The organism is Halpernia sp. (assembly GCF_048269545.1).
Taxonomy (GTDB): Bacteria; Bacteroidota; Bacteroidia; order Flavobacteriales; family Weeksellaceae; genus Halpernia.
On the sequence record NZ_JBLXIJ010000002.1, the window covers coordinates 346029 to 403699 of the forward strand.

General features: G+C 30.3%; 58 protein-coding genes (2 of these 58 cut by a window edge). 31 read left to right on the forward strand and 27 right to left on the reverse strand.

Annotated elements, in window-relative coordinates; translation table 11 throughout:
• Nucleotides 1-721 carry the 3' portion of a hypothetical protein gene (locus ACN0WB_RS04825; protein WP_417429390.1) on the forward strand. The gene continues 458 nt to the left of window position 1, outside the view, so only the last 721 of its 1179 coding nucleotides appear in the window; its start codon lies beyond the left edge, outside the window; its stop codon occupies nt 719-721.
• Nucleotides 722-840: 119 nt separating this feature from the next.
• On the opposite strand, the gene ACN0WB_RS04830 is transcribed toward ACN0WB_RS04825, so the two are convergent.
• Genes ACN0WB_RS04830 through cphA form a run of 4 tightly spaced genes read right to left on the reverse strand, consistent with a single transcriptional unit; the run spans nt 841 to nt 4183 of the window.
• Nucleotides 841-1149, reverse strand: a complete 309-nt coding sequence (locus ACN0WB_RS04830) for a helix-turn-helix domain-containing protein (RefSeq protein ID WP_417429392.1) — start codon at nt 1147-1149, stop codon at nt 841-843.
• A 5-nt stretch (nt 1150-1154) separates the two neighbouring features.
• Nucleotides 1155-1343 carry a type II toxin-antitoxin system RelE/ParE family toxin gene (locus ACN0WB_RS04835; protein WP_417429394.1) on the reverse strand — a complete coding sequence of 63 codons (189 nt, stop codon included), beginning with the start codon at nt 1341-1343 and terminating at the stop codon, nt 1155-1157.
• Nucleotides 1256-1498 carry a hypothetical protein gene (locus ACN0WB_RS04840; RefSeq protein ID WP_417429747.1) on the reverse strand — a complete coding sequence of 81 codons (243 nt, stop codon included), beginning with the start codon at nt 1496-1498 and terminating at the stop codon, nt 1256-1258. Before ACN0WB_RS04840 ends, ACN0WB_RS04835 begins: the two co-directional genes overlap by 88 nt.
• 54 nt (nt 1499-1552) lie before the next feature.
• Nucleotides 1553-4183 (reverse strand): cyanophycin synthetase, encoded by a 2631-nt coding sequence (cphA, locus tag ACN0WB_RS04845; protein WP_417429396.1) that lies wholly within the window; start codon nt 4181-4183, stop codon nt 1553-1555.
• Nucleotides 4184-4381: 198 nt separating this feature from the next.
• Here cphA and ACN0WB_RS04850 point away from each other — a divergent pair, with 198 nt between their 5' ends.
• Genes ACN0WB_RS04850 through ACN0WB_RS04865 form a run of 4 tightly spaced genes read left to right on the forward strand, consistent with a single transcriptional unit; the run spans nt 4382 to nt 7449 of the window.
• Entirely contained in the window at nt 4382-5269 is an 888-nt protein-coding gene (locus tag ACN0WB_RS04850) for a cyanophycinase (protein WP_417429398.1), read from the forward strand.
• 34 nt (nt 5270-5303) lie between these two features.
• Entirely contained in the window at nt 5304-6080 is a 777-nt protein-coding gene (locus tag ACN0WB_RS04855; RefSeq protein WP_417429400.1) for an NAD(P)-binding domain-containing protein, read from the forward strand.
• A gap of 5 nt (nt 6081-6085) precedes the next feature.
• Nucleotides 6086-6931, forward strand: coding sequence for an isoaspartyl peptidase/L-asparaginase (locus ACN0WB_RS04860; protein ID WP_417429402.1), 846 nt, complete (start codon nt 6086-6088; stop codon nt 6929-6931).
• Between the two features lie 47 nt (nt 6932-6978).
• Complete coding sequence (locus ACN0WB_RS04865) at nt 6979-7449, forward strand: copper resistance protein NlpE (RefSeq protein ID WP_417429404.1); 471 nt, start codon at nt 6979-6981, stop codon at nt 7447-7449.
• 57 nt (nt 7450-7506) lie between these two features.
• On the opposite strand, the gene pheS is transcribed toward ACN0WB_RS04865, so the two are convergent.
• On the reverse strand, nt 7507-8517 hold the full coding sequence (gene pheS, locus ACN0WB_RS04870) for a phenylalanine--tRNA ligase subunit alpha (RefSeq protein ID WP_417429406.1): 1011 nt from the start codon (nt 8515-8517) through the stop codon (nt 7507-7509).
• 105 nt (nt 8518-8622) lie between these two features.
• Nucleotides 8623-9282, reverse strand: coding sequence for a YceI family protein (locus tag ACN0WB_RS04875; RefSeq protein WP_417429408.1), 660 nt, complete (start codon nt 9280-9282; stop codon nt 8623-8625).
• A gap of 77 nt (nt 9283-9359) precedes the next feature.
• On the opposite strand from ACN0WB_RS04875, the gene ACN0WB_RS04880 reads away from it, so the two are divergent.
• On the forward strand, nt 9360-10295 hold the full coding sequence (locus ACN0WB_RS04880) for a sulfate/molybdate ABC transporter ATP-binding protein (RefSeq protein WP_417429410.1): 936 nt from the start codon (nt 9360-9362) through the stop codon (nt 10293-10295).
• A 150-nt stretch (nt 10296-10445) separates the two neighbouring features.
• Here the strand turns inward: ACN0WB_RS04880 and ACN0WB_RS04885 are convergent, their stop codons facing one another.
• Complete coding sequence (locus ACN0WB_RS04885; RefSeq protein WP_417429412.1) at nt 10446-10778, reverse strand: zinc ribbon domain-containing protein YjdM; 333 nt, start codon at nt 10776-10778, stop codon at nt 10446-10448.
• A gap of 170 nt (nt 10779-10948) precedes the next feature.
• Between ACN0WB_RS04885 and ACN0WB_RS04890 the strand changes: the two genes are divergently transcribed.
• Nucleotides 10949-12151: a methyltransferase domain-containing protein gene (locus ACN0WB_RS04890; RefSeq protein ID WP_417429413.1), complete on the forward strand. Its 1203-nt coding sequence runs from the start codon at nt 10949-10951 to the stop codon at nt 12149-12151.
• 37 nt (nt 12152-12188) lie between these two features.
• On the forward strand, nt 12189-12755 hold the full coding sequence (locus ACN0WB_RS04895; RefSeq protein ID WP_417429415.1) for a hypothetical protein: 567 nt from the start codon (nt 12189-12191) through the stop codon (nt 12753-12755).
• A gap of 123 nt (nt 12756-12878) precedes the next feature.
• Here the strand turns inward: ACN0WB_RS04895 and ACN0WB_RS04900 are convergent, their stop codons facing one another.
• Nucleotides 12879-16151, reverse strand: a complete 3273-nt coding sequence (locus ACN0WB_RS04900) for a T9SS type A sorting domain-containing protein (RefSeq protein ID WP_417429417.1) — start codon at nt 16149-16151, stop codon at nt 12879-12881.
• Nucleotides 16152-16296: 145 nt separating this feature from the next.
• On the opposite strand from ACN0WB_RS04900, the gene asnB reads away from it, so the two are divergent.
• From asnB to ACN0WB_RS04970, 14 genes are all read left to right on the forward strand, one after another.
• Nucleotides 16297-17964, forward strand: a complete 1668-nt coding sequence (asnB, locus tag ACN0WB_RS04905; protein ID WP_417429418.1) for an asparagine synthase B — start codon at nt 16297-16299, stop codon at nt 17962-17964.
• A 275-nt stretch (nt 17965-18239) separates the two neighbouring features.
• A complete protein-coding gene (nirK, locus tag ACN0WB_RS04910) occupies nt 18240-19271 on the forward strand; it encodes a copper-containing nitrite reductase (RefSeq protein WP_417429420.1) in 1032 nt (343 codons plus the stop codon).
• 22 nt (nt 19272-19293) lie between these two features.
• Nucleotides 19294-20112 (forward strand): formylglycine-generating enzyme family protein, encoded by an 819-nt coding sequence (locus ACN0WB_RS04915; protein WP_417429422.1) that lies wholly within the window; start codon nt 19294-19296, stop codon nt 20110-20112.
• Entirely contained in the window at nt 20109-20675 is a 567-nt protein-coding gene (locus ACN0WB_RS04920; protein WP_417429424.1) for an SCO family protein, read from the forward strand. The genes ACN0WB_RS04915 and ACN0WB_RS04920 overlap by 4 nt, the downstream gene beginning before the upstream one ends.
• Nucleotides 20676-20801: 126 nt before the next feature.
• The gene (locus ACN0WB_RS04925) at nt 20802-22190 is read left to right on the forward strand and encodes an MFS transporter (protein ID WP_417429426.1); all 1389 of its coding nucleotides are present in this window, start codon (nt 20802-20804) and stop codon (nt 22188-22190) included.
• Nucleotides 22191-22303: 113 nt separating this feature from the next.
• On the forward strand, nt 22304-22876 hold the full coding sequence (locus tag ACN0WB_RS04930; RefSeq protein WP_417429428.1) for a TMEM175 family protein: 573 nt from the start codon (nt 22304-22306) through the stop codon (nt 22874-22876).
• A 9-nt stretch (nt 22877-22885) separates the two neighbouring features.
• On the forward strand, nt 22886-23176 hold the full coding sequence (locus tag ACN0WB_RS04935) for a GNAT family N-acetyltransferase (protein WP_417429430.1): 291 nt from the start codon (nt 22886-22888) through the stop codon (nt 23174-23176).
• Between the two features lie 23 nt (nt 23177-23199).
• Complete coding sequence (locus ACN0WB_RS04940) at nt 23200-23658, forward strand: hypothetical protein (protein ID WP_417429432.1); 459 nt, start codon at nt 23200-23202, stop codon at nt 23656-23658.
• A gap of 122 nt (nt 23659-23780) precedes the next feature.
• Entirely contained in the window at nt 23781-25349 is a 1569-nt protein-coding gene (locus ACN0WB_RS04945) for a sodium:solute symporter (RefSeq protein ID WP_417429434.1), read from the forward strand.
• A 44-nt stretch (nt 25350-25393) separates the two neighbouring features.
• Nucleotides 25394-25579, forward strand: coding sequence for a type II toxin-antitoxin system HicB family antitoxin (locus ACN0WB_RS04950; RefSeq protein WP_417429436.1), 186 nt, complete (start codon nt 25394-25396; stop codon nt 25577-25579).
• A 69-nt stretch (nt 25580-25648) separates the two neighbouring features.
• Nucleotides 25649-25786 (forward strand): hypothetical protein, encoded by a 138-nt coding sequence (locus ACN0WB_RS04955; protein ID WP_417429438.1) that lies wholly within the window; start codon nt 25649-25651, stop codon nt 25784-25786.
• A 142-nt stretch (nt 25787-25928) separates the two neighbouring features.
• On the forward strand, nt 25929-26780 hold the full coding sequence (locus tag ACN0WB_RS04960) for a transketolase (protein ID WP_417429440.1): 852 nt from the start codon (nt 25929-25931) through the stop codon (nt 26778-26780).
• Between the two features lie 16 nt (nt 26781-26796).
• Nucleotides 26797-27744 carry a transketolase family protein gene (locus ACN0WB_RS04965; protein ID WP_417429442.1) on the forward strand — a complete coding sequence of 316 codons (948 nt, stop codon included), beginning with the start codon at nt 26797-26799 and terminating at the stop codon, nt 27742-27744.
• Between the two features lie 297 nt (nt 27745-28041).
• Complete coding sequence (locus ACN0WB_RS04970; RefSeq protein WP_417429444.1) at nt 28042-28527, forward strand: hypothetical protein; 486 nt, start codon at nt 28042-28044, stop codon at nt 28525-28527.
• Nucleotides 28528-28748: 221 nt separating this feature from the next.
• Here the strand turns inward: ACN0WB_RS04970 and ric are convergent, their stop codons facing one another.
• The gene (gene ric / locus ACN0WB_RS04975) at nt 28749-29462 is read right to left on the reverse strand and encodes an iron-sulfur cluster repair di-iron protein (RefSeq protein ID WP_417429445.1); all 714 of its coding nucleotides are present in this window, start codon (nt 29460-29462) and stop codon (nt 28749-28751) included.
• A gap of 346 nt (nt 29463-29808) precedes the next feature.
• On the opposite strand from ric, the gene ACN0WB_RS04980 reads away from it, so the two are divergent.
• Complete coding sequence (locus tag ACN0WB_RS04980; RefSeq protein ID WP_417429447.1) at nt 29809-30438, forward strand: DUF4142 domain-containing protein; 630 nt, start codon at nt 29809-29811, stop codon at nt 30436-30438.
• A gap of 84 nt (nt 30439-30522) precedes the next feature.
• Here ACN0WB_RS04980 and ACN0WB_RS04985 read toward each other — a convergent pair whose 3' ends face one another.
• The 3 genes from ACN0WB_RS04985 to ACN0WB_RS04995 all read right to left on the reverse strand — a co-directional run bounded on the left by ACN0WB_RS04985 (nt 30523) and on the right by ACN0WB_RS04995 (nt 36368).
• A complete protein-coding gene (locus tag ACN0WB_RS04985; protein WP_417429449.1) occupies nt 30523-30894 on the reverse strand; it encodes a hypothetical protein in 372 nt (123 codons plus the stop codon).
• A gap of 67 nt (nt 30895-30961) precedes the next feature.
• On the reverse strand, nt 30962-31432 hold the full coding sequence (locus ACN0WB_RS04990) for an Lrp/AsnC family transcriptional regulator (protein WP_417429451.1): 471 nt from the start codon (nt 31430-31432) through the stop codon (nt 30962-30964).
• A 133-nt stretch (nt 31433-31565) separates the two neighbouring features.
• Nucleotides 31566-36368, reverse strand: a complete 4803-nt coding sequence (locus ACN0WB_RS04995) for a translocation/assembly module TamB domain-containing protein (RefSeq protein WP_417429453.1) — start codon at nt 36366-36368, stop codon at nt 31566-31568.
• A gap of 2 nt (nt 36369-36370) precedes the next feature.
• Between ACN0WB_RS04995 and tsaD the strand changes: the two genes are divergently transcribed.
• The 5 genes from tsaD (at nt 36371) to ACN0WB_RS05020 (ending at nt 40798) form a co-directional block, all read left to right on the forward strand.
• Nucleotides 36371-37387: a tRNA (adenosine(37)-N6)-threonylcarbamoyltransferase complex transferase subunit TsaD gene (gene tsaD, locus ACN0WB_RS05000; protein ID WP_417429455.1), complete on the forward strand. Its 1017-nt coding sequence runs from the start codon at nt 36371-36373 to the stop codon at nt 37385-37387.
• Nucleotides 37388-37480: 93 nt separating this feature from the next.
• Nucleotides 37481-37933, forward strand: coding sequence for an IS200/IS605 family transposase (gene tnpA, locus ACN0WB_RS05005; RefSeq protein ID WP_417429457.1), 453 nt, complete (start codon nt 37481-37483; stop codon nt 37931-37933).
• A 116-nt stretch (nt 37934-38049) separates the two neighbouring features.
• Entirely contained in the window at nt 38050-38757 is a 708-nt protein-coding gene (locus ACN0WB_RS05010) for an RsmE family RNA methyltransferase (protein ID WP_417429459.1), read from the forward strand.
• A 54-nt stretch (nt 38758-38811) separates the two neighbouring features.
• Nucleotides 38812-39696 carry a hypothetical protein gene (locus tag ACN0WB_RS05015; protein ID WP_417429461.1) on the forward strand — a complete coding sequence of 295 codons (885 nt, stop codon included), beginning with the start codon at nt 38812-38814 and terminating at the stop codon, nt 39694-39696.
• A gap of 34 nt (nt 39697-39730) precedes the next feature.
• Entirely contained in the window at nt 39731-40798 is a 1068-nt protein-coding gene (locus ACN0WB_RS05020; protein WP_417429463.1) for a hypothetical protein, read from the forward strand.
• Nucleotides 40799-40876: 78 nt separating this feature from the next.
• On the opposite strand, the gene ACN0WB_RS05025 is transcribed toward ACN0WB_RS05020, so the two are convergent.
• From ACN0WB_RS05025 to pdhA, 8 genes are all read right to left on the reverse strand, one after another.
• The gene (locus ACN0WB_RS05025) at nt 40877-43600 is read right to left on the reverse strand and encodes a sodium-translocating pyrophosphatase (protein ID WP_417429465.1); all 2724 of its coding nucleotides are present in this window, start codon (nt 43598-43600) and stop codon (nt 40877-40879) included.
• Nucleotides 43601-43720: 120 nt separating this feature from the next.
• Nucleotides 43721-44332 carry an inorganic pyrophosphatase gene (locus ACN0WB_RS05030; RefSeq protein ID WP_417429466.1) on the reverse strand — a complete coding sequence of 204 codons (612 nt, stop codon included), beginning with the start codon at nt 44330-44332 and terminating at the stop codon, nt 43721-43723.
• Nucleotides 44333-44349: 17 nt separating this feature from the next.
• Complete coding sequence (locus ACN0WB_RS05035) at nt 44350-44859, reverse strand: hypothetical protein (RefSeq protein ID WP_417429468.1); 510 nt, start codon at nt 44857-44859, stop codon at nt 44350-44352.
• Nucleotides 44856-45785: a hypothetical protein gene (locus tag ACN0WB_RS05040; protein ID WP_417429470.1), complete on the reverse strand. Its 930-nt coding sequence runs from the start codon at nt 45783-45785 to the stop codon at nt 44856-44858. Before ACN0WB_RS05040 ends, ACN0WB_RS05035 begins: the two co-directional genes overlap by 4 nt.
• A complete protein-coding gene (gene radC, locus ACN0WB_RS05045) occupies nt 45782-46459 on the reverse strand; it encodes a RadC family protein (protein ID WP_417429472.1) in 678 nt (225 codons plus the stop codon). Before radC ends, ACN0WB_RS05040 begins: the two co-directional genes overlap by 4 nt.
• 85 nt (nt 46460-46544) lie before the next feature.
• Nucleotides 46545-47213, reverse strand: a complete 669-nt coding sequence (locus tag ACN0WB_RS05050; RefSeq protein WP_417429474.1) for an ABC transporter ATP-binding protein — start codon at nt 47211-47213, stop codon at nt 46545-46547.
• 105 nt (nt 47214-47318) lie between these two features.
• Nucleotides 47319-48956 (reverse strand): 2-oxo acid dehydrogenase subunit E2, encoded by a 1638-nt coding sequence (locus ACN0WB_RS05055; RefSeq protein ID WP_417429476.1) that lies wholly within the window; start codon nt 48954-48956, stop codon nt 47319-47321.
• Between the two features lie 88 nt (nt 48957-49044).
• Complete coding sequence (gene pdhA / locus ACN0WB_RS05060; protein WP_417429478.1) at nt 49045-50046, reverse strand: pyruvate dehydrogenase (acetyl-transferring) E1 component subunit alpha; 1002 nt, start codon at nt 50044-50046, stop codon at nt 49045-49047.
• A 204-nt stretch (nt 50047-50250) separates the two neighbouring features.
• Here pdhA and ACN0WB_RS05065 point away from each other — a divergent pair, with 204 nt between their 5' ends.
• Nucleotides 50251-50838 carry a phosphatase PAP2 family protein gene (locus ACN0WB_RS05065; protein WP_417429480.1) on the forward strand — a complete coding sequence of 196 codons (588 nt, stop codon included), beginning with the start codon at nt 50251-50253 and terminating at the stop codon, nt 50836-50838.
• 7 nt (nt 50839-50845) lie between these two features.
• Nucleotides 50846-51301 carry a BlaI/MecI/CopY family transcriptional regulator gene (locus ACN0WB_RS05070; RefSeq protein ID WP_417429482.1) on the forward strand — a complete coding sequence of 152 codons (456 nt, stop codon included), beginning with the start codon at nt 50846-50848 and terminating at the stop codon, nt 51299-51301.
• Nucleotides 51302-51305: 4 nt separating this feature from the next.
• Here ACN0WB_RS05070 and ACN0WB_RS05075 read toward each other — a convergent pair whose 3' ends face one another.
• The 3 genes from ACN0WB_RS05075 to tpx form a co-directional block, all read right to left on the reverse strand.
• Nucleotides 51306-51746, reverse strand: coding sequence for an SRPBCC domain-containing protein (locus tag ACN0WB_RS05075; protein WP_417429484.1), 441 nt, complete (start codon nt 51744-51746; stop codon nt 51306-51308).
• A 16-nt stretch (nt 51747-51762) separates the two neighbouring features.
• A complete protein-coding gene (locus ACN0WB_RS05080) occupies nt 51763-52176 on the reverse strand; it encodes an SRPBCC domain-containing protein (RefSeq protein ID WP_417429485.1) in 414 nt (137 codons plus the stop codon).
• Between the two features lie 151 nt (nt 52177-52327).
• Nucleotides 52328-52825: a thiol peroxidase gene (gene tpx, locus ACN0WB_RS05085; protein ID WP_417429487.1), complete on the reverse strand. Its 498-nt coding sequence runs from the start codon at nt 52823-52825 to the stop codon at nt 52328-52330.
• Nucleotides 52826-52999: 174 nt separating this feature from the next.
• On the opposite strand from tpx, the gene ACN0WB_RS05090 reads away from it, so the two are divergent.
• Entirely contained in the window at nt 53000-55219 is a 2220-nt protein-coding gene (locus ACN0WB_RS05090; protein ID WP_417429489.1) for an NADP-dependent isocitrate dehydrogenase, read from the forward strand.
• A 62-nt stretch (nt 55220-55281) separates the two neighbouring features.
• Here the strand turns inward: ACN0WB_RS05090 and ACN0WB_RS05095 are convergent, their stop codons facing one another.
• The 4 genes from ACN0WB_RS05095 to ACN0WB_RS05110 all read right to left on the reverse strand — a co-directional run.
• On the reverse strand, nt 55282-55875 hold the full coding sequence (locus ACN0WB_RS05095; protein WP_417429491.1) for a hypothetical protein: 594 nt from the start codon (nt 55873-55875) through the stop codon (nt 55282-55284).
• 7 nt (nt 55876-55882) lie between these two features.
• Nucleotides 55883-56371 (reverse strand): RNA polymerase sigma factor, encoded by a 489-nt coding sequence (locus ACN0WB_RS05100; RefSeq protein ID WP_417429493.1) that lies wholly within the window; start codon nt 56369-56371, stop codon nt 55883-55885.
• A 241-nt stretch (nt 56372-56612) separates the two neighbouring features.
• A complete protein-coding gene (locus ACN0WB_RS05105; RefSeq protein ID WP_417429495.1) occupies nt 56613-57296 on the reverse strand; it encodes a peptidoglycan DD-metalloendopeptidase family protein in 684 nt (227 codons plus the stop codon).
• A 19-nt stretch (nt 57297-57315) separates the two neighbouring features.
• Nucleotides 57316-57671 carry the 3' portion of a urocanate hydratase gene (locus ACN0WB_RS05110; protein WP_417429497.1) on the reverse strand. Its footprint extends 1630 nt past the window's final position, so the window shows 356 of its 1986 coding nt (coding positions 1631-1986); its start codon lies off the right edge, out of view; the stop codon is at nt 57316-57318.

A 57671-nucleotide genomic window follows, 5' to 3' on the forward strand; every position in this document is an offset into this window, starting at 1 on the left:
AGATGTAATTGTGGGTGATGAAAATCCTGAAAATGTTATTCTTTTAGAAATTTATCCTGAAAAACAAAAAACCGCAGTTGATTTTGCATTAACTGAGAAATTTTTAGGAATAAAAACCGTGTGTTTAACCAAAATTAAAAAAGAAGGAAAGAAATTATTTTATGAAAATGAGGGAAAATTAATTCCAATTAATAGAATTTATAACCGTGTTATTTTTGATGAATTAGAAAATCTCCCAGACTTAAAAACGGAGTTTGATTTCCGTGAAGAAGTTGATGTAAAATGGATTACGCATCCAAATTGGTTCTTTAAAATTTCAAAATATATTTTGCCAAAATTAGAACATGCTTATATTCCGAAAAGTTATTTTTTAAATCAATTTCCTTCTGATGAAAATTTAGAAAATTTTGTTTTAAAACCTTTGTTTTCTTTTGCAGGAGCTGGTGTAAATTTAAACCCAACGCAAGAAGTGATCAATAAAATTTTGGATAAAGAAAATTATATTTTACAAAGAAAAGTTACTTACGAGCCTTTGTTTAGAGATATTAACGGAGAATTTTCTAAAGCTGAAATCCGACTTTTATATCTATGGAAAGAAGACGAAGCTGAACCAATTTTAATGGATAATCTCGTAAGAATGACGAAAGCCGCGATGGTAAATGTAGATTTTAATAAAAAAGATGCAATTTGGATTGGAAGTTCTAATGCGTTTTTTGGGTAGAAAAATGATTTAGACTAAAAAAATAAGCCGCTTTTAACAGCGGCTTTTATTTTTAACTCAAATTCTGCGTTTCCTGCATTTCTTTCAATTGATATTCTTGCAAAAATTTAAAAATAAGATTAGTACGCCACTTTCACATTATTGAGTTCAACATTAAAATTCACTTTTGCACCTAAAGCTGCAAAAACTTTTAAAACTGTTGTAAATCTTGCATCTGTTGTACTATTTTCAATTTTTGAAATCTGTGCTTTTTTCACACCAACCAATTCGCCTAATTCTTCTTGCGTTAAATTTCGTTCTTGTCTCGCCTGTTTTATGGCTTGTCCAATTAAATCAAGACGAAGTTCGTTTTCAAAATTATCCCGTTTTTCAGTTCCCATTTTGCCAATATATTTGTCGGTTAAATCTTCTAAACTATATGTTTTCATTTCTGTTATTTTTTTTCGTTAAAATATTTTTCTCTTACTTTTTCAGCTCTTTCAATTTCGGTTTTCGGAATTTTATCGGTTTTCTTAATCAAACCGTGTGTTGAAATTACAACAGTATCATTTCTATCTGTTTTATCCCAAAAGGCAAAAAGCCGAAAATAAGATTTATTAAACTTTGTTCTGAATTCCCCCAAATTTCATCTTGAAGTTTTTTAAAAAGTTCTTTATCATTTGTGCTTCTGGCTTTCCAAATATTATATAAAATTTTGTCTCTAGATTTTTTGTCAAGACTTGCCAAAAATATATCTACTTCTTCTAAAAGCTGAACTCTAAATTTATATTTGTTCATTCATTGGGTAATTTTTTAACAAATATAAATGTTTCTTATCTAGGAAACAAATTCTTAACTCAAATTCTGCGTTTCCTGCATTTCCTTCAATTGATATTCTTGCACCAATTCTATCGCATTAGAAACCACATCGCTCAAAGCTGTGATGTAAGTTCCTTCTTCCGCCATATTCATTGCATGTTTCAAAGCTTCAATTTCCTTTGGAATACATTCATAAGTGACGTGTCTTTCAGAAGAATTTATTCCATCAATTATTAAAGAATTTATTTCTTCTTCGGTTCTACCACGCAAATGTTTTTCATTTCTAATGATGATATAATCAAACATTCTACCTGCAATTTTACCGCATTCTCGGATATCTTCATCTCTTCTATCGCCAACTCCGGAAATAATTCCGATTTTTTTAGTCGCATCTACAGATTTTAGATAATCTTCAATCGCTTCATAACCAGCTGGATTATGCGCAAAATCTATTAAAACTTTGAATTTTTTAAATTTAAAAATATTTAATCTTCCAGGAGTTAATTCTGCACTCGGGATAAATGTTTTTAGAGCTAATGCAATATCTTCAATTTTAAAACCGTATAGGAAACATGCCAAAGTTGCAGCCAAAACATTAGAAATCATAAACTTAGCTTTTCCTTCCATTGTAATGGGAATTAAAATTGCACGTTCAATTCTAATCTTCCAGTCGCCTTTTTTTATGGTAATAAATCCTTCTTCATAAACGCAGGTTATTTTTCCTTCTTTTGACGCTTTTTTAATATATGGATTTTTTTCATCTAAACTAAAAACAGCCACTTTACAATCTAAATCATCGGCAATTCTCATAGAATATTCGTCATCTGCATTTAAAACTGCCCATCCAGATTTTTTTATACTATCTAAAACTACCCGTTTTACACGCGTTAAATCTTTTAAACTGTGAATATCACTGATTCCCAAATGGTCTTCCTTTATATTGGTTAAAACACCAATATCACAAGTATTAAAACCAAGTCCAGAACGCAAAATCCCACCCCGTGCTGTTTCTAAAACAGCAAATTCTACCGTTGGATCTTTTAGAACAAATTCTGCAGAAATTGGTCCTGTTGTATCGCCTTTTGAAAGCATTGTATTTTGAATATAAATTCCATCAGAAGTTGTGAAACCAACTCTATAACCATTATTTTTTACAATGTGCGAAATAATTCTTGTAGTTGTCGTTTTTCCATTTGTTCCTGTTACAGCGATAATTGGAATTCTAAATTCTTTTCCTTGCGGGTAAAGCATATCTACAACTGGAGCCGCAACATTTCTCGGTAAACCTTCAGACGGCGCTAAATGCATTCTAAAACCTGGAGCAGCATTAACTTCTAAAACCGCACCACCGCTATCTTTTAACGGTTGTGTGAGATTTTCTGCCATAATATCAATTCCACAAACATCCAAACCAATAATACGCGAAATTCTTTCAGCCATCATTACATTTTCTGGATGCACCATTTCAGTAACATCAATTGAAGTTCCGCCAGTAGAAAGATTTGCAGTAGATTTTAAATAAATTATTTCACCTTTCTGAGGAATAGTTTCTAAGGTATAATTTAATTTTTCTAATAATTCATTGGTATCTTTATCTACCAAAATTTCTGTCAAAACATTTTCGTGTCCATAACCGCGGCGTGGATCTCTATTTTCAGTATCAATTAATTCCTGAATATTTTTCTTTCCATCTCCTACAACATGCGCCGGAACTCGTCTTGCAGCCGCAATCATTTTATGATCAATTACCAAAACTCGAAAATCAAAACCCGTAATATATTTTTCTACAATTACTTTTTTTCCATATTGTTGCGCATGTTCTAAACCAACTAAAGCGGTCTCAAAATCGTTCACATTTATTGATGAACCTTTTCCGTGGTTTCCGTCTAGAGGCTTTATAACTATAGGATAACCAATTTTCTTAATCACATATTCTAAATCTTCCTTATCTACAACTAAATCTCCAGAAGGAACAGGAATTGCGGCGTCGCCCAACATTATTTTCGTTAATTCTTTATTACATGCAATATCAACTGCAATAGAACTCGTTAAACCAGTAATTGTTGCTTGAAATCTTTGTTGATTTTTACCATAACCCAATTGTACCAAAGAATTTTTACCTAATCTAATCCAAGGAATATTTCTTGAAGTTGCTTCTTCCACAATACTTCCAGTTGAAGGACCTAATCTCTCACGCTCTCTAATTTCTTTTAATTTTTGAATGCAACCATCAATATCATAATCTTTATTTTCTATTAAAGCTTCTGCAATTGCAACTGATTCTTCTGCAGCAAAAACGCCTGCTTTTGCTTCCAAATAACTAAAAACAACATTGTAAATTCCTTTTGTTTTTGTTTCTCTTGTTCGTCCAAAACCAGTGTCCATTCCTGCTAAAGTCTGAATTTCTAAAGCAATATGTTCTATAACATGTCCCATCCAAGTTCCACTTTCTATCCTCGAAAAAAATCCTCCTTCTACTCCTTCAGAACAGCGATGAGAAATTAAAGAGGGAATTAAATTTTCAATTCTTTCTCTAAATCCATCAATTTTGTTAGTCGGATATTCTTCAAGTTCTTCTAAATTTAATCTCATCTGGATTAATTTAGTTCTTCTTATGCTCCAGATATTGGGTCCCTTTAAAACTTGTATTTTTTCAATTTTCATAAGAGAAATTGGTTTTGGTAAATGTTAAAATGAATAATATTTCAAATATAGTATAAAGCTATTAATAATTAAACAGTGTTGCTTTAAAATTAAAAAATTAAATAGATTCATTCTACATATTTGAACAATTTAAATTATCTACTGAAAATATATTTTAAAAGATTTAGCAATTATCTAATTTTAATTAAATTTGCAAGCATGAATCCAAAGGGAAAACTAATTGTAATTGGTGGTGCTGTAAATAAAGGTAGCTTTTCTGAAACTGACTACGACCAGAAAGTAGAAAAAAACCTTAATTTCTTTGAACGCGGTATTCTCCGTAAAATCATTGATGAATCTAAATTAAAAAATGATTCTGTAATAGAAATTGTTGCAACAGCTTCTCAAATTCCACAAATTGTAGGTCCAGAATACAAAAAAGCATTTGAATTTTTAGGAGCAAAAAACGTAAATATTTTAGATATTGCAAACCGCGAACAAGCAAATAGCGATGCAATAGTTGCCAGAATAAACTGTGCAGATGTTGTAATGTTTACCGGCGGAGATCAGCTGAGATTAACTTCTATTTTAGGCGGAACTCGTGTTCACGAAGCATTGTTACAAAAATATGAGAACGAAGATTTTCTTTACGCTGGAACTTCTGCAGGAGCTGCAGCGGCGTCAGAAACTATGATTTACCAAGGAACAAGTCATGAATCGCTTTTAAAAGGAGAAATAAAAACAACACAAGGTTTAGGTTTTATAGATGATGTAATTATTGACACCCATTTTGTGCAACGCGGCAGAATCGGAAGATTATTTCAATCTGTGGTAAATAATCCGAGAACTTTAGGAATTGGTCTTGGTGAAGACACCGGTTTATTTATTTATAATGAAACGATGACAACAATTGGTTCCGGCTTGGTAATTATTGTAGATGGTCGTTTTATAAAAGATACGAATCTTACAAATATTGAACTTGGACAACCGATTTCTATCGATAATCTCGTAGTTCACGTGATGTCTTTAAATGATTCTTTTGATTTAAAAACCAAAGATTTAACTATCAATAATTCACAATATTCTCCTATACCGATGGTGAAATAGCACGATTTCTTTTTAAATTATCTAACTTAGAGCCGTGAAAAAATTAGGTATCATTGGCTGCGGTTGGTTAGGAAAAAAAATCGCTAAAAAAGTTTCAGGTTCGTTTGAAATATTTACTACCACAACTTCCAAAGAGAAATTAAATGAACTTAAAACGCTCAATTTTAATCCGCATTTAATTTTATTTTCTGACCAACAAATTTCTAATTATCAACAAATTTTTGATAATCAGGATATTATAATTATTACCGTTCCATTTTCGCAAAGAACTCCAATTTCTACTTTAAAAATAAGATTTCAGAATATTATTAATTTTATTGGTGATTTTAAAGGACAACTTTTTTTGTGCAGTTCCACAGGAATTTATCCACAAATTGAAGAAATAATTACCGAAAATTCAGTTTCTGAAAATTTATTAAATCAAAGTATTTTTAGCATTGAGAAATTAATGCAAGAAAATTATCCTCAACTTAATATTTTAAGGTTTGGCGGTTTAATGGGAGACGATAGAATTTTTTCTAAGTATTATCAAAATAAAGAAATTGCAGAACCTCATCAAGTAGTAAATCACACACATTTCGAAGATATTTGTAAAGTGTTTTTAGATTTAATTAAATTAAATATTAACTGCGAAACTTTTAATTTTGTTTCACCAAATCATCCGTCAAAAATTGAAGTTTATAATTGTCAAACAAAAAATAATTGTGAAAAAATAGATGACCAAAAATTTGGAAAAAGAATTTCTTCAGTTAAAATTATTGAAAGATTAAATTATAAATTTATTCATCCAAATCCGAAATATTTTAAATAAAACTCATGAATAAAATAATAATCCACGGTGGTTTTTTCTCTGAAAGTGACCAAAGCAAAGAAGTGAAAATTGCTAAACAAAATTCTTTAAAAGAAACCGCAAAACTCGCTTTTGATTATTTAGAAAATCACACCGCCTTAGAAACTGTTTCTTACGCTGTTTCTCTACTAGAAAATGATGAACTATATAATGCAGGAACAGGTTCACAAATACAAAGCGACGGTGTAATTAGAATGAGTGCATCTTTAATGGACGGAGATTCACAGAAATTTTCTGGTGTCATAAATATAGAAAATATAAAAAATCCCATTTTTGTTGCACAAAATTTAATGTCTGTAGAGGATCGTGTTTTAGGTGGAGTTGGAGCAAAAAAATATGCTACAGAAAGTGGGTTTAAAGATTATTCCACAGAAACTCCGCAACGCAGAAAAGAATATTTATCCAAAGTAGAAAGTTTAAGAAAAGGAACTGTTGGTTGTGTTGCTTTAGACCAAAACGGAAAATTAGCAGCAGCAACTTCTACAGGCGGAAAAGGATTTGAAATTCCAGGGAGAATTTCAGATTCTGCAACAGTTGCGGGAAATTTTGCCAATGAATTTTGTGCTGTAAGTTGCACCGGAGTTGGCGAAGATATTGTAAGTAACGCTACTGCAACAAAGATTGTAACGCGGGTTTCGGACGGTTTTAAAATTGAAGAAGCTTTTAGAAAAACTTTCACAGAATTAGCGAAAATTGATGGTTTTGCAGGTGCAATTGCAATTGATTCTAAAGGAAATATTTTCCATCAAGATTCTTTTCCAACGATGGTTTTTGCCAGTTTTGATGGAGAGAATTTTGAAGTTTTTGATTAAATTTTTTTTAGCATAGAACTTGTATAATGATTCGCTAAAAAAATAAAATGAAAAATCTATTGAAACTAAGTCTATTAATTGTTGTACTCTCTGCAATTAGTTGTGCACAAAAAAAAGAAAATCGGGAAGAGTTTAAAAATGAACATAAAGTTGAAGAAAAACGCGTAGATGGAACTGCTCCAGTTGTTGTTGCAGGTGAAGGCAACAGATTGTCCATAGAAAAATTAGAAGGAAATTACAAAGGTCTTTTACCTTGTGCAGATTGTCCCGGTATTGAAACTGAATTGAAACTAAAAAAAGATGGCACTTACAAGTTGGAATCTGAATATAAAGAAAGATCAACAAAAATTGAGGAAGAAGGAACATTCAGCGTTTCTCCAGATGGACATGTCATTTTAAAAAGTAATAAAACTGGAGAACAGGAAACTGTTTATTTTGTACAAAATGGTACAATTTATATGGTTTCATCTGCTTCTGACGTTGAAGTTCGCCCAAATTACAAATTAGAAAAACAGTAAAATTCTGATAGAGTTTAAAAAAAACTGCTTAATATTTTAAGAAGTTTTTTTTATACTTTATAAACTTTTAAATTGTTCTAACATTCGTTTGTCATTTTCAAAAAACATTCTAATGTCGCCCATTTGGTGAAGTAACATTACAATTCTTTCTATTCCCATTCCGAAAGCAAAACCACTAAATTCATCTGGATTTATATTTACATTTTGCAAAACCGCAGGATCCACCATTCCACAACCCATAATTTCTAACCAACCCGTTCCTTTCGTAATTCTGTAATCTGTTTCTGAGTTTAAACCCCAATAAACATCAACTTCTGCACTTGGTTCTGTAAAAGGAAAATAAGAGGGACGAAGTCTGATTTTAGATTTCCCAAAAAGTTCTGTGGTAAAAAACTGAAGCGTTTGTTTTAAATCTGCATAACTTACATTTTTATCAATATATAGTCCTTCAATTTGATGGAAAATACAGTGAGAGCGGGAAGAAATCGCTTCATTTCTAAAAACTCTTCCCGGCGCTAAAATCCGAATCGGCGGTTCATTTTCTTCCATATATCTAATTTGCACGGAAGAAGTGTGTGTTCTAAGTAAAACATCTGGATCTTTTTCTATAAAAAAAGTATCTTGCATATCGCGCGCTGGATGATATTCTGGTAAATTTAGTGCCGTAAAATTATGCCAATCGTCCTCAATTTCTGGTCCATCTGCAACGGCAAAACCAATGGATTTAAAAATATCAATAATTCTATTTTTAACCAAACTTATTGGATGGCGAGTTCCTAATTCTAAGGGAAAACCAGGTTTTGTAAAATCTTCTTTTTCGAAAATTTGCTCTGTTTTTGTAGAATTTTTTAAATTATCTAATTTTTGCTGAAAACTTTGTTTAAGCGCATTTACTTTTTGCCCAGCTTCTTTTTTGTGCTCATTCGGAACTTTTTTAAATTCTTCAAATAAATCATTTAAGATGCCTTTCTTTCCATTAAATTTTAGTCGAAATTTTTCTATTTCATCTTTATTGGAAGAGCTAAACTGATTAACTTCTTCTAACAACGCCGCAATATTCTCTAACATATTTACTTTTAATAAGGCTACAAAAATACAATATTTCTACTAAAAATTAAACCAAAAAAAAGCCCATTTCTTCTATAGAAACAGACTTTTAATTTTTAGGAAAATTTATTTCTTTTCTTTTGCGTTTACCAAAATTTGGAGCGTAATTTCATCTTTTATAATTCCATTTGCAGCCGGAACTTGAAAAACCACACCAAAATCTTCTCTTTTAATATCTTTTGGCTGTGTTGCAATCAAAACATTTTTTCCCTCAATTTTTACATTTGCATTAAATTCTACAGGTTTTGTAATTCCTTTAATGGTTAAATTTCCATTTAAAACAGTATTATAATCACTTCCAGAAGGTGCTTCAGAAATTTTTGTAATTTCATAAGTAGCAGTTGGAAATTTTTCTACATCAAAAAAATCCGCACTTTTTAAGTGTCCGTTTAATTTGGCTAAATTTTCTGCATCATCTTTTAAATCTACACTTGTTAAACTTCCCATATTTGCAACAAACTTTCCACTCTCAAGCTTTCCATCTTTTACGGTAACTTGTCCACTTTGCAAAGCAATAGTTCCAATGTGACTTGTATTATCGGATTTAAAAACTTTATAACCTTTCCATTCAATTTTGCTATTTGCAAGATCTGCGATGTATAAATTTCCATCTGTTGTTGTAGTAACTGCAGAGGTTTCACTTTCTACTTTCTTGTCTTTTTTACAAGAACTAAGAAAAAATAAACCAAATGCACCAATAAATAAAGGAAAATGCCTAAATTTCATAAATAAATTTTATTGTGTTTGTAACGAGCGAATTTACCACTATTTTATATCATTTCCAAAATTGTTAATTTTGTATTATGCTTTTAGAAATTAAAAAACTTTATTTTTCACATCAACCAAATAAAAAACTATTTCAAAATTTTAATTTGAAATTAGAAGAAGGTAAAATAGTTGCTTTAGTAGGCGAAAGTGGTTGTGGAAAATCTACTCTTTTAAATTTAATTTATGGTCTTTTACAATGGGAAGAAGGTGAAATTATTTTAGATAATGAAAACCTTTATGGTCCAAAAACAAATATTGTTCCCGGTGAATCTACTATAAAAATGGTGGCGCAAACATATGATTTGATGCCATTTGCAACGGTGGCGGAAAATGTAGGGAAATTTCTTTCAAACATTAATTTAGCTCAAAAAAAAGAAAAAATAACTCAACTTTTAGAAGTGGTTGGTTTGGAAGATTACGCTAATATTTTACCAAAATATTTAAGCGGCGGACAACAACAACGCGTTGCAATTGCAAGAGCTTTATCACAAATGCCAAAATTATTGCTTTTAGATGAACCTTTTAGTAATTTGGATTATTCTCGGAAGATAGAATTGCGTGAAAGACTTTTTAAATACGTGAGAGAAAACGCACTTTCTTTGATAATTTCCACGCACGATATTCAAGATATAATGCCGTGGACGGATCGATTGATAATTTTGATGGACGGTAGATTAATACAAAATGATACGCCGAAAGAAACTTATGAAAATCCTTATAATGATTATGTTGCAAAATTATTCGGAGAAGTAAATATTTTTAAAAACGAAGAAAAAGAGAAATTAAATTTGGTTAAAAATTATTATTTCCCACAGCAAATTAAAATTGCAGAAAACGGCATTCAAGCAAAAGTTTTGGAAAGTCGTTTTGCGGGAAGTTATTATTGGAATAATATTAATTTGGAAGAAAAAAATTTAGTAGTTTACACCGAAAATGAAATTTCTGGAATTGTTAATTTGAAGTTTGATTGAAAATTTTTTGTCATTCAGAGCGAAACAAAGTGAAGTGAAGAAGCTATTTTTTGTTGAGATTCTTCCTTCGTCAGAATGACAAAAGTGTTAAAGGTTTTTTACCGTTAAGAATTGTTAAGGGATTAAGTTTATTAAATTCCACTTTAAAAACTAAGCCTTCTTCACAAATTCTGATTTTAAAGACATAGAACCAAATCCATCAATTTTGCAATCGATGTTATGATCAGAATCTGGTCTTAATCTAATATTTTTTACTTTAATTCCTGCTTTTATTGATTTTGGAAATCCTTTTACGGGTAAATCTTTTACTACAACTACGGAATCTCCATTATTTAAAACCGTTTCATTTGCATCTAAAACTTGATTTTCTGAAGAATCTTCTGCAGGATTCCACTCATGAAAACATTGCGAACAAACTTGTAAATTATCTTGCTCATAAGTAAATTCTGATTGACATTTCGGACAAATAATTGGCTCGCTCATTTTTTAGTTTTAGTTTTTATTTTTCAAAATTACAGAAATTTTAATTGTTAAAATACTTTACTAAATACATACTTTTATTATAAAAGTATAAATCTAAGACTTCAAACTTCACAAAACAATAAAAATTAAAGCCGTATTTTTGCAAAAAATTTAGAATTTAAAATCTCCCAATGGAACTTATACATAGAAATTTACTTATCGGAATTCACGACGCTTTACAGGAAACTATTTTTGAAGAAAGAAAATATGCAGATAAAGTAATAGAAAGACTTTTAAAAGCGCACAGAAAATGGGGAAGTGAAGACCGAAGAGTGGTTTCTGAGATTTTTTATAATATTATCCGCTGGAGAAAACGCTTAGAATATTATATGGGAGAAGGTGTGAAACCCAATAATATCTACAAATTGATCATCACCTATTGTCTTTGGAGCAAAACACATTACAAAAAATTTGAAGAATTTGACGGTATAAAAGTCGCAGATGTTCTTACAAAATTAAAGAAAAATACAGTTCCTACAAAAGCAATTGAGCATTCAATCCCTGATTGGTTGGTTGAAACTTTTGAAAGAGAATTAGGCGCTAATTGGGAAAAAGAAATGACAGCTTTGAATGAATTGGCTCCCACAGTTTTGCGCGCAAATACTTTGAAAACTTCCGCAAAAGAACTCATTTCAGATTTAAAAGATGAAAATGTAATTGCGTTTCCGATTAAGAATTATCCAGATGCAGTTCAATTGGAGGAGAAAAAAAATGTATTTATTACGACGGCTTTTAAAGACGGATTATTTGAAGTTCAAGATGCATCATCGCAAAAAATTGGTGAGTTTTTAGAAGTAAAAGAAGGACAAAGAGTTGTAGATGTTTGTGCAGGTGCAGGTGGCAAAACTTTACATTTGGCTTCGTTAATGAATAATAAAGGACAAATAATTGCGCTTGATATTTACGCATGGAAATTAGCGGAATTAAAGAGAAGAGCAAGAAGAGCAGGGGCACAAAATATTGAAACCCGATTAATCGAAGATACGAAAGTTATTAAAAGATTGCACGAAACTGCGGATAGATTGTTGATTGACGCACCTTGTTCTGGATTGGGCGTTTTAAAAAGAAACCCAGATTCTAAGTGGAAAATCGATCAAGCATTTTTAGACAGAATTAAAAAAGAACAACAACAAATTTTGCAAGATTATTCTAAAATCATCAAAAAAGGCGGCAAAATGCTTTACGCAACTTGCTCTATTTTACCTTCAGAAAATAGAGAACAAGTTGATTTATTTTTAAAAAACAATCCCAATTATACTTTAATTAAAGAAGATAAAATAATGCCTTCTCAAGGTTATGATGGATTTTATATGGCTTTGATTACAAGAAATTGATATTTTAAAATTCCGCAAAATTTTGTAAACTTACAGAATGGAAGAATTTTTACACATAAAATCCGTCATCGGGATTATTTTGGGTTTGAGTTTAACGCACCTCATCAAAGGTTCTGTTATTTTCATTCAACATCCGGGACGTAAAAAACCGTACTTCGTTCATTTTTTATGGGTTTTTTATGTTTTTTTATTAATTATTCATTTTTGGTGGTGGGAATTTAATTTGAAACTGATTCACGATTGGTATTTCTTGGATTATTTTTTTATAATTTGCTACATTCTACTCTTTTATTTGCTTTGCGCAATTCTTTATCCAGATGATCTAAAAGATTACAAAGGTTATGAAGATTATTTTTATTCACGTAAAAACTGGTTTTTTGGAATTTTAGCACTTTGTTTTGCAGCAGATATTATTGATACTTCCATTAAAGGAAACGCCTACTTTCTTGGACTTCAGATGGCATATTATATTAGAATTGTTTCACATATCATCTTATGTCTCGCTGCAATTAGGTTTAACAATAAAAAATTTCATACAGCTTTAGTTGTATTTTTTATTCTCTATGAAATCTTTTTTATTTTGCAGTTTTTCAATTTGGAATAAGAAAATTAATCTTGAGTAATATTTAAATCTTTTTGAAACCAAAGCAAATTCTCTAGAAAAAAAATAAAAAAAAGCCATTTCAATTTTTTGAAATGACTCTTAATTATTTTAAATTTTAAAATATTAGTTCTTAATAAATTTAGAATTCACTACTCCATTTTCGGTGTGGATTTTTATTAAATACATTCCTTTATTAAAAGTAGAAACTGACACTTTTTTATCTTTTCCGTTAGAAGTTTTTAATAGTTTTCCACTCATATCATAAATTTCTATTTTAGAAATTTTCTGTTGCGTTTCAATATTTAAAAAATCTGAAGTTGGATTTGGATAAAGTAGAGTTGTAAAAATTTTGCTTTCGCCCGTTGCTAAAGTTGCAGTTTGTGTAACTGCAATTGTTTTTGAAGCAACACCTCCATCGCCAGAAACTAAGACATTTGCGGTTCTACTTGCTCCTGTATTATTAGTTTGTGCGGTTAACGAAATTTTCGCATCTCCATTTCCAGAAATTGTGCTTTGCGAAGACTTACTTTTTAAACTTAGGAATGACAGATTAAGCCAAGATTGATCACTTGAAGCATTCCAATCTACGTTATTTAGCAAATCGAAACTAAATGTATTATTATTCCCCGAATTGTTTTCCATTGAAATATTATTCAAGGCTAAATAATCTTTAGAGGGCGTTAAATAGTAAGAAAGTAAATTACCAAAAGTGGCAACATACAAACTAGAAGCGCCATTATAATTTAAATTATAATTTAAAAATTTATTTTGATTTGTAAAACCTGTAACATTTAGCAAGTCATTACTTATTACGTCAATAAAATTAGTACCATAAGGCACGCCGTCAACTGCTTTTAAATATTTCAAGTTTCCAGAAGTGTCTAATTTTGATAAGACTTTATTCCCATAAACTGTATCAAAAGAATATTCTGTACCATCGATTGAAACTTTATCTTTTACAAAATAATACATATAAATATTTTTATTTTCGTCTATATTGATATTGGTGTAATTAGCGAAAGACGCAAAAATTGATTGAAATGCTTTTTGCCACAAAACAGTTCCCGTGGTTGTCACTTTAGCAAAATAAGTAGAGTATGTAGCTCTTGGATAAACTCTTGGAATATTCACCAAATCCAGACCTGTATAATCTGTATTATTTGCTGCAAGATAATTTCCCATTACAACAAAATCTTGCCCATCATAAACAACATCATTTGGCCATGCATAATTGTAATTTGGAGCATTTGCGTAAAAATTCTTACCCCAAATTACATCTCCAGAACTGTTAAATTTTAACATAAGAAAATCTGTATTTGTACTATTAGTTGGAATAGTTATACCATCGAAAACATAATCTGACGCAGTATTGTTAGAGGGTTCAGTGAAAACATACAGGTTATTTTCCGAATCAAAAACTGCATCTAGTGAAAAAGCAAATAAATCTTGATAAGATTTACCATAAATAAAATTTCCTGCACTGCTAAATTTGACTATGGAAACGCCACTTAAAGTATGCCCATCGACAGTAAAGCCAGCGTCCGATAATATATAGACGTCGCCATTTATATCTGTTATTATTGAAGAACTAGTACCTCCTGAAACCTTTAAATCTTTTCTCCAAAGATAGTTTCCATCTTTATCTAATTTAATTATTAATTTATCATAACTTCCAGACGTTTCTGGAAAATTAATGGTTTTGCCCGTTCCATCCGTAAAACTTGAAGTACCACCGAACGTGTTTACCATAAAAACGAAATTATCATCTTTATCTACATTTGCATAATCTCCTGAAACATTTAATTCACCTTTGCCAGAATCAAGACCAAAACTCGCAAACCATTTTGGCAGACCATCTTCACCTAATCTTGTAATATTTCTAGTGTAAGTTCCTCCTGAATTGTTTATCTGTTTTCCAAAAAAATTGGCATTACCTTCAACTAAAACACTTACAAATAAGTCATTTTTAGCAGAATTGAGATGTTTACTAAACTGTCTTGAAAAAGTTCCACCGGCAGAAGTAGCTTTTTGCTTAGACCAAACTAAATTTCCGGAAGTAGAATTAAAAACATTCGTGGTAAAAAGACGATTAATGAACAAGTTTGTTGTAAAATAATTTACTGAGGAAGAACTAATGTATCCGGCAAAAGTGGGCTGATTAAGTCCTAAAAAATTTCCAGTATTATCAAAATTTAGCAAAACAGCATAATTAGTAGTACTATTTACATAACTGATTGTAGAGGTCGTGTTGTTTGCATTGGTGAAGGAACTTACATTATTTCTTCCATCGAAGTATTTATTATTCAGTATCAAGTTAAAACCAGATACACTACTATAAGGTTTGATAATTGCAGAAATAGCAGTTGTCTCAATTCCATAGGTTGTATCCGAACTTACTGGAGAAGAAGTTCTAAAAAAATCCACAGTTGCCAGATTATCATCAATTTTAGCAACAAAATTGTATAACTTATTATTTTCAAATGATGAATTTGGATTATAGCTGTAAACGGAAGTTCCATTTTCAGAAGTTAAACTTGTAGAAGATTTACTAAATCCTGTAATTATCAATTTCCCTTCTGTATTAAAAGCAATATCATTAATATCAGAATTAACTGAAGTTGTTGCGGAAGCCGAAAAACTAGCATTTTTATCACCTTTCAAAACAAATCCCATATTTGCACCGGTAATCGTTTCAGAATCAACATTTATATTTGCGGTTTTCGAAGCTCCCGCTACAAAAATATTTGAACCTTTTAAAGCAACTGATTTTAATAATACATCTGAAATAGTTTTATTATTCATCGTAATTCCTGAAGCATCATTTAATCTCAATAATGAAGTTTGATTATAAACTAAAAATGTATCGACTCCATCCGACACACATTTTATTTTTGAATTCATAGCAGTTTTGGCTTCACCAAGAAAATTTACCCAAACTGGATTTCCACTATTATCAATTTTTATTAAAAAAGCATTATCAACACTTGTAGAATTAATGGTATTACTTCCAACTATAACTTTTCCGATGAAATTTGCAAATACATACAAATTGTCCATTGAATCTACATATACATATCGGGGAAATATTGAACCTCCACTTCCAGCATTTAATGTTTTAAACCAAACATTATTTCCCGTTGTGATACTAGATTTTAATATAAATAAATCATCGACACCTACTGAAGTTGCGGTCAAACCATCAAAACCAACTTCAGACGCATTTATAGTTCCAACGTGATAGACGGAATTATCAGAAGATTCTACTAAAGAAAGGATACTGCCTTTGGTAGTATTAACTTGGAATAATCTAGTATTTGTCGGTGCAGTTTGGCTAAAAATAGTTTTCGAAAAAAGTAGCGCAAAAAGTACGCAGAAAGAAAATAATGATTTTTTCATATATAAATTTTTAAGAAATTAATTAATTTCAAAGTTAGATAAAATTTTAATCCACTTTTATAAATTTTAAAATTAAATTTTCATATCTCCATTGTAATCGTAAATTTGCAACTTCAAAATAAACATTAATTTACAATAAATAGATATGTGCGGAATTGTATGCCTTCTTGATGCAAAACAAAAAACGGAAACTTTAAGACCTCAAATTCTGGAAATGTCAAAGAAAATCAGACATCGTGGTCCAGATTGGAGCGGGATTTTCCAAAATGAAAAAGCCATTTTATCTCACGAAAGATTGGCAATTGTAGATCCTACTTCTGGGAAACAACCTTTATATACAAAAGACGGAAACGTAGTTTTAGCAGTTAATGGTGAAATCTATAATCACAAAGAATTACGAAAAGAATTTCCAGATTTTGAATTTCAAACTCAATCCGATTGTGAAGTTATTTTAGCTTTATATAGAAGAGATGGCAAAGATTTCTTAGATAAATTAAATGGCATTTTCGCTTTTGCTCTATATGATATTGAAAAAGATATTTTCTTAATCGGAAGAGATCACATGGGAATTTGTCCACTTTATCACGGTTGGGATAAAAATGGAAACTACTTTGTAGCTTCAGAATTAAAAGCATTAGAAGGCGTTTGTAAAACAATTGAAACCTTTTTACCCGGACATTTTCTTTACAGCGAAGATGGTTTTGATTTGCAACAGTGGTACAAAAGAGATTGGGAAAATTATGAAAATGTAAAAGATAATGTAACCGATATTTCTGCGATTAGAAAATCATTAGAAGAAGCAGTTCACAGACAATTAATGAGCGACGTTCCGTACGGCGTTTTACTTTCTGGCGGTTTAGATTCTTCAATAATTGCCGCAGTTACAGCGAAATATGCAAGAAATAGAATTGAAAGTGGCGATACGCAAGAAGCGTGGTATCCGAGATTACACAGTTTTGCAGTTGGCTTGGAAGGTTCTCCAGATTTAATTGCCGCACAAAAAGCTGCAGATCACATTGGGTCTGTTCATCATCAAGTTCACTTTACAGTTCAGGAAGGTTTAGATGCGGTAAAAGATGTGATTTATTATTTAGAAACTTATGATGTTACGACAATTCGTGCTTCAACGCCGATGTATTTATTGGCTCGTGTCATTAAATCAATGGGAATTAAAATGGTACTTTCTGGAGAAGGAAGTGATGAACTTTTTGGCGGATATTTATATTTTCACAAAGCGCCAAATCCAGAAGCGTTTCACGAAGAAACTGTGAGAAAATTAGGAAAACTTTATTTATATGATTGTCTTCGCGCCAATAAATCTTTGATGAGTTGGGGAATTGAAGGTCGCGTTCCGTTCTTGGACAAAGAATTTATGGATGTTGCAATGAACGTAAATCCAAAAGATAAAATGATTAATAAAGCCGAAGGAAGAATGGAAAAATGGGTTTTGAGAAAAGCCTTTGAAGATTTACTTCCTGAATCCATCGCTTGGCGACAAAAAGAACAATTCTCCGATGGCGTGGGTTATTCTTGGATAGATTCTTTAAAAGAAGTTGCAGAAAATGAAGTTTCAGATGAAATGATGACGAATGCAAAATTCCGTTTTCCTTTAAACACACCACAAAATAAAGAAGAATACCGATACAGAACTATTTTTGAAGAACATTTTCCAAGTGAAACTGCAGCTGCAACCGTTCCTTCTGTTCCTTCTGTCGCTTGTTCAACACCGATCGCATTGGAATGGGACGAAGCTTTTAAAAATGCAAATGATCCAAGTGGACGCGCAGTAAATGTACACGATGAATCCTATTAATTTCAATTAAAATAAATTTATCACAAATAAATGAAAACGGGCTTTTGTCCGTTTTTTTTAAAAAAATTTCTAATTTTAAAATAAATAATTATAATTTTAAACAAAACATTTTACTAAATGTGATTACAGTCATAAATAAACACTTAAAATTTGCTTAAATTATTATAATGATAATAAATGTTTAATTATATTTATTTTTACATAACAAAAATCATATTACACAATTATAATTTTAATAAAAATTGATATATATTTGTATAGTTAATAAAATTGATATGAAAAAAACTATTTTACTCGCAGCAAGTTGTATTTTAATGATTACAGCTTGTAAGCAAAATCCAGATCAGCAAAACGAAAACAACAATGCTGCAATCGACATTAAAACAACTGGAAACCCAGAAGTTTTAAAATTAGTAAGTGCACCAAACGTTCCTGCTCCAGTTGGAGATAGAGCAGCAAAAAAATTAATCGTAAATCTTGAAACTACGGAAGAGATACACGAAATTGATGAAGGTGTAACTTACAAAGTTTGGACTTTTAACCACACTGTTCCAGGAAGTTTTATCCGTATAAGAGTGGGCGATGAAGTTGAATTACATTTAAAAAACGCAGCCGACAGTAATATGCCGCATAACATTGATTTACACGCCGTAAACGGTCCCGGCGGCGGAGCAGAAGCAACTTTTGTAGCTCCTGGTCAAGAAGCTGTTTTTAACTTTAAAGCTTTAAATCCTGGTCTTTATGTTTATCATTGTGCAGCTCCTCCAGTTCCAATGCATATCGCAAACGGAATGTATGGATTGATTTTAGTAGAACCAGAAGGCGGATTACCTAAAGTTGATAAAGAATTTTATATTATGCAAGGAGAATATTACATCAAAGGGAAATTTGAAGAAAAAGGATTCCACGAATTTGATTTAGATAAAGGTATTGCAGAAAATCCTGATTACGTAATTTTTAATGGTAAAAAAGGATCAATGTTGGGTAATAATATGTTACAAGCAAAAGTGGGTGAAACCATCAGATTATTTGTAGGAAATGGAGGTCCAAATTTAACTTCTTCTTTCCACGTTATTGGTGAAATTTTCGATAAAGTTTATGTAGAAGGTGGTTCAACTATTAATAAAAACGTTCAAACCACATTAATTCCTGCAGGTGGCGCTACAATAGTAGAATTTAAAGTGGAAGAACCAGGAGAATACAATATTGTAGATCACTCCATTTTCAGAGCTTTTAACAAAGGTGCAATTGCAAAAATTAAAGTAACCGGCGATAAAAACGAAAAAGTTTATAAAAAAGTGAAATAATATTCACTGTAAAATCAATTAAATGAAACTCCTTTTCTATTTCGGTTTATTTTTATTCCTCTTTTCTTGTAATCAAAATGAAACTTTGGTTTCTGATGCGCAGAAAGTTGAACTTAAACCTTTAATTTCTACCAAAAAAATGGTTTTAATTGAAGGCGGAAAATACCAACCGTTTTATGGAAAAGGAGATTCTTTAGTTTCTGTAAAAAGTTTTTATATAGACGATTCTCCAGTTACAAACGGCGAGTTTTTAGAATTTGTTAAAAAAAATCCACAGTGGAGAAAAAGCGAAATTAAAAGACTTTATGCAGATTCTCTTTATTTAAAAGATTGGATTTCTGATACAGAATTACCAAAAAATTCTAAGATTAACAGTCCTGTTACGCAAGTTTCTTGGTTTGCCGCAAAAGCTTATGCAAAAAGTGTAGGCAAAAGATTACCTACTTTAGATGAATGGGAATTTGTAGGAAGAGCCGATGAAACAGACAAAAATGCTTCAAAAAAATTGTCATATTCTTCCAATATTATTAATTTATATAACGAGAAAAACAGACAATTTAACGAAATAAAAAAATCCAAACCTAATATTTACGGGGTTTATAATATGTTCGATTTGGTTTGGGAATGGACGGAAGATTTTAATTCTATTCTTACAACAGGTGATTCCAGAGGTGGCGTTTATGATGACAAACAATTGAATTGTGCCGCTTCTGCAATTTCTGCAAATGACATTTACAATTACGCTGCTTTTATGAGATTTGCACTTAGAACAAGTGTAAAAGCCAATTTTACTATTAATAATTTGGGTTTCAGATGCGCAAAAGATTCTTTAGCAAAATGAAAAATTTAATATTTTCTCTTCTATTTTTAATATTTGCAATCAGTTGCATTAAAAAAGAAGTTGAACATTTGCCTTCAAATTCAATTTATAATTTGAGTTCTACTTGGCAAAATCAAGATAACAAAGACGTAAAATTTAAAGATTTTATTGGAAAAAATATGGTTGTAGTGATGATTTACACTTCTTGCAAAACAGCTTGTCCGCTTTTGGTTGCAGATATGAAAACCATTAAATCTAAAATTCCAGAAAATTTATTAAAAGAAACCAATTTAGTTTTAGTTTCAATTGATCCGGAAGTGGATACGCCAGAAAAATTAAATCAATTTGCAAAAACAAATAATATGTACGGAGCGCCTTGGATTTTCTTACGAGGAGATAAAGACGACACCAATGAATTTGCAAATGTACTTTCTATGAAGTTTAAAGAAATCACTCCCATGAATTTTTCTCATTCTAATATCATAAGTATTTTTAATAAAAAAGGAGAAATGATGTCGCAAGAAGAAGGTGCAGGAATAAACGCTGAAAAAGTAGTGGAAGATTTAAAATCTATAAAAAATTAAATTTGTTGTGTTTGTGTGAAAAGGCGTTTCCGAAAGGAAGCGCTTTTTTATTTTATCAATGATTACATTTCATTAATCAAATCTACTTTAGCGCAAAATTTCTATTTAAAGTTCTAATTTTGCATAATGATAAATTCTAATGAAGATCCTGCGGTAAAAAAATATTTGCCAATTATTGTGGCGACTGCTTTTTTTATGCAGATGTTAGATTCTACCATTTTAAATACTTCTTTACCTGCAATTGCAAAAGATTTTAATGAATCTCCACTTAATATGCAAAATGCAATTATAAGTTACGTTCTTACTTTGGCGCTTTGTATGCCCATAAGTGGATTTTTATCTGATAAATTTGGAACAAGAAAAATTTACACTTGGTCTTTGGTTTTATTTAGTTTGGGCTCTTTATTTTGTGCGCTTTCACAGGATTTAACACAATTGGTAATTTCTAGAGTTTTGCAAGGTTTAGGCGGCGCAATGATGGTTCCTGTAGGAAAATTGGCTTTAATAAGAGCTTATCCAAAATCTGAATTGGTAAAAGCGATGAACTACGCCACAATTCCTGCATTAATTGGTCCAGTTCTCGGACCTTTAGTTGGAGGTTATATGGTAGATTATCTCAGTTGGCATTGGATTTTTATTATAAATTTACCGATCGGAATTGTAGGAATTATTTTAGGTTTAAAATATATGCCGAATTACTTTTCTAAAGTCACCCATTTTGATTTCAAGGGATTTTTAATTTTTGCAACTGCAGCGCTTTTACTTTCTATCTCATTAGAAATGATGGGACAAACCAAAAGTGTAAGTTTCATTTTATTCATTCTATTTTTGGGATTTTCGCTTTTCTATTATTATTATCGCTATGCGAAGAAAAACGAAGATGTTATTTTCCCTTTAAATTTATTTCTTGTGAGAACTTTTCGTGTGGGAATTATCGGGAATTTAGCTTGTAGATTAGGAATTAGTTCAGTTCCACTTTTAATTCCATTTATGATACAAATTGCTTACGGACAATCTGCCGTAATTTCTGGTTGGATTGTTGCACCGATGGCTTTAACCGCAATGTTTGGGAAATCTGCGGTGATTTCTATTTTAAATTATTTCGGCTATAGAAAAACATTAATGGTAAATACTTTCATCATTGGGATTTTAATAATGTCTATGGGAATACCAAGTATTCACACTTCAATATATTGGTTTGTTCCACTTTTGGCAGCGATTGGTTTTTTTAATTCCATACATTTTACTGCGATGAATACCATTGCAATTGCAGATTTACGGAACAAACAAACAAGCAGTGGGAATTCTTTACTTTCAGTTAATCAACAAATAGCGATCGGTTTTGGAATTGCGGTCGGTTTAGCTGTTCTTAGATTTTATCAAAACATTGAACCAAATGCCATTCACGATTCTTTTAGAAATACATTTTTAACAATTGGAATTTTAACAATTATTTCTGGTTTTGTCTTCCGCAGACTTCACTTTCGCGATGGAGATAATATGAAATCGCAATAGCAAATTTTTAAAAAAAAATGGAGATTTGCGATTTCTAATGACAAAAAATTTTAATTGAATATTTTATATTAAAAACAAAATTTTAAATTAGCAAATATAAAAAACTAATTTAAATGAAAACAGGAAGATTAGAAGCCTTTAGTGACGGTGTTTTAGCAATTATAATAACGATAATGGTTTTAGAATTAAAAGTTCCCGAAGAAGGAACTTTCGAAGCATTAAAACCACTGATTCCAAAAATCATTTCTTATATTATTAGTTTTATGTACGTCGGAATTTATTGGAATAACCACCATCATTTATTCCAGATTATAGAAAAAATAAATGGAAAAGTACTTTGGGCAAATCTAATTTTATTGTTTTTTCTTTCTCTACTTCCCTTTTCTACAGCTTGGATGGGAGAAAATCATTTCGCACAAAATACTATTGCTGTTTATGGTTTTAATCTTTTGCTTTGTGCTTTAGCTTATAGTTTTGTATTAAATACAGCGTTGATGTTAGAAAGTAAAGATTCACTTTTAGCAAAAGCATTTAAAAATAAAACAAAAGGAACAATATCTTCTATTTTATATTTAATTGGAATCATTCTATCATTTTTTTATCCAAAAATTTCCCTATTTTTATACTTTATAGTCGCGATGATTTGGTTAATTCCAGACAAACGAGTAGAAAAGAATATTATTTAAAATATAATTATGTTAAAAATAGAACAAAAAAACAATCAAAATTTTGGAGCATTTGTCGCATTTTATGACGATGAAAAAGCTGGAACTATGCAGTATGAATGGAAGAATGCACTCATTTTTAATATTACACATACAGAAGTAGATTCAAAATTTGGCGGAAAAGGAATTGCTAAATCTTTAATTTTTGCAGCTCTTGATTACGCTCGGAAAGAAGGAAAAAAAATAAATGCAACATGTCCATTTGCAAAATCAGTTTTAGAAAAAGATGAAACTGTACAAGATATTTTTGTTAAAAATTAAAACACAACTTAAAAACTAAAATTATGAAAACCAAACTTTTTGCAATTGCTTTATTACTGGGATTTATAACTCTTAATTCTTGTAAAAAAGCAGAAATAAAAGCAACTGAAACAGATAATAATGAGAAAAAAGACACTTCGTCACTTGTAAATCCAATGGCGCATGTAATGGATTCTGCAAATATTCCTGTTAAAGATTCATTAGTGGAAGACAATAAAATCATATTAAATAAAGATGCAATTACTTTAAATTCTGTAAAAGAAGGAAGCACAGAAAAAGCCTATTTGGTTTTTAATGAAGATCAATCTAAAGCCGAATTATTTCTTCCCAATGAAAAATTAGGAACCATTTTAGAAAGGAAAGGAAGTGAAGGAAATTACACTTGGACAGACGGAAAATTGGAACTCATCCAATGGAAAGGTTATGTTTTGAGAACTTTAAAACAAGGTAATAATCTTTTTGCAGGCGATGTTAAAATGTAATTTTTAATAATACAATTTTATTACAAAAGCGTTTCAAAATTTTGAAACGCTTATTTTTTTTAGAAACTATAGAAAAACTATATTTGTGAAAATAAAAATTTAAAACTTTTAATAACCCAAAAATGAGCACTTCTACTCTACTTTTACTTTTCGTTTTCGTTTATTTTGTTGGACTTCTTGTCATTTCCTATTTCACAAGTAGAAATGCCGATAATCAATCTTTTTTTATTGGAAACCGAAAAAGCAAATGGTGGTTAGTTGCGTTTGGAATGATTGGAACTTCGCTTTCTGGCGTTACTTTTATTTCTGTTCCGGGAACAGTTGGTAAAATGACGGAAGGCGCATATAAATTTGGTGGATTTGAATATTATATGCTCGTAATCGGGTTTTTTATTGGCTATTTTATTGTCGCATTCGTTCTTTTGCCACTTTATTATAAAATGAATCTGACGTCCATTTACACTTATCTCGGAAATAGATTTAATGTAGAAGCACACAAAATTGGTTCTATATTTTTTATTATTTCCCGTTCAATTGGTGCAACTGCAAGATTATTTTTAGTAGTAAATGTTTTGCAAATATTTTTACTTTCAAATTTAGGCGTCCCATTTTGGGTAACTTCTGCTATTATTTTAATAATGGTTTTACTTTACACTTTCGAAGGTGGTGTAAAAACCATTGTAATTACAGACACTTTGCAAACTTCTTTTATGATTTTAAGTTTAGTTGGTTGCATCGTTTATATTCTTTCGCATCTCAATCTTTCTGCGGGACAAGCTTACGATGTTTTGGCTTCCAAAGATTACACGCACATTTTAAACACTGATTTTCATTCTAAAACTTATTTTCTAAAAACCATTTTGGGCGGAATGTTCATCACAATTGCAATGACTGGACTTGATCAAGAAATGATGCAGAAAAACATTTCTGTAGATAATCTTCATAATTCTAAAAAAAACATGCTCACTTTTGCAGTAACTTTACTTTTGGTGAATTTTGCTTTCTTATTTTTAGGCGGATTGCTTTATCTTTTTGCCCAAAGTAACGGCGCAGAATACGGACAAATTGTAGATATCGTAAGTGGAAAAACAAGTAACGTTTTTGGCTTCAAAGATGCAGCCGGAAATATTACAAATATGATGGGCGACGATTTGTTCCCATATCTTTCTTTAAATAATTATTTCCCAATTTTCATCGCTGTTATTTTTATTATCGGATTAATTTCTGCATTATTTCCTTCTGCAGATGGCGCATTAACTGCAGTTACCAGTTCTTATTGTGTTGATTTATTAAATTTAAATGAAGACGAAAAGCGTTCAGAAAAGCAAAAGAAAAAATTGAGAATGAGAATTCACTTAATTTTCACAGTTATATTTTTTGTTTTAATTATGATTTTTAAAGCCATAGATGACAAATCCATTGTTTACTTAATTATGGAAGTCGCAGGTTACACTTATGGTCCACTTCTGGGTTTATTTGCTTTCGGAATTCTCACCAAATATCAAATACACAAAAAATATGGAATCTTGGTGGTTACACTTTTAGCGCCGGTTTTAACTTATTTAATCAATCATTTTGTTAGCGAATTTAGCACTTACAAAATCGGTGTAGAATTGATTATTATTAATGGATTGCTCACTTTTATTGGATTGTGGTTGATTCGTTTTAAAGGTTTGAAGTTGGTGAAATAGTATCTTTAAACAAGTCGGGTGGAAATAACTTAAAATTTTAAAAAATGCAAATAATAAAAGTATTTATAGATTGGGACGAAAATTTTGGAGCAGTTTCAGAATTAATTGACAGTTGTGTCGCAACCGGAAAAACTTTTGAGCAAGTAAAAGAAAATTATGCTTCTGCATTAGAATTTCATTTAGAGGGTTTAGAAAAACAAGAAATCCCAAAAGAATTATTGGGAAAATAGGAACTGGAATTTGAATTAACTGCTCAAGCATTATTACATCGTTTTGACAAAGTTCTTACACGCGCAACTTTGTCAAGAATTACAGGAATTAATGAAAGACAATTTGGGCATTATGTTTCCGGCTATAGAAATCCGAAATCTGAACAGAGAAAAAAAATTGTTGATGCTTTTCACCAATTAGGAGAAGAGTTTTTGTCTGTTTCTTAAAATCATTAAAATTTCAAGTTATAAAATCTCGCTATTTTTTTAAAAAAAAAAAACTATTTAATACCCAAGCAAAAACTCCAAGTTTTCCCATTTTCCAAAACCAGTAAAAATTCTTAAATTTGCGAAACTTGAAAAACTAAGAATGAGCAAATCTATTGAAGAATTAAAGAAAATCTCAACGCAAATCCGAAGAGATATTTTGAGAATGGTAAATGCAGTAAATTCAGGACATCCAGGCGGAAGTTTGGGAACCACAGAATTTTTTACCGCGCTTTACGGCAAAGTTTTAAATTATAAATTACCTTTTACAATGGCGGGAAAAAACGAAGATTTATTTTTTCTTTCAAACGGTCATATTTCACCCGTATTCTACTCCACTTTAGCAAGATTTGGTTTTTTTGAAGTTTCAGAATTAGCCACTTTTAGAAGATTAAATTCTCGTTTGCAAGGTCATCCAACAACGCACGAAGGTTTACCTGGAATTCGCGTTGCTTCTGGTTCACTCGGACAAGGACTTTCTGTGGCAATTGGCGCAGGTCTTGGTAAAAAAATGGACGGCGATAAAAGTTTGATTTATACAATGCAAGGCGATGGCGAATTGCAAGAAGGGCAAAATTGGGAAGCCTTTATGTTTGCAGCTGCAAAAAAGGTGGATAATTTAATTTCAACAATTGATTATAACGGTCGTCAAATTGACGGAGACACAAAAGATGTTTTAAGTTTAGGTGATTTGCACGCCAAATTAGAAGCTTTTGGTTGGTTAGTTTTAGAAGAAAAAAATGGCAACGATTTAGAAGCTGTAATTGGAATTCTTGAAAAAGCAAAAAGTGAAACAGGAAACGGAAAACCTGTCGCAATTTTACTTCATACAGAAATGGGTTTTGGCGTAGATTATATGATGGGTTCTCACGCATGGCACGGAAAAGCACCGAATGCAGAGCAATTGGAAAATGCGATGCAACAATTGGCTTTAGATGAAGTTGCAGATTATTAATTCTTAAAATTACAAAATGAAATATACTTTTACAGAAAAAAAAGATACAAGAAGCGGATTCGGCGCTGGTTTAACTGAACTCGCAGATAAGAATCCAAATGTGGTTGCACTTTGCGCCGACTTAATTGGTTCTTTAAAAATGGAAAAATTCATTGAAAAAGCACCAGAAAGATTTATACAAACTGGAATTGCAGAAGCAAATATGATGGGAATTGCAGCCGGTTTAACAATTAGCGGAAAAATTCCTTTTACTGGAACTTTTGCTAATTTTTCTACTTCCAGAGTTTATGATCAAATTCGTCAATCAATTGCTTATTCAAATAAAAATGTGAAAATTTGCGCTTCTCACGCTGGTTTAACTTTAGGAGAAGATGGCGCAACTCATCAAGTTTTGGAAGACATCGGAATGATGAAAATGCTTCCCGGAATGACCGTAATAAATACATGCGATTATAACCAAACGAAAGCAGCAACTTTGGCGATTGCTGATTTTGAAGGTCCAGTTTATTTAAGATTTGGAAGACCAGTTGTTCCAATTTTTATCCCAGAAGATATGCCGTTTGAAATCGGAAAAGGAATTCTTTTGCAAGAAGGAACTGATGTAACCATTGTTGCAACAGGACATTTGGTTTGGGAAAGTTTAGTTGCCGCAGAAGAATTAGAAAAAGAAGGAATTTCTTGTGAAGTGATAAACATTCATACAATTAAACCTTTAGACAATGACATAATTTTAAAATCTGTAAAGAAAACAGGAAAAATTGTGACTGCAGAAGAACATAATTATTTAGGCGGTTTAGGAGAATCTATTGCAGGAATGCTCGCAAAAAATCATCCAACTTTGCAGGAATTTGTAGCAGTAAACGATACTTTCGGAGAATCTGCAACACCAGAACAATTAATGCATAAATACGGAATTGATTCTGAAGCGGTTGTAAAAGCAGTGAAAAGAATTTTAGCAAAATAATTTAAACTTAAGTTTAGAAATAAAAAAAATCTGCATTTATAAAGTGTAGATTTTTTTTACGATTAACCTTTCTTTTCTTCAGTCTCAATCTTTTGCGGATTTTCAATTGCGCATTTTATATATTTTTACTTGTGTATTTTAAATATCTGTAAAATGAAACTTGCGTATTTTTTCATAATTAATTAAAAACCAGAATAATACAAGTTATTTGTTTTTTGTAATATTATGAAACTTGCGTATATTTGTGAGTTATGCGACACTTAAATAAGAACTCCGCTTCTTTAGACAAAAAAATAAATGTTTGAAAATTTACCATTTAAAGAAATCACTTTATTAATTCTTGGAACACTTTCCACATTTTTAATATGGAGAGTTCAATTTCATAAAGATAAAATCAAAAGTATAGAAAGTCAATTATCTGAAAAGAAATTTCATATTTATTCAGAATTGGTTCATATAATTTTTGATGTAATGCATGGAGAAAAAGTTGGTAAAAAAGTTTCTGACAGAGAATTACTTAGAAGGATTATGGACATAAAAAAGAATATGTTTCTTTACGCGTCAGACGATATGTTTAAGGCATTTACAGACTGGACTCTTGAATTACAACGACCAGGAAATAACGGTGTAGATCATTTTAAAAAATATTTTGAACTAATGAAAATTGTACGAAAAGATATGGGACAAAATAATTCAAAAATAAGTTTAGATGATTTTATGATTTACATTATGCAAAATGAAGAAGAGTATGAAAAATTCAAAACATTGTACAACTGGCAATAATAAGCGGCGCATAACACGGTATTTCTATTAGCGGGCCGGAAGTTTCTTTCATCAAGATTTTCGCTAATTGTTCAATTTGTTATATTTACAAAGACTTGTTATAAAAAGTCCCCGCCAACAGAAATACCCAACCGTTAAAATATGTCAGATTTTAAATCTTCATTATTAAAAAAAAATCCACATTCTAAAAGATGTGGATTTATTTTAAACAAAGAAATTACTTAAAACGTTTTCTCTAAAATCACCGCTTTCGGGAACAAAATATTATTTTCTAAATGAATATGACGGTGCAAATCATTTTCAAAATCTTCAAGCATTTTGTAAGTTACTTGGTAAGTTCCACACGCATCTTCTGGAAATTGGTAATCATTAGTTAAACTTGCAATTTTTCTAAAACGTTCTCCTTCAATATCGTGATCGTGCATCATCATAGCAACAGGATTTTCTACGGAACCAAAAGAAGATGTTTTTAATTCTTCATTATTTCTTTTTGCAGCCACCATTTTTTTGATAAAAGGAAATAAAATTAATTCCTCTTTTTTCATGTGAGCTCCTAATTCTTGTGCAGATTCTCTGAACAATTTAGTAATTTCAAATAATTCTGGATGTCTATCGCCGTGAACTTTACATAATTTGTCTAAAAACTGCATTAAAATTACAGATTTTTCTTCTACATAATGATGATGGGTTTTCTCTACATAATCCGCCAATAAATCTAATGGCCAAGAATTAAAATCTATTTCTCCACTTTCTTTAGAAGGAAGATTTTCTATTGCATTGTAAATTTCCTCAATTTGAACTTTTTTACGTTCGCAAGCTTCCTCCATACTTCGGTTTCCGTTGCAACAGAAATCTATTTTATATTTTTTAAAAATTGCAGCAACTCTAAAGTCTTCTGCGACCATTTCCCCAATTGTTTTTTCAGTTGTTAACATAACTTTTTTATTTTAATTTCAAAACGTCTTATTTTGAATGATTATAAACACAAATTTAGCCATTGAAAATCCGATAATTTATGATTGTAATCATACCTGAAATTATATTAAATCATTAAAATATTAATATGATTATTAATTAATATTTTATAAAAAAATATAAAAAAATATAGTATTTTAATTAATTTTCGTTCCATATTTTAACATGAGGAAACAAAACTTTAATATTTTCTTTTTTTTATGGCATATATATTGTTGCATTCGCAATACTTAAATTTAATAATTATTAACCCTCTATTGTGTTGAGATTAAAAATCTAACCTTTAGATTAAAAAACAAAAACGTTATGAAAAGAAACGCAAAGAATTTACTCAGAACATTTACAATGTCCAGTGCAATATTATTCGCATTATATAGCTGTAATAAAAAAACAGAAACTGTAGATAACAATGCAATGGTAACTGATACAACTGCACAAAGTACAGATTCTACAGCAACTTCAGCTTCTCCAGTTGCAGCGCTTACTGATGCTCAAATTGCGTCTATTGCAGTAACCGCAAATCAAATTGATATTGATTATGCAAAAATCGCACAGGGAAAAGCAACCAATCCCGATGTGAAAATGTTTGCTGAAACAATGGCAAAAGATCATCAATCTATAATTGATCAAGCAGTTGCATTAGCGACAAAACTTAATTTAACCCCAGACAATAATAATGATACTACTAAATCATTATTAGATGGCGCTGCAAAAGAAAAAGCAAAATTAGAAGCTACAGCAAAAGGAACTGATTTTGACAAAGCTTATGTAGATAACGAAGTTGCATATCACACTTCAGTTGTAGATGTTGTGGATAATACTTTAATTCCCAATGCTCAAAATGCAGAATTAAAAAAATTACTTCAATCTGCATCACCATTGTTTAAAGCACATTTAGATCACGCTAAAAAAGTTCAAGCAGAACTGAATAAATAAGAGTTTATTATTTCAAAAGACGATAAAAGAGTTGCTTTTTAAGTAACTCTTTTTTTTATTTTTAGTAAAAATTAATTCAATAAATTATTTGAAATATTTCCATTTTGGAATAATCATTAATAAACCAATTCCAATAAAGAGAAAAATATTAGAAACATCCGTATATAAAAATGTGGATAAATAAAATTGATGTAAGTAAAAATGCAATACCACAAAAACTGGAAAGAAATAAACCGCCAATTTTCTAAAAAAAGCAATTCCTACAAGTGAAAGCAGTGAAAAAAAATCAACTGTAAAAATAAGATAAAAATACCAAATTGGAATATTCAGTAAATTGTGTTGTAAAAATTCATCTCCATCCATCCCAATTCCCATCAAAGTGAAAAGTGCAAGTGAAGCTAATGCAAGATAAAAGGAAAGTGTTTTTTTTGGTTCTTTATCAAAATAATTATCCATAATGTAAAAATAAAAAAACTTTTGAAACAAGTTTCAAAAGTTTTTATGATTAAATGCAGAGTTTTGATTAAATGCTAATTGCTTTCATCAAACGGTTTTTATCACTGATGTATTCTTCCATAGAAATCATACTTTCAGTTCTCATAACATCTTCGATATCGTCTATTAAATAAATAATTTCTTTAGCATCTTCCGTGTTTTTTGCTTTTACTTTACAAAAAATATTATATTTCCCAGAAATAACGCTGGTTTCAATAACATTCGGAATTTCCCCTAACTTTCTTAAAACATTTTGTGTTTTATTTGATTTTGTTAAAAGGATACCGATAAAAGCAGTAAAGTGGTAATTTAGTTTAGTATAATCTATATTTAAAGATGAGCCTAAAATAATTCCAGCGTCTTCCATTTTTTTAACGCGTACGTGTATTGTTCCTGCAGAAACATCCATTTGTTTTGCGATTTCTGTAAATGGCATTCTTGTGTTTTCAACTAAAAAATCTAATATTTTTTTATCAATTTCATCCAGTTGGTAATTCATAATTTTTTATGTTTTAGGAATTTTATAAATTTTGCTCTATTTTGTTGCAAATTTAAGAAAAATTATTAATAATAAAAAATTATGGTTAAAATTAACAATATTTAACTTATTATAAAAGATTGCGTGTTAATTCTCATCTTAAGCTATCTATTTTAATAGAATCTTTTTTTATTTCTGGGTTTTTCACTTTCTTATTTTTATCTTTTTTTGTTCTTTTAAAGATTGTATTAAAGCTTTTGCTATAAACAACACCGGCTCCATAACTTTGATTCGCACCTGGATTTCCTGTATTTGAACCACTTAAAAGTCCAATATTACTAGGTTTTGAATAGAATCTTAACAATCTTGTTCCATCATTTTTTTTAGAAAAATCATATTCTACAGTTCCTTCACCGGAAAGATAATTTACATTGGTATCACTGCTTTTTGACAACGGAATTCCCAAACCAGTTTTTAAAGTTACACGCGGTGATAAAATAAAACTTAATCCTGCGTTCGCTCTGCTTCCACTGTTTGAAGCTTCGTCTCCTTGAATATAATTTAAATCTACCTGAAATTGATTACTAATAGAATTTAAGACCGAACCTAATTGTTTAAATAAAATATTATATCCAGAATTTTCTACTGTTTTTCCTACATTAATATTAAAACCACCCGCATTTTCTACATTGAAACTATTTAGAACTAAGATTGATCCAAATTGTAAAACTTTTTCATCTTCTTGGCTCATTTTAGCAGCCAAAGTTTCTTTTATTTGGCTAGAAACATCGGGTGCAGAAACGTCTAAATTTATTTTAGGATTATTTAAAGTTCCTGAAATTTTTGTGGTTAATAAAACATTGATTGGTTGCAAACTTCCCACATTTAAATATTCTCCAGCGTTTGTTACTGTGCGCAAATAATTTGCTTTTATGTCTAAAACGGGAGCAAGTGCATTTCCGTCCCATTCAATACTGCTATTTTTTTCAATTTGAAAAGTTCTATTTAAAATTGCTTTCGAAACAAAAGTTCCATTATCTACTAAATATTTTCCGTTCATAGAAATATTTCCATTTCTACTAAGATTGAATTTCAAATCATCCGCTTCTCCTCTCACACTTATATCTCCTACATCATCACCCACCAAAACATTTACAGTCGTTCCTTTATCTACATCTAAAGTGAAATCTACATTCATATTGGCGCCGTATTTTTTACGATCTTCCACTTTAACAGTTCCCATTTTATCTTCTTCTAGAAAGCGTAACATTTTAAATTCTTCAACATTTGAAGTAGAATTACTATTAAAAGTGAAAGTGCTATTTTTTAAAGTTGTCATATTCGGTGTCGAAATATTGAGCGCAGAAACTGGTCCATCCACAAATAAATCTCCTTTTCCGTAAACACGTCCCCAAAATAAATCGAAATCTTTTTGTTGCGTATCTAGAAGTAAAAGATTATCTGCTCTCATCACCAGATTGACGCCCATTGAAGCTAAAGTTTGAAACTGAATTGCCCCAGAAATATTTCCGCTAGAATTTCCTCTTCCATCATGAACTCCGATATCATTTAAAACCGCCAAACCTTTAGAAAGCGGAATTACAGTATCGTCAAACGAATAATCTACTCCTGTAAATAATAATTTTAAACCAAAGTTTTTCAATGCAATATCACCACTGTAATCTACATCTGCTAAAGAACCAGAAATTTTAAGATTTCCAGTTGCTTTACCTCTCACATTTCCGAAAATTGTTTTTACAAATTCTTGTGTAAATGCCAAATCAAATTGATCCATTTCTGCAACCAAATTTAAAGTAGGTGATTTTGTATTGTTATTAATAGTTCCTGTAAGATTTAAAGTATTGTTTCCAAAAGTATCAGATGACAACACTTTTGCTGAAACATTAAATATATTTGGACTATCGCTGTTTTTTACATCGATAACAATGTTTCCCATTTTCTGACCATTCAAAATGATATTTTCCACATTAAGATCTACTAATGGTTTTAGCGTACTTTTATCCATTTCAAAATCGAAAGTTCCATTTGCAACTCCTGTGATATCCATACTATTTTCGGACTTTGAAAAAGCCAGGATTTTAGAAATTTCAAAGTTTTTAACTTCACCCTTCGCAGAAAAATCTTTCGCGGATTTAAAAATTGCGTTTTTCACCAGTAACTCACTATTATCCGAAAAAACTCTAAAATTTTGAATTAAAAAGTCTTTAGTTTTCTTTCTGTAAGTTATTGAATTATCAAGTTCCGGACTTGCATCAATGGTCCATGCGACATTATTTAATTTAATTTCAGTGGGCTCAAATCTGAAAACATAATCGCCTTCTGAATTTGTGGTTTGGTTTAAATTAATGGCATAGTTGTTTAATTTTCCATCCGCTTCTTCTTCTGGACTTCCTAATTTAAAATTGGCAGACAGATGAAGAATTTTGTCATTTTCATTTCTACCTGTAAGAGAAATATCTTTTAAAATATTATCGTTATAAGCAATTCTGCTAATATTTGCAGACAATTGTTGATCTAAATTTGCAGTATTTATTTTTATAGAAAAACCGTCAATCATTGCAGAATCTTTTTTAATTAAATCTTTTTCCTGCAATTTGTAAGAAGGATTTGCCAAAGCCAAAGCTTTATCTGCATCAGAAATTTCTTCTTTTTTGGTCATTAAATATTTGAAACTTGAAGCATCTGCATTAAAAATTAAATTATTAGAATTTCCATTAAAAGAACCATTTATTTTTACGCCATCTGGAATTCGAAGATTGGGTTCAAAATAACTTACGAGTGCTTGTTTTACATTAAAATCAAAATTAAAATCTTGCCCTCGATAAAATTTATTAATAGTATTTCCTGCTAAAACTTTATTAATTCCATTTTGTATCATTCCAGCTAAATCTGCTAAATTAAATTTGCCAGAAATCTCACCATCTACCGCACCTGGCGCATTTACATTGACAATTCTTTTGCCGTTTTCAAAATATGTTTTTATGTCACCATTCGGGATATTAAATTTTTGAGTGGAAGTTGCAAAATTTACATTTTTTAAATTAGCGTCTAAAATTAAGTCGTTTAGATTGGTCATTGAAACTTTTGCGTCAATTATTCCACTTAAATTCTGAATTTCTTTTCCACCAGTAAAATAACTAATATTTAAATGTGAAATATCTGCTAAGACATTGGCTTTTAAATTACTTGTACTAAAATCAAAAAATCCATTCACTTTGGCTTTTGCTTGTTCATCATTAATATTTACAATTCCTTTGTAAGTTTTATGATCTAAAATTCCATCTAAATAAATATTATTAATTTCTTTTCCCGCAATTTCTACTTTAGAAATTTGAGATTTAGTTCTCAAAACCATTTGATTTACATCTAAACTTTGCCCCTTTAAATTAAATTTTCCTGAAAGCAAACCCACTTGTGGTTGTTTAGTAATTACAGCGGTATTCAAATTATTTACTTCCGCATAACCACGAAATTTTGGTAACTCTGTGCTAAAATCCTCCAAATAGAAATTAGAAATTCTTGCTTGACCAATTCCAGTAATTAAATCAGCTTTTGGTACAAAAATTTGTTTCGGTGTTACTTTTACAGCGCCATTATATTTTATTCTACCAAAATCATCTGCAAAATTTTTCATTTTCTCAGAGATAAAAGTTGGTAACATTGCTTTTAAATCCACATATGTAAGATCAGTTGAAAGATGATTGGTTTCAATCTGGAAATTTCCTTTTAAAAGCCGAGATGCTTTTAAAGTAGAAGTATTAATTGCAACTTGCTTATTCCCGATTTGAAAATTTTCTAAATAAAATTTATTCAATGGACCAGTCATTTGTCCAGAAACTGCGAAAGGTTTGTAATTATCCCAACTGGTAACGAAATAACTAATATCATAACCCGAAATTTGACTTCCTTTTTTCAGATTCATTTCCCATCTTACTTTATCTGCAAAATCTTCCCATCCAGTTTCTGGATCGAGATTAAATTTAATATCGCCCATCAATAAACTATGATCGGTATTAAATGTTAAATCTTTTAAAATTAAAGCCTTTTTGGAAATAGAGAAATCAGTGGAAAAAGTTTCAACTTTAGTTACCTTTCCCCATCTTTTTGTGTTAAATGAAAAATTATTTATTCTAGCTGTGATATTAGAACCGACAACTTTTAAAATGGGTATTTTTAAATTTACATTATTTGCAGAAAGCCATTTTCCTTCATCTCCATCGTGGTTTCGATTAGTAATACTTACTTTAGAATTAACAATTTCTACACGGGAATTTAGTTCAAACGGCGGTTTGTTTGGATTTTTCTTACCACTCTCAAACAAATCGATATAACGAATAAAATTAGAAATACTGTCGCCTTTATAAGTTATAACTTTTATATCCGCTTGATATAATTTTAAATCATTAAAAAGCAAAGAATTTGTATGTCCAGAAATCGCATTTTTTATAAGTGAAATCCAATCTGAATTGGCTTTTAATTCTCTTGCTTTAATAAACTCTAAACCTTTATAATCTTTAATTCTAAGTCCTTTTATTTCTACATTTCCGAAATAATTTACACTCACGCTTTCTGTTGACATTTCAGATTTAAAATCTTTATTTACCATTTGCAAAGCTTGATTTGCAGCCCATTGTTTTGTAGAAGGTAAATTGATAGCGATGAAAATAATAATGACCAAACCCAAAACTGACCAAAACAAAATCAACAATAATTTAGCCCACCAAGTATAACTTGTCACATCTTTTACGGCTTGATTCCCAAATTCTTTTGCTGTTTCTACTGGATGCTCTACTGCATCTTTCAGTAAATCTTTCGCTTCATCTACAGATTTTTGAACATTTTTCTGTACATCAGAAACCTTTTTCCCCACTTGCTCAGAGAGAGATTTTTCTGATTTTTTCGAATTATTATTTTTATTATTTTCTATCTTTGCCATATATGAACGACATAATTATTTTAGGTATAGAATCTTCTTGTGATGATACTTCTGCAGCGATAATCAAAAATCATACTATTTTATCAAATATTGCAGCTTCTCAAAAAATTCACATAGAATATGGCGGAGTTGTTCCAGAATTGGCTTCTAGAGCGCATCAACAAAACATAATTCCAGTTGTACAAAAAAGTCTGTCTGTAGCAAATATACAACAAAAAGATATTTCTGCGATTGGTTTTACACGCGGACCTGGACTTTTGGGTTCACTTTTAGTTGGAACTTCATTTGCAAAATCATTGGCAATGAGTTTAGATGTTCCGTTAATTGAAGTAAACCATTTGCAAGCGCATATTTTAGCACATTTTATTGATGACGCCAATCCAAAATCTCCGGAATTTCCTTTTTTATGTTTAACAGTAAGCGGCGGTCACACAATGATTGTTTTAGTTAAAGATTATTTTGAAATGGAAATTATCGGGAAAACCTCTGATGATGCAGCCGGAGAAGCTTTTGATAAAATCGGAAAAATCTTTGATTTAGATTATCCAGCGGGACCAATTGTAGATAAATTAGCAAAATTAGGCGATAAAACTAAATTTAAATTTAATAAACCACACTTAGAAAATTACGATTATTCTTTTAGTGGTATTAAAACTTCGGTGCTTTATTTTATTCAAAAACAGGAAAAAGAAAATCCAGATTTTGTTAAAGAAAATTTGAATGATTTGTGCGCTTCCGTTCAAAAAGCAATTGTTGAAATTTTGATGGATAAATTAGAAAAAGCTGCAAAAGATTTAAATATTAACGAAATTGCAATTGCAGGAGGCGTTTCCGCAAATTCTGGGTTACGAGAAGCAATGAAATTAAATGAAGATAAATTAGGCTGGAAAACCTACATTCCGAAATTTGAATACACGACCGATAATGCAGCAATGATTGCAATGGTTGCAAAATTAAAATTTGAACGTGGCGAATTTACCGATATAAAAGCTGTTGCAACTTCACGCTATGAAATTTAAGTGAGCCCTGAAAGAGCGAAATAATTAACAAAGCGTGAAGCGCTTTGATATCTGAAAAAATAAGATAAGTTAAGCCGCGAAGCGGCGCAATAAATGGGACAATCTTTAGTTAAAAATTACATTCATATTATTTTTTCTACAAAAAATAGAGAAAATTTTATTGATGAAAATATTGAAGAACAACTATTTTCGTATCTAGGTGGAATTTGTAAAAATCACAAATGTTATCCTATCCAAATTGGCGGTTACCGAAATCATATTCATATTTTATGTTTACTTTCTCAAAAAATAACTTTAGCAAAATTAATGGAAGAATTAAAATCACATTCTTCTAAATGGATTAAAACTAAAGATGCGAAATATTCAAATTTTTATTGGCAAAATGGTTATGGTGCATTTTCTGTAAATCCAAAACAAATTGATATCGTAAAAGAATATATTATCAACCAAAAAGAACATCATCAAATAAAATCTTTTCAAGATGAATATTTACAAATTTTAAAAAATTATAATATTGAATTCGATGAAAAATATCTTTGGATTTAAATTAATTTTAAATAATATTTCGCCCTTTCAGGGCTCTTTTAAATTATGATTTTCCACTCAAAGGCTTTTAGCCTTTGCTAATGATTTTACCGCTTTGCGGTCTAAAACAAAATTTTATGAAATTATTTTTTGGCGACATTTTTCCGAAAGTAAAGATAAATGAAGATGAGCAACAGCATATTCTAAAAGTTTTGCGGATGAAATCTGGCGAAGAACTTTTCGTGACTGATGGAAAAGGAAATTTAGCAAAGGGAAATTTAGTTTTAGAAGGAAAAAAAGCAAATCTAAATATTTTAAGTATTAAAGAAAATTTACCTGATTTTTCTCCAAAACTTCATATTGCAATTGCGCCCACAAAAAATCTTGACAGAATTGAATTTTTTGTAGAAAAAGCTACAGAAATGGGAATTTCAGAAATTACATTTTTACAAACTGAAAAAACAGAGCGTAAGTTTTTAAGCATAGAAAAAATTCAAAAAAAAGCAATTTCTGCTAGCAAACAAAGTTTAAGATTTCACTTTCCCAAAATTAATGATTTAATTAAATTATCAGAATTTTTAATTAATATAAATTCTGAAAACACTTTTGTAGCGCATTGTGATGAAAATTTAGATAGAATAAATTTAAATGTTCTTCGGCAAACTCAGAATCACAAAGTGAATGATATCACTTTTTTAATTGGTCCGGAAGGTGATTTTTCTACAAAAGAAATTGAACTTTTAGCATCTAAAAACATTAAAGCAGTTTCTCTTGGAAACCAAAGACTAAGAACTGAAACGGCGGGAATTTTTGTGGCAGCTTGGAATTATAATGAAATGATTTAGCTTTCAAATTAATTAAAATTTTCCTAGAAATTAATTAAATTTGAAAAAAAACTAATGCTAAAAATTTCGTCATTTCTAAAACTATTTTTCCTAATTAATTTACTTTTTTTCAGTTTATTTTCAAGCCAAAAATTATTAAATCTCACCACTAATTATTTTGGTCCAAACGCCAATCCAGTTCCGGATTTTACAGATGCGACGATTCCAAAATTTACTGAACTTTCCGTTTATGGCGATTATTATTTTGGTTTCGGAGATAAAACTGTAAATCCATATTTGAAAATAGAAATTCCCTTAATTTCGGAGAAAGTTTCGCTGAAAATTTGGGCTGTTCCTTTAGAATATTATAATGTGACAGATGCCATAAAAACGAGAAGAGATATGCAAAAAAACTCTGGTTTTGCTTCCGGAGATGTTTATGTTCAAACCAGAATTTCACTTTTAAATAATAAAGAAAAAAACATTAATTTAGTTATAAACGCCACTTTAAAAACCGCTTCAGGAAGTGATTATAAAAACAGACGGTTTTTTAATACCGCTGGTTATTATTTTGATGCAGAATTGGGGAAAAGTTTTTTGCTAAAAAATAGTTTTCTGAATGAAATAAGATTGGTTGCAGACGCAGGATTTTATTCTTGGGACGTACAAACACCGAACTTAAATGTGCAAGATGATGCTTTGATGTACGGTTTTAAATTAATTTTAAAAAAGAAAAATGTTTCTTTGGAAAACACTATTTCAGGTTATAATGGCTGGATAAAACGTGCCTCAGATTATGGTGATAAACCAATTGTTTTTGCAACAAAACTAAATTTTCAAGATAAAAAAAATAAATATTTTATTCAGTATCAAAATGGAATTAGATATTTTCCATTTAATCAAATTAGAATTGGTGCAGTTTTTTCGCTTGAAAGTTGGACACCTAATTTCTTTAAATAATAAAATTGTACTTTTAAACTGAAAAGTAAATGAAATGAAATTTGAGCCAGAAAAAGAAATAAAAATATCAAAACGGAAAATATGCTATCCGATAAATTCTGAGCTTTTAGATTATTTAAAGTCTTACGAACGCACCTTTAAATCTCCAATTGTTTATGATGATTTACTCCGATATGTGGACAGTTATCCAATTTTAGACAAAGATGAAAATGATACTTTATGGCAAGGTGTGATTTATGGACCACAAGAAATGAGTGAAATTCATCTTAATTTAAAGAAAATTTATTCACGTTTAAGTTCAGATGGTGATTACGAAGGAACGGATCATCTTTTTGTAGATAGCGTAGATTATTGCACTTTTGGAAATTCACATCCTTTTCGAATAAAAATTAAAAATCAGTTTAATGATAATCACGATTATTTTTACATTAAAAAAGCGGACGCTTCTAGAATTTATGGGCTTGAAATAGAATACATTCTTTCACCAAATCGCATCAATTTTTTAGTTTATGAAAATACTTTGGTTGAAGAGCATATTTCTGGGATTCCAGGCGATGTTTTTTTGGATAAATATGTAGATGAAAATATGAATAAAATTCGGCTTGCGAAGGAATTTGTAAAATTTAATGAACGGTGTTTTTTACGACTTTTAGGCGATCAAAGAGCGTATAATTTCGTTATTGTTTTGACGCCTGATTTTGACCAAATGCAATATAGAATTCGAAGTATTGATTTTGACCAACAAAGTTATGAAGGAAAAATCAATCTTTATAAACCGCAGTTTTTTAGAGAAAATTTAGAATATGTGAAGTTTGTTACAGAAAATCTCGATGAATCTTCTATTAAACAATATCAACATGAAGAACGCGCTTTGATGGCGAAAAGAATGCTTGTTGGATCAAACCGTTTAAAAAAATTAATTAAAATAATGAAGGAAGATCAAATTGCACCTCATGAAAAAACGGTTCAATTACGAGAGGAGATTTTTAATATTTTACAAGATAATGAATTAAAAAAGCGTGAATCTATGGGTGAAATTATAGAAACTATTTTAAATTTTATTTTAAGAAATTATAAAAATAACGTGACAAAAACGTTTTAATGATTTGCAATTTTGATTGATAAATAAAAATACCTTCTGAAAAATCAGAAGGTATTTTATTTAAAATTTTGTTGAATTTTAGAAACTTAATACGCGAACATCAATCCTTCTATTTTGCGCTTTGCATTCATCTGTATCATTTTCAGGACAAACAGGAAATTGAGAACCAAAACCTTCAGCTTCTATTCTATCCGCAGCAACTCCTAACTTTGTTAATTCTAACTTTACAGTAGATGCACGTAAATTAGATAGAGTTTTATTGATTTCTTCAGAACCAGTATTATCTGTATAACCTCCCAATTTTAATTTTAAAGTTGGATAAGCGTTCATGAGTTTAGCAAGATTTTCTAATTGCAATTGTGAACCATCTTTTAAAGTATTTTCACCAGATTTAAAAAATAAATTTTGAATTGTAAACCAATGGTCTTTTTCTAAAAGACTCTCATCTCTCATTTTAATATCTTCAGCAAACAGTGCCAATTCGCTATTCTCACCAACATTTATAGTTTCATTGTTTGGCAATTTATAATCCATCATCGAACCTAAATCATAAACATAATCTCCGTCTGCATTTAATTTTCCTAAGTTTTTTACTTCATTAGAATTTGCAGTTGTAACTGGAGATGCATATAAAGCTTCCATTTTTTGCAAATTCTCTATTTTGTCATGTCTTTCTTTTTTAATAGAATCACCATGAACTTTCAATAAAGAAGGTGCAATTACTAAAGAAACGATTGACATTAATTTAATTAAAATATTCATTGATGGACCAGAAGTATCTTTAAATGGATCTCCTACAGTATCTCCAGTTACAGATGCTTTATGCGGTTCTGAACCTTTGTAATGAATTTCACCTTTAATATCTGCTCCTTTTTCAAAAGATTTTTTCGCGTTATCCCAAGCTCCTCCTGCATTATTTTGGAAAATTCCCATCAAAACGCCACTCACAGTTGCGCCCGCTAAAAACCCTCCTAAAACTTCAGGTCCGAAAATAAAACCAACAATAATTGGAGAAATAATAGTAATTGCGCCTGGTAAAAGCATCTTTTTAATTGAAGCATCTGTAGAAATTGCTACACATTTTTCATATTCGGGTTTTCCAGTTCCTTCTAAAATTCCAGGAATTTCTCTAAATTGTCTTCTTACTTCTTCTACCATTGCCATCGCAGCTTGTCCAACTGCACGTATTGCTAAAGAAGAAAATATAAATGGAATCATTGCTCCAACGAATAAACCAGCCAAAACATCGGCTCTATAAATATCAATGCTATCAATTCCTGCAATACCAACAAAAGCAGCAAACAAAGCCAAAGCTGTTAATGCAGCAGAAGCAATAGCAAAACCTTTTCCAGTTGCAGCAGTTGTATTTCCAACAGCATCTAAAATATCTGTTCTCTCACGAACTTCTTTTGGAAGTTCACACATTTCTGCAATTCCACCTGCATTATCTGCAATTGGTCCAAAAGCGTCTATTGCTAATTGCATTGCAGTTGTTGCCATCATTCCAGCTGCTGCAATTGCAACTCCGTAAAGTCCAGCAAAATAATAAGAACCTAAAATTCCACCTGCTAAAACTAAAATCGGTAAAAATGTAGATTCCATTCCTACAGCTAAACCACCGATGATATTGGTTGCATGACCAGTTGAGGATTGATCTACAATACTTTGAACAGGTCTTTTTCCCATTGCCGTATAAAACTCTGTAATCACACTCATTAAAGTTCCTACAATTAATCCAACGATGATTGCACCAAAAACGCCCATTCTTGTAAATTCATGTCCACGTAACACCATGTGTTCTGGTAATAAATAACTAACTAAAAAGAAAGATGCAAAAGCGGTAATTACAATACTTCCCCAATTTCCAAGGTTCAAAGCGTTCTGAACTTTTTGTGTACTTAAACCAACACTATCAGAAATTTTAACGAAAAATGTTCCAAAAATTGAAAATATAATTCCTGTTCCAGCAATTAACATTGGTAATAAAATTGGAGCAAAACCACCAAAATTATCCATTGAAATTGTTTCTCTTCCTAAAACCATAGTTGCTAAAACAGTTGCAACATAAGAACCAAATAAATCGGCGCCCATTCCTGCAACGTCTCCTACGTTATCTCCTACGTTATCTGCAATTGTAGCTGGATTTCTGGGATCATCTTCTGGAATTCCAGCTTCTACTTTTCCAACTAAATCTGCACCTACATCGGCTGCTTTTGTATAAATTCCACCACCTACTCTTGCGAAAAGTGCGATAGATTCTGCCCCTAAAGAAAATCCTGTAAGAATTTCAATGGTTTTTTCCATTTCATGAGAACTTACTAAAGCATCTGGAGCGAAAATTTGTTTAATAATAATAAATAGTGAACCCAAACCTAAAACCGCTAAACCTGCAACTCCCATTCCCATTACAGTTCCACCAGTAAATGAAACTTTCAATGCTTTAGATAAAGAAGTTTTTGCAGCTTGTGTTGTTCTAACATTAGATTTTGTTGCGATTTTCATCCCAATAAATCCTGCAGTTGCAGAAAATATTCCACCAACAATAAAAGAAATTGCGATACTCCAATGTGAATTTTCATTAGAATATCCCATTATAGATAAAAGAATTGCAACAATTACAACAAAGTAACTTAAAACTTTATACTCAGATTTTAAGAAAGCCATTGCTCCATCTGCAATATGGCCACTGATTTCTTTCATTTTTCCGTCTCCGGCGTCTTGTTTGGTTACCCAATTGCTTTGGATAAAAGTAAAAATCAGAGCAATAATACCGAAAACCGGCACCAAATAAAATAAATTCATAGTTAAAATAATTTTTTTGTTAAAGAGACGTTAAATATAGAAAATTATCTGATATAAAAGCTTTTTAATGCTATAAAAATAATTTTTTATTAGAATATTTTATAAAAAAATTGTAAAATCTTATCCACCAAATTTATCTGCATAGTCTTTCTGTGATGCCACAATTACTTCTTTTGCATGATCTACTCCATAAACCAAATCAATTCTACATTTTGATGGTTCAGTTGGTAAATTTTTATATGTGAGGAAATAATGTTGTAAACGATTAATTTCTGCAGCAGGTAATTCTGAAATATCACGGAAATGTCCATAAGATTGATCTCCTACCATTACTGCAACTATTTTATCATCCGCTTCTCCTTTATCAATCATTTTAAAACCACCTATGGGAATCGCATCCATTAAAAGATTTCCTGCATGAATGTTATGCGAACTCAAAACTAAAATATCTAAAGGATCGTGATCTCCCGAAGAAACATCTTCTGAACCACCTTCTACAGCCAATCTTTTAACTTCATCATGACAATAAGTTCTCGGAATAAAGCCGTAAAGAGCCGGAATAATATTTGAAAATTTTTGAGGACGATCCACTTTTAAATAACCACTTTCTTTATCTACTTCATATTTTATGGTGTCTGAAGGGACAATTTCCACAAAAACAGTTACCACTTCCGGAGCATTTTCTCCAGCTGAAATTCCGTGCCACGGATGGGCTTTAAAATTTGGAATCATTATTTTTAATATATTTTTTAGTTTAAAAGCGCAATATCTTTGCGCAAATCATTGATTGTTTCTGAAATAAAATCTGAATCTTCTACATATTTCATGAGAAAAACAGTTTTAAAATCTTTTAAATCTTGAAGGTTGTGAACTTCTTCAAAGGTTTTATGAAGAAGTTGTAAAATATTATTTTTTGAAGTCACAATATTATTCCAAGTGTTTTGTCTTAAATAAAGTTGTTGTGAAGCATTATAATCAAATTCTTCTTGAATATTTTTTTCTGTTAAGAAAATAAATTCACTCGGTTTTAAATTTTTATCAAATTTCATAACCAAATTTGAAGGCTTCAATCTTTCTAAAAAGAGAGTCATTCTTTCGTAAGCTTGAAGTTTATTTTCTGAATTAGATTTTAAACTTAAAAGCTGTAATTCTTTATTTTTTAGTTTTAAAAAAGTAAATACAAATTGTCTTAGCAAAACCAAAAATGGAATTGCAATAATTATTGGAAATACATATGGAAAAAAAGCGTCAAAATTCATATAAAAATTGAGGGTGCAAATTTAGTGATAATTCTGAAGTTCTTCAATAAAATTTTTAATAAAGACCTTTTTGAGTTCTTCAAAATTGCATATTTATAAGAAATTGCTCCAAATCTATCATTAAATTTCGCCACATTTTCTATATCACTTCCCACAAAATCAAAATTTTTATCTTTAATAAATTCTTGCAAACAATTATCAATCATTATAGAAGGTAGATTTTTATTTGATAACAATTGAGCGTTAATAAATAAACTCAGATAATAGGTTTTCTTTCCTTCATATAAATAAACTAAAGATTGCGTTTTTTCTTTAAAATTTAAAATTCTACATTGTCCAATTTTTGAATTTAAAAGTTTCTGAATGATTTTATAATAATCTTCTTTAATTTTCTGATTTTTAGCACCTAAAATATTATTCAAAAAAAAAGATTTAATTTCATTTCTTTTATTTTTTAAAATTGAAATATTTCCATCTAAATCACCAATAATTCTTACATTTCTTCTACGATGAACACTGTATTTCTTTTTAATATTTTGATACAAATTTTTTTCTAAAAAGTAAGAAGTTTTCGTTTCAACTGGCTGATTAAATTGATTATTCTTATTAAATGAATAAATTAAAACTAAAAAATTATTTTGCAAATAGTGATAAAAAAGAGAATTGATTTCCGGATTATCAATCTCTGAAAAAACGCCCAATTGCTGACAAATTTTTGGCATTAAAATAAAAGTAAAACCTAATTTCCGTACAAACGAAACTGGCATTATCGCTTCATAATCATTATAAACTAAAAGAAACCATTGTTTATTAGAAACAATATCTAAAAATTGTCGTTCCGCATAATCAGAATTTTGGCAGGAATTTTCTAAACATTTATTATATTTATTAAAATCTATTTCTTTGTATTTCAATATTTTAATCATAATAAATTTTCATCTGCAAAACTGAAATAAGTACTTTGAGTAATTATAAGATGATCTAAAAGCTGAATATTTAAAATTTTCCCTGCTTCAGAAATCTGTTTTGTAATTTTCATATCTGCTTCAGAAGGTTTTAAATTTCCTGAAGGATGATTGTGCGCAACCATAATTCCGGTGCAGGAAAACTCAAAAGCTTTTCTAAATAAAACACGAACATCTACTAAAGAATAATTTATTCCACCAGTAGACAATTGAGATTTTCCTAAAATTTTATTTTTTTGATTCAGAAAAATCACCCAAAATTCTTCCGTTGACAAATCTGCTAAAAACGGATGAAACACTTTAAAAGCATCATTGCTTGTAGAAATTTGAACTTTTTCTGGCACTTCCTGCGCAGATTTTCTTCTACCAATTTCCAAAGCAGCAGAAATTGAAATGGCTTTTGCTTCGCCAATTCCTTTAAATTTCATTAAGTCTTGCAAGTTTAATAAACTCAAATTATGCCAATTATTTCCGACTGATTCTAAAATTCTTCTTCCCAATTCCACTGCAGTTTCATTGCGACTTCCGCTGCTCATAATTATCGCTAAAAGTTCAGAATCTGAAAGCGCACTTTTCCCTTTCAAAAGAAATTTTTCTCTTGGTCGGTCGTCTTCGGCAAGGAATTTTATTGACATTTTTTAATTTGAAAATGCGTTACTGTGCTAATTTGAAAATTATACTTATTATTATTTTAGATCTTAGTTTTTCCACTAATTTTCTCTAATTCACAATCAAACCATCTTTCATTATCAATTTCCGATCAGTAATATCTGCTAATTTTAAATTATGAGTTACAATCACAAAAGTTTGGTTGTATTTATCTCGCAAATCAAAAAATAATTGATGTAAATCATCTGCATTTTTAGAGTCCAAATTTCCTGAAGGTTCATCGGCGTAAATTATTTTTGGAGAATTTATTAAAGCTCTTGCAACTGAAACTCTTTGTGCTTCACCGCCAGAAAGTTCGTTTGGTTTGTGATGCAATCTATCTGTTAATCGCAAATCATCGAATAAAGAATACGCTTTATCCATAGATTCCTTCTCATTTTTCCCTGAAATTTTAGTAGGAAGAAGCACATTTTCTAAAGCTGTAAATTCTGGTAATAATTGATGAGATTGGAAGACAAAACCAATTTTCTCATTACGAAATTTAGACAATTGTCTGTCATTCATATTAATGAAAGATTCGCCATCAATTGTAATTTCGGTGCCATATTTTTTAGTATTAGTTGGTGCATCTAAAGTTCCTAAAATATGCAAAAGTGTAGATTTTCCTGCGCCAGATTCGCCCACAATAGAAATTACTTCACCTTCTTTTATATGAACTTCCACGCCTTTTAAGACTTCAAGATTACCGTAAGATTTGTGGATGTTTTTTGCTTTTATCATAAGGTCAAAAATAGGGATTTGATTTTAATTTTTGATAATTATTAAACAAAAAAAATCCTTTCAAATTATTTTTGAAAGGATTTAATATATTTTAATTAGAAAATATTAAAGTAATAAAGTCAAAGGGTTTTCTAAATAAGTTTTTAAAGTTTGTAAGAATTGTGCTCCAGTTGCGCCATCTACAACTCTGTGATCACAAGCTAAAGATAATTTCATTGTATTTCCAACAACGATTTGTCCGTCTTTAACAATTGGTTTTTCCACAATTGCACCGACTGATAAAATTGCAGAGTTCGGTTGATTAATGATTGACGTAAAAGTTTCAATTCCAAACATTCCAAGATTTGAAACGGAGAAAGTTGAACCTTCCATTTCATTGGCTTTCAAACCTTTGGATTTTGCTCTTCCCGCCATATCTTTTACTGCCGCAGAAATCTGGGTATAATTCATAAAATCGGTATTTTTCAAAACAGGAACAACCAAACCATCTGGAATTGCAACTGCAACTCCTACATTTATATCGCCGTGATGAATAATTTTATCAGCTTTCCAAGTAGAATTTACTTGTGGATGTTTTCTCAAAGCCATTGCAGTTGCTTTAATAATCATATCATTAAAAGAAATTTTGGTATCTGGTAAAGAATTAATTTCTTTTCTGGCTACAATCGCTTTATCCATGTTGATTTCAACAATTAAATAATAATGCGGTGCAGTAAATTTACTTTCAGATAAACGTTTTGCAATAATATTTCGAACTTGGGAATTTGGCGTTTCCGTAGTTTCTCCAGCAACGAAATTTGTTGGAATTTGAACTGGTGCTGCTTTTGCAGAAACTGTTTCAGAGCTTTGTTTTGCTTCTACTTTTGCCGTCGGTTGATAATTTTCAATATCTTTTTTTACAATTCTTCCATTATCACCGCTTCCTTTTAAAGAATGAAAATCAATTCCTTTATCTTCTGCCATTTTTTTAGCTAAAGGAGAAATTGCAACACGATCCGTAGAATTTTGATTTGTAACAGAAGTTTCTTGCGAAACAGTCGGTTTTTCTTTTTCTTCTACTTTTTCAGTATTTTCTTTCGGTTTTTCTGCGGCTTTTTTTGGAGCAGAACCACCGGAAATAATTCCGGAAACATCTGTTCCTTCAGGTCCAATAATCGCTAAAACTGTATCAACTGGTGCTGCTTCATTTTCTTCTACACTTCTGTATAGAAGAATTCCTTCAAATTCTGACTCAAAATCTTGAACAGCTTTGTCGGTTTCAATTTCAGCAATAATATCACCTTCTTTTACTTTGTCTCCAACATTTTTATGCCATTTCGCTACTTTTCCTTCCGTCATAGTATCAGAAAGTCGCGGCATATTGATAACTTCTACTCCTTCTGGAATTTCAGCAGATTCGGTAAAATTTGATTCTTCAACTTTTTCATCAGATTTACTTTCTTCCGTTTTATCTTCAGATTTTTTTTCTTTAGAATTTCCTTCTTTTAAAGCAGAAATATCTTCTCCTTCTTTACCAATAATTGCTAAAACGGAATCAACTGGAGCTGCACCATTCTCTTCGACACCAACATATAAAAGTGTTCCATCAAATTCTGATTCAAAATCCTGAACGGCTTTATCTGTTTCTATTTCGGCTAAAATATCACCTTCCTTTACAGAATCTCCTACTTTTTTATGCCATTTTGCCACTTTACCTTCAGACATTGTATCAGAAAGTCGCGGCATTGTAATTACTTCAGCCATTGTTTTTTATGTGATAATGAGTTAATGTAACAATGTGCAAATTAAATTTTCGAAAATATTTTTCAAATTTGCACATTATCAATTTATTTTAATTTTCTAATTGGTCTAAAAATGGATAATTTTCTTCTGAATATACGTACTCATAAACTTTATCTTTTGTTGGATATGGAGAATTTTCCATAAACTCCACACATTCATCTACAAAGTCACGTGATTTATTTTCAATATTTTCTAACTCTTCATGAGTTGCCCAATTATTTTCTAAAATTCTTTGTTTTACTAGTTCAATTGGATCATGGTTTTTTTGCATTGCCACTTCTTCTTTAGTTCTATAAGGTTCTGCATCAGACATTGAATGTCCTCTGTAACGGTAAGTTCTGGCTTCTATAAAAGTGGGACCATCTCCTCTTCTTGCTCTTTCAATTGCTTCAAAAGCAGCTTCTGCAACTTTTTCTGGATCCATTGCATCTACTGGTAAACAAGGCATTTCATATCCTAATCCTAATTTATAAATATCTTCGTGGCTCGCTGTTCTTTTTACTGAAGTTCCCATTGCATATTGGTTATTTTCAACTACAAAAACGACTGGTAATTTCCAATTCATCGCCATATTAAAAGTTTCATGCAAAGAACCTTGTCTTGCAGCACCGTCTCCAAAAAAACAAATATTTACTCCGCCGGTTTGGAAATATTTATCTGCAAAAGCAATTCCAGCTCCTAAAGGAATTTGACCTCCTACAATTCCATGACCGCCATAAAAGCGATGTTCTCTACTAAAAATATGCATAGAACCACCCATTCCGCCAGAAGTTCCTGTTGCTTTTCCACATAATTCTGCCAAAACTCTTTTTGGATCAACTCCCATCGACATTGCGAGAACGTGACATCTGTAAGCTGTTATCATACTGTCTTTTGACATATCCATGGCGTGGGTAAAACCTGCAGGAATTGCTTCTTGACCATTATATAAATGTAAAAATCCACGGATTTTTTGTTTCAAATAAAGAGAACGGCATTTGTCTTCAAACCTTCTCCACATCGTCATATCTTCATACCATTTAAGGTAAACTTCTTTCGAAAATTCTTTCATTTATAGATATTTATTGTTTTCAATAGTTAAATGTAATCATCTTTAAGTTAATACTGTTTGGTGTGAAACTTATATAGAGCGATTTCATACTAACTTGGAATATTAGGCAAAAATAATAAAAACTTTCATTTTTTACTAGCAAACCACCTGAATAATTTTTTACAGTCATTTTTTTTAACTTAATTTTGAAGAATTGAAAAGCCTATGTTATTTAAAGAATCTTCTTTTATTTTAAAATTAGCGAAATTTTTTACTAATTTATTCAATCCCTTATTTTCACTTTTATTGTATTTTTTTTATGTACAAATTAAAGTGGGAGATTTTAATGAAGGTTTAAAACAGTTTCTTTTATTATTTTTTATCCTTATTCTTCCCATATCTTTTTGGATTTATAAACGTGTGAAGAGCGGTAAATACTCGGATGCAGATGTTTCTGACAGAAAAGAGCGCAAAACACTATATTATTTTATTATTGCGGCACTCACAATTTATATTTTAATAAATTATCTAATTACTAATAAATTTGAAACGGAAATACTTTATTTATTGTTCTTACTTATCATAATGCAAATCAGTAATTTATTTATTAAAAGTTCAATGCATACCGCTTTAAATATTTATGTAGCTGCTCTGTTTTTCGCTCAAAATCATTACTTGGGAATTATTTGGTTAATAATAAGTTTAATAGTTGGTTTCACCAGAATTATTTTAAAAAAACATACTTTACAAGAAGTTATAAGTGGTGCAATTATCGCAATTGTTGTTTCAAGTTTATTTTTAAATTTTGATTAAAATTTTTATGAAAATTACAAATCTCACGCCTTCCGAAGAAGACATTATGCAGGCTTTATGGAGTTTAAACACTGCTTATTTGCGAGATATAATGGCAGAATTACCTGAACCAAAACCGCATCAAAATACTGTTTCTACCTATCTCAAAATATTAGTTGAAAAAGAATTTTTAAAAACTGAAAAAGAAGGCAGAATCTTTAAGTATGAGGTTATTATTCCTCTTGAAGAATTTCAAAATTTTAAATTAAAACAATTTATCAAAAGATATTTTAAGAAAAACTCCATAGAATTAGTAGAGCGATTATTAGATTTAAAAACTATTTCAACAGAAGATTTGCATCAATTTTTTGAAGTAAAAACCAGCGTTATACCAAAACGTAAAAAGAAAAAAAAGAAAAAAACGGCACTTCGGGAATTTGTAGAAGAACTCACAGAAAAGAAAAAGAAAAAAAAGAAAAAATAAAATTTTATTTTCTTTCAGAAAGCATTTTCACCATTTCCAAACCTCTTGTAAAGCTCGTTTTCATCATATCGTGATATTCATTTGGAGAATGCACAATTACTTTTAAATGCGTAAAACATTCGCGCTCAGATAAAAAATATTTTTCTTCCATTCCACTCCATTCTTCAACTTCTTTGGTTTTTGTAGTTTCAACATTATTTTCAACCCAACCTAAATGTCTAAAAACAATTTCAAACGGTTTTTTTAAAGTAGAAATTGTAGAAACCATTCCGTTTCCTTTTTGGTCTAAAAAGTATGTTTTTCCGCCAATTTTCCAATCGGTTTTCATAACAGAATCTTTGGAAAAAAATTGCGTCCATACTTTATAAGTTTCTTCATCCCAAAGAATTTTCCAAATTTCTTCTGGTGAAGATTTTATATCAATTTCAAAATTTAAAGTTTCCATTTCTATTTATATAAAATTAGTGATTTTCCACATATTTGTGAAAATTATCCAAAATTGCATACCAATTATTTCTTTGGCTATCTCTTAAATTATCATTTTCTGGTTGGAAAATTTGTATAACTTCCGTGGTTTTACCATCTATTTCATGGAATTGAGTTTCAATAGTTCTTCCATCTATGAGATGAGATTTAAGTAATTTTAATGGAATAATTTCATCATAAACCCCTTCAAAATCAAAATGAAAATTTTCTTTTTTAGATTCCATTCGATATTTAAAACTTCCACCGACTTGCAAATTATTTTCTGCTTTTGGGCAAAACCACGAAGGATCTGTAAAATTCCATTTCATTATATGATTAGGTTCTGTATAATATTTCCAGACTTTTTCTACATTTTCTAAGATGATAATTTTTAAAGTAATTTTGTCCATAACCGAAAGTATTTTATTATTAAATGATTTTAAAAATACAAAATTTTATTGAATTTTCGAACCTATTTTTTGATTTCAAATAAAAAAGAGAATTACAAAACATTTTAAAATTTTATAATTCTCTTTTTCTATTAATCTTGTAAACATTAAACTATTTTAATGCAGAAAGTGCCGCTTCATAATTGGGTTCTTGTGCAATTTCTGGAACTTGCTCGGTGTAAAGAACTTTATTATTTTCATCCGTTACAATTACTGCTCGACTTAATAAACCTTTCATGGGTGAATCTACCAATTCTACATTGTAATTTTGTCCAAAATTTCCTCGGAAATCTGAAAGACTTTCAACGTTATCTAAACCTTCTGCAGCACAAAATCTACTTAATGCAAATGGTAAATCTTTAGAAATATTTATAACCACTGTGTTTTCTAAATCATTTGCCTTTACATTAAATTCTCTTGCAGAAGCTGCACAAACTCCGGTATCAATACTTGGAAAAATATTTAAAATTTTACGTTTTCCCGCAAAATCTGAAAGTGATTTTTCATTTAAATCTGATCCTGTTAATTTAAAATCTTTTATTTCTGAGCCCACGTTTGGAAGTTCTCCAACAGAATTTATTGCATTGCCGTGTAATGTAATTTTTGCCATAATATTTTATATTTTATTTTAGTTCAAATTTAATGAATATTGAAAGGAAAAACAAAGACAAAGACACTTTTAAACAAAATTTAACAGATTAGAAAAAGCAATTTTAATAATTTTATTGCTAAAACATAATTCCTTATTTTTGCAATCATTAAAAAATCAAAAATTATAATTATAATGCCTAATCATTCTAAAATTTATTATACTCTCACGGATGAAGCTCCAATGTTGGCAACGCATTCTTTTTTACCAATTGTAAAAGCCTTTGCAAAAACCGCAGATATTGAAATTATTCCCTCAGACATTTCTTTAGCAGGAAGAATTTTAGCCAATTTCCCAGAATATTTAAAAGAAAACCAAAAGGTAACTGATTCTTTAAAACAATTAGGAGATTTAGCAAAAACACCAGATGCGAATATTATTAAATTACCAAATATTTCTGCTTCTACGCCACAATTAGATGAAGCCATTTCAGAACTTCAAAAAGACGGATATAATATTCCAAATTATCCATCTGAACCAAAAAATGAAGAAGAAAAAGCGATAAAAGCAAAATATTCTAAAGTTTTGGGAAGTGCGGTAAATCCAGTTTTGCGTGAAGGAAATTCTGATAGAAGAGCGCCAAAAGCAGTAAAAAATTACGCTAAAAATAATCCACACAGAATGGGAGAATGGAAATCTGATTCTAAAACTGAAGTGGCTTATATGAATAGTGGTGATTTTTTTGGAACTGAAACTTCTACAACTATTGAAAATGACGGAAGATATAAAATCGTTTTTTATGGAAATGACGGTTCTTCAAAAATATTAAAAGATTTTACACCTTTAAAAGCAGGAGAAATTATTGATTCTTCCGTAATGCATCTGAATTCTTTAAAATCATTTGTGAAAAAAACAATTCAAGAGGCAAAAGAAAAAGATGTGATGATTTCTGCGCATTTAAAAGCAACCATGATGAAAGTTTCTGACCCAATTATTTTTGGAGCAATTGTAGAAACTTATTTTAAAGATGTTTTTACTAAATATGCAGATTTATTTAAAACTTTAGACGTCAATCCAAATAACGGTTTGCAAGATTTGTATGATAAAATTTCAGGAAAACCAGAAGAACAAGAAATTAAAAATGCTATTTCTCAAACTTTAGAAAACGGTGCAAAAGTAGCGATGGTAAATTCTGACAAAGGAATCACCAATTTCCATGTTCCTTCTGATGTAATTGTAGATGCTTCCATGGCTGCTTTAGTTCGTGGTGGCGGAAAAATGTGGAATAAAGAAGGGAAAGAAGAAGACACAATTACCATAATTCCAGATAGAAGTTACGCTGGATTTTATGAAGCCGTAGTTGAAGATATGAAGAAAAACGGCGCACTTGATCCAAGAACAATGGGTTCTGTTCCAAATGTCGGATTAATGGCGCAAAAAGCAGAAGAATACGGCTCTCACGATAAAACTTTTCAAGTATCTGCAGACGGAATTGTAAAAGTTGAGAACGAAAATGGCGAAACTTTATTAGAACAAAAAGTAGAAAAAGACGATATTTTTAGAATGTGTCAAACCAAAGATGCACCAATTCAAGATTGGGTGAAATTGGCGGTAAACCGTGCGAGATTATCCGACACACCTGCAATTTTTTGGCTCGATCATGAAAGAGCGCACGACCGAGAAATCACGAAAAAAGTAGAAAAATATTTAAAAAATTACGACACTTCTGGTTTAGACATTCGCATTTTGGATATTAAAGAAGCGATGAAAGTAACCTTAGAAAGAATCCGTGAAGGAAAAGACACCATTTCAGTTTCTGGAAATGTTTTAAGAGATTATTTAACAGATTTATTTCCGATTTTAGAATTGGGAACTTCTGCAAAAATGCTTTCTATTGTTCCATTAATGAATGGCGGCGGACTTTTTGAAACCGGAGCAGGTGGATCTGCGCCAAAACATATTGAGCAATTTATTGAAGAAGGTTATTTAAGATGGGATTCTTTAGGTGAATTTTTAGCTTTACAAGCGAGTTTAGAATTTATTTCGCAAACAAAACACAACCAAAAAGCGCAAGTTTTAGCCGATGCTTTAGACGCAGCAAATGATTTATTTTTAGCGAATGACAAATCTCCTGCAAGAAAATTGGGACAAATTGATAATCGCGGTTCTCACTTTTATTTAGCAATGTATTGGGCGCAAAAATTAGCGGAACAAACGCAAGATTCTGAACTTTCAAATCATTTCAAAAAAGTAGCGGAAGATTTTAAAAATAATGAAGAAAAAATTAATTCTGAATTAATTGGCGCACAAGGAAAACCGCAAGATATTGGTGGTTATTATTTTCCAGATTTTAAGAAAACGGATGAAGCAATGCGACCATCAGAAACTTTAAATTCAATTATAAGTACAATTTAAAATTTTAAGAAAAACAATTCAAACAGCAATTTTTACAATTGCTGTTTTTTTATTGTTTATTTTTATTTTAAATCTTCAATCTGTTGCGAAATATTTTTAATATGTTTTCCATAAAAACATTGAAACCACCATTTCCCAACAAAAAATAATAAAGTAAGAGAAAAAAGCACCAATCCTAAAAATAATATAGCAAATTTTAAATTACTAAAATGATCATAAGCTGGAATAAAATTAATAACAATCATTAATTCACACACAAGAAATGGCACAAAACTTAAATAAAAAGAAATATAATATTGCTTGTTTAGTTGGAATTGTAGCATTAAATCTTTTAAAGATTCAAAAGTTTTTACTGTAAGATTGGAGATTTCTTTGTAGAATAAGAAAAATTGGTAGAAAAAAAATGAAACGACTATAACCATTGAAAAAGTGAGCATTGTAAGATAAAACTTAAACTTAAAAGGCATAAAAGTTAAACTCCAAATAAATACAAATGCAAATGCGAGAAAAAACACGCTAGACCAAAATTCCATGCGCATATTTCTGCGGATTTTTTCTAACGGTAAATGCAATTCTTTTTGTTTTTCTAAGGAAATTTCTGGCGTAGATTCTGGAGATTCATTTTGCCACGTATTTTTTAAACTATCTAATTCCATATCAATTTTATTTTAAAAGTTCTTTTAATTTTAATTTTGCGCGGTTTAGTTTTACACGAACGTTCACTTCTGTAATTCCCATTTCATTTGCTATTTCTTTTCCACTAAAATTTTCTAAATAATAGAAAATCAAAGCTTTATCAATATTATTAAGTTGATGAATTGCATCATACATTTTCTTTAAATTCTCTTCGGTTTCAACATCATAATTTTCAACTGCTACAGAAATGTTTTCATCAAAATTTGCCGAAAATCCTTTTCTTTTCTTTTCAGATTTTAAAAAAATGATTGCCGTATTCAATGCAATTCTATAAAGCCAAGTTGAAAACTGACTTTCGCCCCGAAATTTCGGATAAGATTTCCACGCTTGATAAGTAATTTCCTGAAACAAATCTTGCTGATTATCTAAATCATCCATATACATTTTAGAAATTTTAAATAAAATTCCTTTGTGTTTTTCGATTTGTGCTAAAAATTCTTGAGAAGAATGATTCATTTTTTAATGTCTATTGCATTAGTTTAAACTTTTAAAATATGTTACAAAAAAAAAGTATAATGAAAATTAATCGAATCATTAAATAAGAACTCAAAGTTTTTAGATCTAGAAAATGTACTTTTAGCAAGTCAAATTATATGATTGATAATAATAGAATTTTCAAACCGATAAATTTGAAAATATAAAAATGGTCTCAGAAATTTATAAATATTAGTAATTTTATAAATTTCTAAATAATCGGTTAATGATTTGAGATTTTCAATAACAAATTCGGATCCGGACAATTTTCTTTGTAAAAATCCAAATCTTTTAAACTGCAAACGCCGGGATAATCACCTTTTTTATTTTCTATATTTTTAATAATTTGAAAATGCAAATGCGGCGCATAATCTCCATTGATTGGTAATTTTCCCAGTTCTGCAATTTTTTGTCCTTTTGTTACAATTTGTCCTTCCATTTTTCCTTCTAAACTTTCTAAACTTAAATGACCGTATAAAGTGTAAAAAGTAACATCTTCAATTTCGTGTTCTAAAATAATAGTTGGACCATAATCTCCAAACGCCGTATTATTTTGAAAACTATGAATTTTTCCATCTAAAGCGCTTAAAACCGAAGTTCCCGCTTTTATCCAAAGATCCAAACCGATGTGAATATTTCGTTCTTCTACATTTTCTTGGTTAAAATTTTCACTTCTTTTATAGAGATTTCTTTTTTCTAAATACCCGCCGAAAGCTACTTTTGCGTTGTTTTCTGAAAGATGTTTTTCTACAAATTCTTCGAATTTATTTGCGTCTGTTAAATCTAAATTAAGTTTATCGGTATGTTTTGCCGAAAGATCAAAAGCAGCGTAATCGCTATAATTAATTTTTTCATCGATTACTTTTATGTTTTCTTGATTTTTTAGAATTTCTTGAAATAAATTCATGGGTTCTTATTTTAATTTATTAAAACAAACCTTCATCCACAAAATTCGGCAAGGTCACTTTTAAATTTGGTTCATTTTCCATCGCTCTTTTAATTGCAAAAACTGAATTTTCATTTCGTGCCCAACTTCTGCGGGAAATTCCATTAGTAACATCCCAAAAAAGCATTGATTTTAATTTTCTTTCTGCTTCTGCACTTCCGTCAAGCAACATTCCGAAACCGCCGTTGATGACTTCGCCCCAACCAACGCCGCCTCCGTTGTGAATGGAAACCCAAGTTGCACCACGAAAACTATCGCCAATGACATTTTGAATTGCCATATCTGCCGTAAATCTGGAACCGTCATAAATATTTGAAGTTTCCCGATAAGGTGAAT

Excerpts from the sequence above, each read along its gene's own strand:
- radC (WP_417429472.1), bottom strand. The coding sequence starts at position 46,459 with ATGTCAATAAAATTCCTTGCCGAAGACGACCGACCAAGAGAAAAATTT.
- ACN0WB_RS04875 (WP_417429408.1), bottom strand. The coding sequence starts at position 9,282 with ATGAAATTTAGGCATTTTCCTTTATTTATTGGTGCATTTGGTTTATTT.
- ACN0WB_RS05070 (WP_417429482.1), top strand. The coding sequence starts at position 50,846 with ATGAAAATTACAAATCTCACGCCTTCCGAAGAAGACATTATGCAGGCT.
- ACN0WB_RS04915 (WP_417429422.1), top strand. The coding sequence starts at position 19,294 with ATGAAACTCCTTTTCTATTTCGGTTTATTTTTATTCCTCTTTTCTTGT.
- ACN0WB_RS05015 (WP_417429461.1), top strand. The coding sequence starts at position 38,812 with ATGCTAAAAATTTCGTCATTTCTAAAACTATTTTTCCTAATTAATTTA.
- ACN0WB_RS05010 (WP_417429459.1), top strand. The coding sequence starts at position 38,050 with ATGAAATTATTTTTTGGCGACATTTTTCCGAAAGTAAAGATAAATGAA.
- ACN0WB_RS04985 (WP_417429449.1), bottom strand. The coding sequence starts at position 30,894 with ATGGATAATTATTTTGATAAAGAACCAAAAAAAACACTTTCCTTTTAT.
- ACN0WB_RS04865 (WP_417429404.1), top strand. The coding sequence starts at position 6,979 with ATGAAAAATCTATTGAAACTAAGTCTATTAATTGTTGTACTCTCTGCA.
- ACN0WB_RS05030 (WP_417429466.1), bottom strand. The coding sequence starts at position 44,332 with ATGATTCCAAATTTTAAAGCCCATCCGTGGCACGGAATTTCAGCTGGA.
- ACN0WB_RS04890 (WP_417429413.1), top strand. The coding sequence starts at position 10,949 with ATGGAACTTATACATAGAAATTTACTTATCGGAATTCACGACGCTTTA.
- ACN0WB_RS05105 (WP_417429495.1), bottom strand. The coding sequence starts at position 57,296 with ATGAATTTATTTCAAGAAATTCTAAAAAATCAAGAAAACATAAAAGTA.
- ACN0WB_RS04860 (WP_417429402.1), top strand. The coding sequence starts at position 6,086 with ATGAATAAAATAATAATCCACGGTGGTTTTTTCTCTGAAAGTGACCAA.
- ACN0WB_RS04895 (WP_417429415.1), top strand. The coding sequence starts at position 12,189 with ATGGAAGAATTTTTACACATAAAATCCGTCATCGGGATTATTTTGGGT.
- ACN0WB_RS05095 (WP_417429491.1), bottom strand. The coding sequence starts at position 55,875 with ATGGAATTAGATAGTTTAAAAAATACGTGGCAAAATGAATCTCCAGAA.
- ACN0WB_RS04900 (WP_417429417.1), bottom strand. The coding sequence starts at position 16,151 with ATGAAAAAATCATTATTTTCTTTCTGCGTACTTTTTGCGCTACTTTTT.
- ACN0WB_RS04880 (WP_417429410.1), top strand. The coding sequence starts at position 9,360 with ATGCTTTTAGAAATTAAAAAACTTTATTTTTCACATCAACCAAATAAA.
- ACN0WB_RS04995 (WP_417429453.1), bottom strand. The coding sequence starts at position 36,368 with ATGGCAAAGATAGAAAATAATAAAAATAATAATTCGAAAAAATCAGAA.
- ACN0WB_RS04965 (WP_417429442.1), top strand. The coding sequence starts at position 26,797 with ATGAAATATACTTTTACAGAAAAAAAAGATACAAGAAGCGGATTCGGC.
- ACN0WB_RS04920 (WP_417429424.1), top strand. The coding sequence starts at position 20,109 with ATGAAAAATTTAATATTTTCTCTTCTATTTTTAATATTTGCAATCAGT.
- ACN0WB_RS05080 (WP_417429485.1), bottom strand. The coding sequence starts at position 52,176 with ATGGACAAAATTACTTTAAAAATTATCATCTTAGAAAATGTAGAAAAA.
- ACN0WB_RS04830 (WP_417429392.1), bottom strand. The coding sequence starts at position 1,149 with ATGAAAACATATAGTTTAGAAGATTTAACCGACAAATATATTGGCAAA.
- tnpA (WP_417429457.1), top strand. The coding sequence starts at position 37,481 with ATGGGACAATCTTTAGTTAAAAATTACATTCATATTATTTTTTCTACA.
- ACN0WB_RS05100 (WP_417429493.1), bottom strand. The coding sequence starts at position 56,371 with ATGAATCATTCTTCTCAAGAATTTTTAGCACAAATCGAAAAACACAAA.
- ACN0WB_RS04940 (WP_417429432.1), top strand. The coding sequence starts at position 23,200 with ATGAAAACCAAACTTTTTGCAATTGCTTTATTACTGGGATTTATAACT.
- ACN0WB_RS04945 (WP_417429434.1), top strand. The coding sequence starts at position 23,781 with ATGAGCACTTCTACTCTACTTTTACTTTTCGTTTTCGTTTATTTTGTT.
- ACN0WB_RS04850 (WP_417429398.1), top strand. The coding sequence starts at position 4,382 with ATGAATCCAAAGGGAAAACTAATTGTAATTGGTGGTGCTGTAAATAAA.
- ACN0WB_RS04990 (WP_417429451.1), bottom strand. The coding sequence starts at position 31,432 with ATGAATTACCAACTGGATGAAATTGATAAAAAAATATTAGATTTTTTA.
- pdhA (WP_417429478.1), bottom strand. The coding sequence starts at position 50,046 with ATGAAAGAATTTTCGAAAGAAGTTTACCTTAAATGGTATGAAGATATG.
- ACN0WB_RS05075 (WP_417429484.1), bottom strand. The coding sequence starts at position 51,746 with ATGGAAACTTTAAATTTTGAAATTGATATAAAATCTTCACCAGAAGAA.
- tpx (WP_417429487.1), bottom strand. The coding sequence starts at position 52,825 with ATGGCAAAAATTACATTACACGGCAATGCAATAAATTCTGTTGGAGAA.
- ACN0WB_RS04960 (WP_417429440.1), top strand. The coding sequence starts at position 25,929 with ATGAGCAAATCTATTGAAGAATTAAAGAAAATCTCAACGCAAATCCGA.
- pheS (WP_417429406.1), bottom strand. The coding sequence starts at position 8,517 with ATGTTAGAGAATATTGCGGCGTTGTTAGAAGAAGTTAATCAGTTTAGC.
- ACN0WB_RS05050 (WP_417429474.1), bottom strand. The coding sequence starts at position 47,213 with ATGATAAAAGCAAAAAACATCCACAAATCTTACGGTAATCTTGAAGTC.
- ACN0WB_RS04950 (WP_417429436.1), top strand. The coding sequence starts at position 25,394 with ATGCAAATAATAAAAGTATTTATAGATTGGGACGAAAATTTTGGAGCA.
- asnB (WP_417429418.1), top strand. The coding sequence starts at position 16,297 with ATGTGCGGAATTGTATGCCTTCTTGATGCAAAACAAAAAACGGAAACT.
- ACN0WB_RS04930 (WP_417429428.1), top strand. The coding sequence starts at position 22,304 with ATGAAAACAGGAAGATTAGAAGCCTTTAGTGACGGTGTTTTAGCAATT.
- ACN0WB_RS05065 (WP_417429480.1), top strand. The coding sequence starts at position 50,251 with ATGTTATTTAAAGAATCTTCTTTTATTTTAAAATTAGCGAAATTTTTT.
- ACN0WB_RS04980 (WP_417429447.1), top strand. The coding sequence starts at position 29,809 with ATGAAAAGAAACGCAAAGAATTTACTCAGAACATTTACAATGTCCAGT.
- ACN0WB_RS05055 (WP_417429476.1), bottom strand. The coding sequence starts at position 48,956 with ATGGCTGAAGTAATTACAATGCCGCGACTTTCTGATACAATGTCTGAA.
- ACN0WB_RS05040 (WP_417429470.1), bottom strand. The coding sequence starts at position 45,785 with ATGATTAAAATATTGAAATACAAAGAAATAGATTTTAATAAATATAAT.
- nirK (WP_417429420.1), top strand. The coding sequence starts at position 18,240 with ATGAAAAAAACTATTTTACTCGCAGCAAGTTGTATTTTAATGATTACA.
- cphA (WP_417429396.1), bottom strand. The coding sequence starts at position 4,183 with ATGAAAATTGAAAAAATACAAGTTTTAAAGGGACCCAATATCTGGAGC.
- ric (WP_417429445.1), bottom strand. The coding sequence starts at position 29,462 with ATGTTAACAACTGAAAAAACAATTGGGGAAATGGTCGCAGAAGACTTT.
- ACN0WB_RS05035 (WP_417429468.1), bottom strand. The coding sequence starts at position 44,859 with ATGAATTTTGACGCTTTTTTTCCATATGTATTTCCAATAATTATTGCA.
- ACN0WB_RS05020 (WP_417429463.1), top strand. The coding sequence starts at position 39,731 with ATGAAATTTGAGCCAGAAAAAGAAATAAAAATATCAAAACGGAAAATA.
- ACN0WB_RS04885 (WP_417429412.1), bottom strand. The coding sequence starts at position 10,778 with ATGAGCGAGCCAATTATTTGTCCGAAATGTCAATCAGAATTTACTTAT.
- ACN0WB_RS05090 (WP_417429489.1), top strand. The coding sequence starts at position 53,000 with ATGCCTAATCATTCTAAAATTTATTATACTCTCACGGATGAAGCTCCA.
- ACN0WB_RS04840 (WP_417429747.1), bottom strand. The coding sequence starts at position 1,498 with ATGAACAAATATAAATTTAGAGTTCAGCTTTTAGAAGAAGTAGATATA.
- ACN0WB_RS04970 (WP_417429444.1), top strand. The coding sequence starts at position 28,042 with ATGTTTGAAAATTTACCATTTAAAGAAATCACTTTATTAATTCTTGGA.
- ACN0WB_RS05025 (WP_417429465.1), bottom strand. The coding sequence starts at position 43,600 with ATGAATTTATTTTATTTGGTGCCGGTTTTCGGTATTATTGCTCTGATT.
- tsaD (WP_417429455.1), top strand. The coding sequence starts at position 36,371 with ATGAACGACATAATTATTTTAGGTATAGAATCTTCTTGTGATGATACT.
- ACN0WB_RS04935 (WP_417429430.1), top strand. The coding sequence starts at position 22,886 with ATGTTAAAAATAGAACAAAAAAACAATCAAAATTTTGGAGCATTTGTC.
- ACN0WB_RS04925 (WP_417429426.1), top strand. The coding sequence starts at position 20,802 with ATGATAAATTCTAATGAAGATCCTGCGGTAAAAAAATATTTGCCAATT.